The 57671-nt window shown below is 71.8% G+C and carries 48 protein-coding genes and 2 rRNA genes (2 of these 50 only partly in view); 16 read left to right on the top strand and 34 right to left on the bottom strand.

The features are described 5' to 3' along the window. Nucleotides 1-622: the 3' end of an ABC transporter permease subunit gene (locus AC3AGO_RS26965; protein ID WP_487824838.1), read on the top strand. The gene continues 1874 nt to the left of window position 1, outside the view; the window shows 622 of its 2496 coding nt (coding positions 1875-2496); its start codon lies beyond the left edge, outside the window; its stop codon occupies nt 620-622. After that, nucleotides 619-1275 carry an ABC transporter ATP-binding protein gene (locus AC3AGO_RS26960; RefSeq protein ID WP_487822823.1) on the top strand — a complete coding sequence of 219 codons (657 nt, stop codon included), beginning with the start codon at nt 619-621 and terminating at the stop codon, nt 1273-1275. Before AC3AGO_RS26965 ends, AC3AGO_RS26960 begins: the two co-directional genes overlap by 4 nt. Before the next feature lie 189 nt (nt 1276-1464). Here the strand turns inward: AC3AGO_RS26960 and AC3AGO_RS26955 are convergent, their stop codons facing one another. Then, nucleotides 1465-2124 carry a transglycosylase family protein gene (locus AC3AGO_RS26955; protein ID WP_487822822.1) on the bottom strand — a complete coding sequence of 220 codons (660 nt, stop codon included), beginning with the start codon at nt 2122-2124 and terminating at the stop codon, nt 1465-1467. A 473-nt stretch (nt 2125-2597) separates the two neighbouring features. Here AC3AGO_RS26955 and AC3AGO_RS26950 point away from each other — a divergent pair, with 473 nt between their 5' ends. Both AC3AGO_RS26950 and AC3AGO_RS26945 read left to right on the top strand, forming a co-directional pair. Beyond that, nucleotides 2598-3452 carry a hypothetical protein gene (locus AC3AGO_RS26950; RefSeq protein WP_487824837.1) on the top strand — a complete coding sequence of 285 codons (855 nt, stop codon included), beginning with the start codon at nt 2598-2600 and terminating at the stop codon, nt 3450-3452. Nucleotides 3453-3588: 136 nt separating this feature from the next. After that, the gene (locus tag AC3AGO_RS26945; protein WP_487822821.1) at nt 3589-3912 is read left to right on the top strand and encodes a hypothetical protein; all 324 of its coding nucleotides are present in this window, start codon (nt 3589-3591) and stop codon (nt 3910-3912) included. Nucleotides 3913-4277: 365 nt separating this feature from the next. Here AC3AGO_RS26945 and der read toward each other — a convergent pair whose 3' ends face one another. The 5 genes from der to aroH form a co-directional block, all read right to left on the bottom strand. Beyond that, a complete protein-coding gene (der, locus tag AC3AGO_RS26940; protein WP_487822820.1) occupies nt 4278-5747 on the bottom strand; it encodes a ribosome biogenesis GTPase Der in 1470 nt (489 codons plus the stop codon). Nucleotides 5748-5886: 139 nt separating this feature from the next. Beyond that, nucleotides 5887-6480, bottom strand: coding sequence for a lysophospholipid acyltransferase family protein (locus tag AC3AGO_RS26935; RefSeq protein WP_487824836.1), 594 nt, complete (start codon nt 6478-6480; stop codon nt 5887-5889). A gap of 65 nt (nt 6481-6545) precedes the next feature. Continuing rightward, nucleotides 6546-7271 carry a (d)CMP kinase gene (gene cmk / locus AC3AGO_RS26930; RefSeq protein ID WP_487824835.1) on the bottom strand — a complete coding sequence of 242 codons (726 nt, stop codon included), beginning with the start codon at nt 7269-7271 and terminating at the stop codon, nt 6546-6548. Nucleotides 7272-7499: 228 nt separating this feature from the next. Then, nucleotides 7500-8591 carry a prephenate dehydrogenase gene (locus tag AC3AGO_RS26925; RefSeq protein WP_487822819.1) on the bottom strand — a complete coding sequence of 364 codons (1092 nt, stop codon included), beginning with the start codon at nt 8589-8591 and terminating at the stop codon, nt 7500-7502. After that, nucleotides 8591-8953, bottom strand: a complete 363-nt coding sequence (aroH, locus tag AC3AGO_RS26920; protein WP_487822818.1) for a chorismate mutase — start codon at nt 8951-8953, stop codon at nt 8591-8593. Before aroH ends, AC3AGO_RS26925 begins: the two co-directional genes overlap by 1 nt. A 161-nt stretch (nt 8954-9114) precedes the next feature. Here aroH and AC3AGO_RS26915 point away from each other — a divergent pair, with 161 nt between their 5' ends. After that, the gene (locus tag AC3AGO_RS26915; RefSeq protein WP_487822817.1) at nt 9115-9435 is read left to right on the top strand and encodes a DUF952 domain-containing protein; all 321 of its coding nucleotides are present in this window, start codon (nt 9115-9117) and stop codon (nt 9433-9435) included. Between the two features lie 105 nt (nt 9436-9540). On the opposite strand, the gene secD is transcribed toward AC3AGO_RS26915, so the two are convergent. From secD to AC3AGO_RS26900, 3 genes are all read right to left on the bottom strand, one after another. After that, a complete protein-coding gene (gene secD, locus AC3AGO_RS26910) occupies nt 9541-11907 on the bottom strand; it encodes a protein translocase subunit SecD (RefSeq protein ID WP_487822816.1) in 2367 nt (788 codons plus the stop codon). Between the two features lie 165 nt (nt 11908-12072). After that, complete coding sequence (locus AC3AGO_RS26905) at nt 12073-12486, bottom strand: hypothetical protein (protein ID WP_487822815.1); 414 nt, start codon at nt 12484-12486, stop codon at nt 12073-12075. A gap of 7 nt (nt 12487-12493) precedes the next feature. Further along, on the bottom strand, nt 12494-12880 hold the full coding sequence (locus tag AC3AGO_RS26900; protein WP_487822814.1) for a TraR/DksA family transcriptional regulator: 387 nt from the start codon (nt 12878-12880) through the stop codon (nt 12494-12496). A gap of 371 nt (nt 12881-13251) precedes the next feature. Here AC3AGO_RS26900 and AC3AGO_RS26895 point away from each other — a divergent pair, with 371 nt between their 5' ends. Next, nucleotides 13252-14250: a HAMP domain-containing sensor histidine kinase gene (locus AC3AGO_RS26895; protein ID WP_487824834.1), complete on the top strand. Its 999-nt coding sequence runs from the start codon at nt 13252-13254 to the stop codon at nt 14248-14250. Nucleotides 14251-14340: 90 nt separating this feature from the next. Here the strand turns inward: AC3AGO_RS26895 and AC3AGO_RS26890 are convergent, their stop codons facing one another. From AC3AGO_RS26890 to pyrG, 9 genes are all read right to left on the bottom strand, one after another. Continuing rightward, complete coding sequence (locus AC3AGO_RS26890) at nt 14341-15603, bottom strand: pseudouridine synthase (RefSeq protein ID WP_487822813.1); 1263 nt, start codon at nt 15601-15603, stop codon at nt 14341-14343. Beyond that, nucleotides 15603-16283 (bottom strand): SMC-Scp complex subunit ScpB, encoded by a 681-nt coding sequence (scpB, locus tag AC3AGO_RS26885; RefSeq protein WP_487822812.1) that lies wholly within the window; start codon nt 16281-16283, stop codon nt 15603-15605. Before scpB ends, AC3AGO_RS26890 begins: the two co-directional genes overlap by 1 nt. Then, nucleotides 16280-17590, bottom strand: coding sequence for a segregation and condensation protein A (locus tag AC3AGO_RS26880; RefSeq protein ID WP_487822811.1), 1311 nt, complete (start codon nt 17588-17590; stop codon nt 16280-16282). Before AC3AGO_RS26880 ends, scpB begins: the two co-directional genes overlap by 4 nt. Before the next feature lie 66 nt (nt 17591-17656). Next, on the bottom strand, nt 17657-18349 hold the full coding sequence (locus AC3AGO_RS26875; RefSeq protein ID WP_487822810.1) for a hypothetical protein: 693 nt from the start codon (nt 18347-18349) through the stop codon (nt 17657-17659). Continuing rightward, nucleotides 18346-19551 carry a ParA family protein gene (locus AC3AGO_RS26870; RefSeq protein WP_487822809.1) on the bottom strand — a complete coding sequence of 402 codons (1206 nt, stop codon included), beginning with the start codon at nt 19549-19551 and terminating at the stop codon, nt 18346-18348. The genes AC3AGO_RS26875 and AC3AGO_RS26870 overlap by 4 nt, the downstream gene beginning before the upstream one ends. 426 nt (nt 19552-19977) lie before the next feature. Next, the gene (ald, locus tag AC3AGO_RS26865) at nt 19978-21102 is read right to left on the bottom strand and encodes an alanine dehydrogenase (RefSeq protein WP_487822808.1); all 1125 of its coding nucleotides are present in this window, start codon (nt 21100-21102) and stop codon (nt 19978-19980) included. 184 nt (nt 21103-21286) lie between these two features. Then, nucleotides 21287-23347: a tetratricopeptide repeat protein gene (locus AC3AGO_RS26860; protein ID WP_487822807.1), complete on the bottom strand. Its 2061-nt coding sequence runs from the start codon at nt 23345-23347 to the stop codon at nt 21287-21289. Nucleotides 23348-23584: 237 nt separating this feature from the next. Further along, entirely contained in the window at nt 23585-24217 is a 633-nt protein-coding gene (locus tag AC3AGO_RS26855) for an NUDIX domain-containing protein (RefSeq protein ID WP_487822806.1), read from the bottom strand. Nucleotides 24218-24226: 9 nt separating this feature from the next. Then, nucleotides 24227-25957: a CTP synthase gene (gene pyrG / locus AC3AGO_RS26850; RefSeq protein ID WP_487822805.1), complete on the bottom strand. Its 1731-nt coding sequence runs from the start codon at nt 25955-25957 to the stop codon at nt 24227-24229. A gap of 506 nt (nt 25958-26463) precedes the next feature. Here pyrG and AC3AGO_RS26845 point away from each other — a divergent pair. Continuing rightward, on the top strand, nt 26464-28275 hold the full coding sequence (locus AC3AGO_RS26845) for a glycoside hydrolase family 15 protein (protein WP_487822804.1): 1812 nt from the start codon (nt 26464-26466) through the stop codon (nt 28273-28275). A gap of 112 nt (nt 28276-28387) precedes the next feature. Here the strand turns inward: AC3AGO_RS26845 and AC3AGO_RS26840 are convergent, their stop codons facing one another. Both AC3AGO_RS26840 and AC3AGO_RS26835 read right to left on the bottom strand, forming a co-directional pair. Beyond that, nucleotides 28388-29590 carry a beta-1,3-glucanase family protein gene (locus tag AC3AGO_RS26840; protein ID WP_487822803.1) on the bottom strand — a complete coding sequence of 401 codons (1203 nt, stop codon included), beginning with the start codon at nt 29588-29590 and terminating at the stop codon, nt 28388-28390. Continuing rightward, entirely contained in the window at nt 29587-30570 is a 984-nt protein-coding gene (locus tag AC3AGO_RS26835; protein ID WP_487822802.1) for a glycoside hydrolase family 16 protein, read from the bottom strand. The genes AC3AGO_RS26840 and AC3AGO_RS26835 overlap by 4 nt, the downstream gene beginning before the upstream one ends. A 116-nt stretch (nt 30571-30686) precedes the next feature. Here AC3AGO_RS26835 and AC3AGO_RS26830 point away from each other — a divergent pair, with 116 nt between their 5' ends. Further along, nucleotides 30687-31727: a LacI family DNA-binding transcriptional regulator gene (locus AC3AGO_RS26830; protein ID WP_487822801.1), complete on the top strand. Its 1041-nt coding sequence runs from the start codon at nt 30687-30689 to the stop codon at nt 31725-31727. Nucleotides 31728-31757: 30 nt separating this feature from the next. Here AC3AGO_RS26830 and AC3AGO_RS26825 read toward each other — a convergent pair whose 3' ends face one another. Both AC3AGO_RS26825 and AC3AGO_RS26820 read right to left on the bottom strand, forming a co-directional pair. Further along, nucleotides 31758-32936 (bottom strand): glycosyltransferase family 4 protein, encoded by a 1179-nt coding sequence (locus tag AC3AGO_RS26825; RefSeq protein ID WP_487822800.1) that lies wholly within the window; start codon nt 32934-32936, stop codon nt 31758-31760. Nucleotides 32937-33324: 388 nt separating this feature from the next. Then, a complete protein-coding gene (locus AC3AGO_RS26820) occupies nt 33325-34110 on the bottom strand; it encodes an alpha/beta fold hydrolase (protein ID WP_487822799.1) in 786 nt (261 codons plus the stop codon). Between the two features lie 121 nt (nt 34111-34231). Between AC3AGO_RS26820 and AC3AGO_RS26815 the strand changes: the two genes are divergently transcribed. Continuing rightward, complete coding sequence (locus tag AC3AGO_RS26815) at nt 34232-35164, top strand: helix-turn-helix domain-containing protein (RefSeq protein ID WP_487822798.1); 933 nt, start codon at nt 34232-34234, stop codon at nt 35162-35164. Between the two features lie 84 nt (nt 35165-35248). Here AC3AGO_RS26815 and recN read toward each other — a convergent pair whose 3' ends face one another. The 7 genes from recN to AC3AGO_RS26780 all read right to left on the bottom strand — a co-directional run bounded on the left by recN (nt 35249) and on the right by AC3AGO_RS26780 (nt 42591). After that, entirely contained in the window at nt 35249-37006 is a 1758-nt protein-coding gene (recN, locus tag AC3AGO_RS26810; protein WP_487822797.1) for a DNA repair protein RecN, read from the bottom strand. A gap of 320 nt (nt 37007-37326) precedes the next feature. Then, nucleotides 37327-38256 (bottom strand): NAD kinase, encoded by a 930-nt coding sequence (locus AC3AGO_RS26805; RefSeq protein WP_487824833.1) that lies wholly within the window; start codon nt 38254-38256, stop codon nt 37327-37329. Between the two features lie 17 nt (nt 38257-38273). Continuing rightward, entirely contained in the window at nt 38274-39080 is an 807-nt protein-coding gene (locus AC3AGO_RS26800; protein WP_487822796.1) for a TlyA family RNA methyltransferase, read from the bottom strand. Between the two features lie 6 nt (nt 39081-39086). Further along, nucleotides 39087-39401, bottom strand: coding sequence for a hypothetical protein (locus AC3AGO_RS26795; protein ID WP_487822795.1), 315 nt, complete (start codon nt 39399-39401; stop codon nt 39087-39089). A gap of 162 nt (nt 39402-39563) precedes the next feature. Then, nucleotides 39564-40385: an ABC transporter ATP-binding protein gene (locus AC3AGO_RS26790; RefSeq protein WP_487824832.1), complete on the bottom strand. Its 822-nt coding sequence runs from the start codon at nt 40383-40385 to the stop codon at nt 39564-39566. An 83-nt stretch (nt 40386-40468) separates the two neighbouring features. Continuing rightward, nucleotides 40469-41506, bottom strand: coding sequence for a FecCD family ABC transporter permease (locus AC3AGO_RS26785; protein ID WP_487822794.1), 1038 nt, complete (start codon nt 41504-41506; stop codon nt 40469-40471). Beyond that, nucleotides 41503-42591 (bottom strand): FecCD family ABC transporter permease, encoded by a 1089-nt coding sequence (locus tag AC3AGO_RS26780; protein ID WP_487822793.1) that lies wholly within the window; start codon nt 42589-42591, stop codon nt 41503-41505. Before AC3AGO_RS26780 ends, AC3AGO_RS26785 begins: the two co-directional genes overlap by 4 nt. A 131-nt stretch (nt 42592-42722) precedes the next feature. On the opposite strand from AC3AGO_RS26780, the gene AC3AGO_RS26775 reads away from it, so the two are divergent. Further along, nucleotides 42723-43751 (top strand): ABC transporter substrate-binding protein, encoded by a 1029-nt coding sequence (locus AC3AGO_RS26775; RefSeq protein WP_487822792.1) that lies wholly within the window; start codon nt 42723-42725, stop codon nt 43749-43751. 55 nt (nt 43752-43806) lie between these two features. After that, on the top strand, nt 43807-44691 hold the full coding sequence (locus tag AC3AGO_RS26770) for a siderophore-interacting protein (protein ID WP_487822791.1): 885 nt from the start codon (nt 43807-43809) through the stop codon (nt 44689-44691). A gap of 272 nt (nt 44692-44963) precedes the next feature. On the opposite strand, the gene AC3AGO_RS26765 is transcribed toward AC3AGO_RS26770, so the two are convergent. Next, a complete protein-coding gene (locus AC3AGO_RS26765) occupies nt 44964-46028 on the bottom strand; it encodes an HAD hydrolase-like protein (protein ID WP_487824831.1) in 1065 nt (354 codons plus the stop codon). Nucleotides 46029-46163: 135 nt separating this feature from the next. On the opposite strand from AC3AGO_RS26765, the gene AC3AGO_RS26760 reads away from it, so the two are divergent. The 5 genes from AC3AGO_RS26760 (at nt 46164) to AC3AGO_RS26740 (ending at nt 53070) form a co-directional block, all read left to right on the top strand. After that, entirely contained in the window at nt 46164-47474 is a 1311-nt protein-coding gene (locus AC3AGO_RS26760; RefSeq protein WP_487822790.1) for a DUF1015 family protein, read from the top strand. Between the two features lie 317 nt (nt 47475-47791). Beyond that, entirely contained in the window at nt 47792-49294 is a 1503-nt protein-coding gene (locus AC3AGO_RS26755; RefSeq protein WP_487822789.1) for a pyridoxal phosphate-dependent decarboxylase family protein, read from the top strand. Between the two features lie 46 nt (nt 49295-49340). Continuing rightward, entirely contained in the window at nt 49341-50681 is a 1341-nt protein-coding gene (locus AC3AGO_RS26750) for a lysine N(6)-hydroxylase/L-ornithine N(5)-oxygenase family protein (RefSeq protein WP_487822788.1), read from the top strand. Then, the gene (locus AC3AGO_RS26745; protein ID WP_487822787.1) at nt 50681-51268 is read left to right on the top strand and encodes a GNAT family N-acetyltransferase; all 588 of its coding nucleotides are present in this window, start codon (nt 50681-50683) and stop codon (nt 51266-51268) included. The genes AC3AGO_RS26750 and AC3AGO_RS26745 overlap by 1 nt, the downstream gene beginning before the upstream one ends. Further along, nucleotides 51265-53070, top strand: a complete 1806-nt coding sequence (locus AC3AGO_RS26740) for an IucA/IucC family protein (protein WP_487822786.1) — start codon at nt 51265-51267, stop codon at nt 53068-53070. Before AC3AGO_RS26745 ends, AC3AGO_RS26740 begins: the two co-directional genes overlap by 4 nt. 169 nt (nt 53071-53239) lie before the next feature. Here AC3AGO_RS26740 and AC3AGO_RS26735 read toward each other — a convergent pair whose 3' ends face one another. The 4 genes from AC3AGO_RS26735 to AC3AGO_RS26720 form a co-directional block, all read right to left on the bottom strand. Further along, the gene (locus tag AC3AGO_RS26735; RefSeq protein WP_487824830.1) at nt 53240-53983 is read right to left on the bottom strand and encodes a tetratricopeptide repeat protein; all 744 of its coding nucleotides are present in this window, start codon (nt 53981-53983) and stop codon (nt 53240-53242) included. A 5-nt stretch (nt 53984-53988) separates the two neighbouring features. Further along, entirely contained in the window at nt 53989-54660 is a 672-nt protein-coding gene (locus AC3AGO_RS26730) for a hypothetical protein (protein ID WP_487822785.1), read from the bottom strand. Between the two features lie 556 nt (nt 54661-55216). Further along, nucleotides 55217-55333 (bottom strand): 5S ribosomal RNA (gene rrf, locus AC3AGO_RS26725). A gap of 118 nt (nt 55334-55451) precedes the next feature. Beyond that, a 23S ribosomal RNA gene (locus AC3AGO_RS26720) occupies nt 55452-57671 on the bottom strand (it continues 902 nt past the right edge of the window).

Genomic DNA, 57671 nt, shown 5'->3' with positions numbered 1-57671 from the left:
GCCGCACGGCGCCGTCACCGCGCTCACGGGGCCCAACGGCGCGGGAAAGAGCACCCTGTTCCACTGTCTGGCCGGCACGCTGCGCCCCCTCACGGGCCGCGTACTGCTGGACGGCCGGGACGTCACCCGGCTGCCCCCGCACACCCGCACACGCCTCGGGGTGGCCCGTACGTTCCAGCAGCCTGCCGTGTTCCCGTCCCTCACAGTGGCCGAGAACGTCCGCCTGGGCGCCGAACAGGGGGGCGGCGCCCGGACGTCCGACGCGCTCACCCACCGGGCGCTCAGGCTCCTGGCGCTCGAACCGCTCGCCGGCGCCCCGGCCCGCGGCCTCCCCACCGCCGTACTGCGCCGCGTGGAACTCGCCCGCGCACTCGCCACCGACCCGCACACGCTGCTCCTCGACGAGCCGACCGCGGGCCTAGACACGGCCGAGAGCGCCGCGCTCGGCCGGCTCCTGCGGGCACTCGCCGCGGACGGCACGGCCGTCCTCCTCATCGAGCACGACCAGGCACTCGTCGGCGAAATCGCCGACACCGTGCACCATTTGGAGCCCACTGCCGGCCGCACACCGGGACCGCCACCGGACGGGCCGCCGCGCCGCAGCCGGGAGCCCTCGCCGTGACCGTCGAACTCGCCCTGTACGGCGCCCGCGTGCACTACGGCCCGCTGGAGGCCCTGCACGGCGTCAGCCTCGTGGTACCCGCCGCCCGTCTCACCGCGCTGCTGGGCGGCAACGGGGCGGGCCGCACCACGGTGCTGCGCGCCCTGGCCGGCACCGTTCCGCTCTCCGGGGGCCGCGCACTGTGGCGCGGCGCCGACATCACGCGCACGCCCGCGCACGTACGGGCCCGCCGGGGTCTCGCGTACGTCCCGGAGCGCCGTGCCGTGTTCGGCTCCCTCACGGTGGCGGAGCAACTGGGTGTACCCCGCCGCCCGTTGCGGGAGCCCTCGCTGCCCTATCCGGCGCTGGCGGCGCTACTGCCCCGTACGGCGGCGACGCTCTCGGGCGGCGAGCAGCGCATGCTCGCCCTCGCACGGGCCCTGCGCTCACCGGCCCGGGTGCTGCTGCTGGACGAGCCCACGCAGGGCATGTCCCCGGCCGCCACGGAGCTCACGTACGCGCTGCTGACGGCGGCCGTCCGGGACGGCCGCACCGTACTGCTCGCCGAACAGCACCTCACCCCGGCCCTGGCCGAAGCGGTCACACTGATACACGAACTCCGCCGCGGCACAGTGACATTCACGGGCGAACCCGGCGAGAAGACCACCAGATAAGGGGCGCGGGGAACTGCGCAAACCACACGCGAACCGCAGCCGCCCGACCCACTCAAGGGGCACACGAAGCGGCAAACGCGCCGCCCCGCAAAGCGCAGAGCGCGAGCGCACGCGCCGGCCCCGCCCGGCCCATGGGCCGAACGGGGCCATCCGCTCACAAGCCGCGGATCACGCCAGAAACGCGTCGCGTCACAGACTCAGCTGCTGGCCGGGCACGATCAGATCCGGGTCGGCGCCGATGACGGCCCGGTTGGACTGGTAGACGGCGCTCCAACTGGAGCCGTGCGCCGCCGCGATGGTGCCGAGCGTGTCACCGCTCCGCACCGTGTAGTTGCCGCGGTCCTGGCCGCGGTCGGCACGCACCGCGTCGCGCGGTGCGGCCTGCTGCTCGGGGACGGCCTGCTGCTCGGGGACGGCTTGCTGCTCGGGTGCCGCCTGCCGCTCGGGCTGAGCGCGCTGAACGGGCTTCGACTCCGGTGCGGCCTGGGCCGCCGGGGCCGAGCCACTCGCGCCGGCCTTCGACGAGCAAGTGGGCCACGCACCCCAGCCCTGCGCCTGCTGCACCTTGCTCGCGACCGCGATCTGCTGCTCCTTGCTGGCCCCGTCGGCACTCGGCGCGTAGGAACCACCGCCGTACGCGCGCCAGGTGCTGGGGGAGAACTGCAGCCCTCCGCTGTAGCCGTTGCCGGTGCTGGTGTTCCAGTTCCCACCGCTCTCGCACTGGGCGATGCGGTCCCACACACCGTCGTTCGGCGCCGCCTCGGCCGATCCGGCGGTGGCGGCGATGAGCGCCAGGGGTGCGATGAAACCGGCACCCGCGAGCACTGCCGTGACACGACGTATGGACAAAGGAATCCCTCTCCATGACCCCGGACGGCGCCCGGACGGCACTCGGCCGTCCGGTTCCCCCGCCACGGGCGGACACCGTGCGCATCCGACGCCGGTTCTCCGCCCCGCTGTTCCGGGTGGTGCTCCTTGCACCGCCGCGGAATGTATGGACACCAAAGCCCCACTATCAACTGCAACCCCGTCGTTCCAGGCCAGTCGCTTGTTACCCGCCTTAACGGCGACTTTCGGACACCCACAAAGCGCGGCGATATCGTCATATCTCACCCCACATCCTCATTGATCTGTGACTCAGCTCACCGGCCGAACTTCCCTTCACAGCGCATGGATTAACGGTCCGTCACCAAAACAGGTGCCGGTTTCACTCCCCGCGGTCGATACATCGATTCGGCAGCCGGTGCCGCGTGACCGCTGCCACAGATCGTCCGTTGTCCATACGGACAAGACCCGAATGCCAGGAGCCCCTCGTGTCCCCCATGCTCGATGTCAGCGACGATGTACGTGCCGAGATCGGCGACGATGAAGCCGACCGGCTGCTCGCCGGAGAGAACGCACCGGGCAGCTACGACTGCACCTCGTGCCGCACCCCGGGCAACACCGGGCAGCAGCGCACCAGCACGGTCCTCTTCGTCGGCGATGAAACGGCAGTGCTCGCGTTCGCGCACGCCACCTGCATCCCCTCGCAGGTCGTGACGGTGTCCGAGGAGCAACTGCAGGGCGCCGTCCGGTACATCACCGGAAACGAGGCCGGTGCCGCGGCCCCGGCCCCGGAGCAGCCCTCCGCCGGAGTGCCGGCGCCGGCCTCCGCGCCCGACAGCGCACCGGCCGGCGGGCCCGAAGCCGCCCCCCGGCAGGCCGTGCTCGGCATCACCTGCGGCCAGGTGCTGATCGACGACGCGCTGCACGCCGCGCTCGTCGTCGAGCCGACCGGCGCCATCGTCCGCCCCGGGTCCGACGGCCCCGGCGACGACTTCCTGCCGCTCCTCATCGAGGAGGGCTTCATGCCGGTGACGGACACCGCGAAGGTGCCGCAGTCGCTGTCCGGCTGGTCGGTGCTGCTCGCCACGGGACGGCTGCACGCCATCCTCCAGCCGGCGGCGCAGGGCAGCGGCAGCGTCCAGCCCGTCGCCTGGTGGCAGGCGCACCAGCCGCTGCCGGTCACCGACGAGTGGCGCACCACGGCCACCAAGAACAGCTCGGTCCTCGTCTACGCCGCGCCGTCCGGCTCCATCGGCCAGCAGCCCCGTGAGGACCTGCTGCGGGACGCGCTGGACAGCGCGTCGGAGCGGGGCGTGCTCGTCGCCGCCACCATGCCGCTCGCGGGTACCTGACGGGTCCCGCCGCCCGGCGGCCGTCCGTTCGCACGCGTATCCGTGCTCATCCGGACAGCCCTCCGGGTACGCCTGCGATCAGGTCATTCGCCGCCCGGCCCCGCACCCGCCGGGCGGCGGGATCGTTGATCCCCGTGTGCAACCCTACGAACCTCCCCACGACCGCAGTCCGCACCGCAACCACTCCGCCGGCGACTCCGGTACGCCGATCTACGACTCGCTCTACGCGGAGTACCGACGTCTGTTCCGGGCCCTTCCGGGCGACCGTTCGGGCGAGGAGGAGCTGGCGTTCGAGGGGTTCGGCACGGTGCACGGCACGGGGGTGGGCCGCTGGGACCACACGTGGCACCACCACGCGTGGCACGGCGGCCCCTGGCACAGCGGGGCGGCTCCGCGCCGCCCCGCGCTGCCTGCCGCGCTCCCGCCGGGCCCCCGCGACGGCCACTCGTACGGCTACTGACGCCCCGTCAGCAAGGCGCGGCACAACACCCCGAGGGCCCGGCCCCCACCACTGACGGCGGCCCCGGGCCCTCGGCGTACACCTACTTCTTCGCTGCGGTCCCGTGGGGGACGACCCCCACACCCCCAGCCCGGCGCGGGTGCCCCCTCACTTCACCCCGCACCGCCCAGCGCGAGCGCCCGTCACCTCTTCTTGCCGCGCTTCTCCCGCACCCGCACGCTCATGTGAATCGGCGTGCCCTCGAAGCCGAACTCCTCACGCAGCCGCCGCTCGATGCTGCAGCCCTGTGGGGGACGACCCCCACACCCCCAGCCCGGCGCGGGTGCCCCCTCACTTCACCCCGCACCGCTCAGCGCGAGCGCCCGTCACTTCTTCTTGCCGCGCTTCTCCCGCACCCGCACGCTCATATGAATCGGCGTGCCCTCGAAGCCGAACTCCTCACGCAGACGCCGCTCGATGAACCGGCGGTAGCCCGCCTCCAGGAAGCCGGAGGCGAAGAGGACGAAGCGCGGCGGCTTCGTGCCCGCCTGGGTGCCGAAGAGGATGCGCGGCTGCTTGCCGCCCCGCACCGGGTGCGGGTGGGAGGCCACGATCTCGCCGAGGAAGGAGTTCAGCCGGCCCGTCGGCACCCGGGTCTCCCAGCCGTCCAGCGCGGCCTCGATGGCCGGCACCAGCTTCTCCATGTGCCGGCCCGTACGCGCCGAGATGTTGACCCGCGGCGCCCACTGCACCTGCACGAGGTCCCGCTCGATCTCCCGCTCCAGGTAGAAGCGGCGCTCCTCGTCCATCGTGTCCCACTTGTTGTAGGCGAGGACGAGGGCGCGGCCCGCCTCCACGGCGGTGGTGATGATCCGCAGGTCCTGGACGCTGATCGACTCGCTGACGTCGATGAGGACGACGGCGACCTCGGCCTTCTCCATGGCGGCCGCGGTGCGCAGCGAGGCGTAGTAGTCGGCGCCCTCCTGCAGGTGCACCCGCTTGCGGATGCCCGCCGTGTCGACGAACTTCCAGGTCTTGCCGCCGAGTTCGATGAGCTCGTCGACCGGGTCACGGGTGGTGCCCGCGACCTCGTCGACGACGACCCGGTCCTCCTTGGCGAGCTTGTTCAGCAGGGAGGACTTGCCGACGTTCGGGCGGCCGACGAGCGCGACGCGGCGCGGTCCGCCGAGCGCCGTGCCGAACGTCTGCTCCGGCGCCTCGGGCAGCGCGTCGAGCACCGCGTCGAGCATGTCGCCCGTGCCGCGGCCGTGCAGCGCGGACACCGGGTACGGCTCGCCGAGGCCCAGCGACCACAGGTAGGCGGCCTCTGCCTCACCGGACTGGCCGTCGACCTTGTTGGCGCACAGCACGACGGGCTTGCCGGCCCGGCGCAGCATCTTCACCACGGCCTCGTCGGTGTCGGTCGCGCCGACCATCGCGTCCACCACGAAGACGACGCCGTCCGCGGCCTCCACCGCGAACTCCGCCTGCGCGGCGACCGACGCGTCGATGCCGAGCACGTCCTGCTCCCAGCCGCCGGTGTCGACGACCTTGAAGCGGCGGCCCGCCCACTCGGCCTCGTACGTGACCCGGTCCCGGGTGACGCCGGGGCGGTCCTCCACGACCGCCTCGCGGCGGCCGATGAACCGGTTCACCAGGGTCGACTTGCCGACATTCGGCCGGCCCACCACGGCGAGCACCGGCAGCGGTCCGTGCCCGGCCTCGCCGAGCGCGCCCTCCACCTCTTCGGGGTCGAAGCCTTCTTCCGCGGCGAGCTCCATGAACTCCGCGTACTCGGCGTCGCCGAGCTCGCCCTGCTCGTGCTCGTCGCCGCCGGAGTGTGTCTGGTCGTTCATGACGTGTCGTCCTCGTCGTTCTGCGTCAGGTGGTCCGCCGCCGTACGCGATGGCCCTTCGGGTCGCCGCGTACGGCCGCTGCTTCAAGTCTGCGGGTACGGCTGCTTCAAATCTGCGATGAGACGGCGCGCGCCGGGGCTCAGCGCTCCCGTCCCGTCAGCCGCCGCGCGTCGGCCAGATGGCCGGCGAGCCGCTGCTGGATGCGCACCGTCGCCTCGTCCAGCGCCGTGCGCGTACGCCGTCCGCTGCCGTCGCCCGCCTCGAACGGGTCGCCGAACACGAGGTCGACGCGGCTGCGCAGCGGCGGCATCCCGGACACCAGCCGGCTGCGCCGGTCGGTGCTGCCGAGCACCGCCACGGGCACCACGGGCGCCCCCGACCGTACGGCGAAGTACGCGAGGCCGGAGCGCAGCGACGCGAAGTCGCCCTCGCCGCGGGTGCCTTCGGGAAATATGCCGAGCACGCCGCCGTTTTCCAGCACGCCGAGCGCGTGGGTGACGGCGGTCCTGTCGGTGCTCTCCCGGTCGACCTTGACCTGCCCGATGCCGCGCAGGAAAGGGTCGAGAGGCCCGGCGAAGGCCTCCTTCTTGATGAGGAAGTGCACCGGCCGCGGCGAGGTGCCCATCAGCATCGGTCCGTCGATGTTGTGCGAGTGGTTCACCGCGAGGATCGCGGGCCCCGCCGAAGGCATCCGCCAGGCGCCGAGCACGCGGGGCTTCCACAGCCCCTGCATCAGCCCGATCCCGATGCGGCGGCCGGCCGCGGCGCCCCGCGCGCTGGGCAGGGAGCCGTCGCCGGTCACTCCGCCGCCACCTGCCCGGCCTGCGCGACCTGCTCGGCGGTGGACTCCCCCGCGGCGGCCTTCTCCACGAGGGTGACCACGCACTCGATGACCTGTTCCAGCGTCAGCTCCGTGGTGTCGACCTCGACGGCGTCGCCGGCCTGCTTCAGCGGGGAGGTCTTGCGGCTGGAGTCCGCCTTGTCCCGCTGCTCCAGCGCCGCGCGGGTGGCCGCCACGTCGGTGGCGGCTTCCCCGGGCTTGCCCTTCAGCTCGCCGCTGCGCCGCGCCGCACGCGCCTCGGGAGAGGCGGTGAGGAAGATCTTGAGATCGGCGTCGGGCAGCACCGTGGTGCCGATGTCCCGGCCCTCCACGACGATGCCGCGCGGGGCCTCCGCGGCGATGCCGCGCTGCAGTTCGGTGATCCGGGTACGCACCTCGGGCACGGCGCTCACGGCGCTGACCGCGGAGGTGACCTCCTGCGTACGGATCGGGCCCGCGGCGTCCTGGCCGTCCACGGAGATCGTCGGCGCCGCCGGGTCGGTGCCCGAGACGACGGCGGGCTTGCCCGCCGCGGCGGTGACCGCGTCGGTGTCGTTCACGTCCACGCCGTTGGTCAGCATCCACCAGGTGATCGCCCGGTACTGCGCGCCGGTGTCCAGGTAGCTGAGGCCGAGCTGGGCCGCGACCGCCTTGGAGGTGCTGGACTTGCCCGTGCCGGAGGGGCCGTCGATGGCGACAATCACTGCAGACACGGTGGAGGGACCTTTCTCGAAACACGGGCGGGAAGCGTGGGGCCGAACGGCCCCGCACAAGGCTACCGGTCACCCGGACCGTATCCCGACGCCCTTCTGACAAGGGGCGCGGGGGAACGGCGCGACAAGGGGCGCGGGGAACTGCGCAAACCCCAGCGGATCCGCAGCCGCCCGACACCCCGCAACAGGTCACACGAAGCGGCGCCCCTCACGGAGCGCTCAGCGCTCCTGCCGCATGGCCCATCCCCGCTCCCGCAGCTCCGCCTTGAGCACCGGAACGGCTGACGGCTCGACCATCAGCTGTACGTGACCGGCCTGCTGACCGGTCGCGTGCTCGATGCGGACGTCCTCGATGTTGACCCCGGCCGCGCCCGCGTCCGCGAAGATCCGGGCCAGTTCGCCCGGCCGGTCGCCGATCAGCACGGCGACCGTCGCGTACGCCGCCGGCGCCTGGCCGTGCTTGCCGGGCACCCGGGACCGGCCCGCGTTGCCGCGGTGCAGTACGTCCGCGATGCCGGCTGCGCCGCCGCCGCGCTTGTCCGCGTCGGAGGACTCCAGGGCCCGCAGCGCCCGTACGGTCTCGTCCAGGTCCCCCGCGACGCCGTCCAGGATGTCGGCGACCGGGCCCGGGTTGGCGGAGAGGATCTCCACCCACATCGCCGGGTCGGAGGCAGCGATCCGGGTCACGTCGCGGATGCCCTGGCCGCACAGCCGCACGGACGTCTCGTCGGCGGACTCCAGCCGGGCCGCGACGAGGCTGGAGACCAGCTGCGGGGTGTGCGAGACGAGCGCGACGGCGCGGTCGTGCGCCTCGGCGTCCATGACGACCGGCACGGCCCCGCACAGCGCGACCAGTTCCAGTGCGAGATTCAGCACCTCGGTGTCGGTGTCCGCGGTCGGGGTCAGCACCCAGGGCCGCCCCTCGAACAGGTCGGCGGTCGCCGCGAGCGGACCGTTCTGCTCCCGGCCCGACATGGGGTGGGTGCCGACGTACCCCGTCATGTCGGCGCCGCGCTCGGCCAGTTCACGGCGCGGGCCGCCCTTGACGCTGCCCACGTCGATGCAGCCGCGGGCCAGCCCCTCCTGCCGTACCCCGGCGACGGTCTCCGCGATGTGCGCCGGGGGCACGGCCACTATCGCCAGATCGACGGGGCCCTCCGGCTCGTCCCGGGTGCCGGCGCCGAGGGACTCCGCGGTATGCGCCCGCTCGGCGTCCTGGTCGCGCAGGTGCACCCGCACCCCGCGCGCGGTGAGCGCGAGCGCGGCGGAGGTGCCGATGAGTCCGGTGCCGATGACGAGCGCGGTACGCATTACTGGGCGATGTCCTTGCGGAGGGCGGCGGCTGCGCCGAGGTAGACGTGGTTGATGGCGGACTTGGGGCGGTCCGACTCGACGTGCGCGAGGATCCGTACGACCCGCGGCATGGCGCCCTCGATGTCCAGCTCCTGCGCGCAGATCAGCGGGACGTCGACGATGCCGAGCTTGCGCGCCGCGGCGGCCGGGAAGTCGCTGTGCAGATCGGGCGTCGCCGTGAACCAGACGCTGATCAGGTCGTCCCCGGTCAGCTCGTTCCGCTCCAGCACGGCCGTCATCAGCTGCGACACCTGCTCGTCCATGTGCCCGGGCTCGTCCTGCTCCAGCTGGACGGCTCCCCGCACCGCTCGTACCGCCACGTGTCGGCTCCGCTTCCTTGTTACGTCCTCGTACGGTGACCAGCGTAGAACCGGCGCGGCGCGGGCGTCCGGGCGGCCCGTCTGCTGAGACGGGGCGCCGATCCGAGGCGCCCGGTGAGCCGGACCGGCGGCGGGGGCCGTGACGCAGTACACAGGGAGGCATGATCTTCCATGTGGTGCCGCTCGACGACTGGCTGAAGGCCCCCGACCGCCCCTTCGCGCCACAGGCACTCACCGAGGACGGCTTCATCCCGTGCTCCGTCGACGAGACGGGCGCGCTCGCCGCCGCCGACGCGCACTTCAGGAGCGCCGTCGGCCCCGTCATGGCCCTGATGATCAACGAGCACAAGCTCGACGCGCCGGTCCGCTGGGACCCGGACCCGCGGATCCACGGCCGCGTCAACCGCACCGCCGTCGTCGGCATGCTGGAGATCGAACGCGACCGGCACGGCCACGCGCTCTCCACCGCCGTCTGGTCCTGACGCCGCCCCGCCGCCGGGCGGCCCGGACCGTACAGGGACCGCCAGAGGGACCGCCGCGGAGGCGGCCGGGCCCCGCCGGCGTACGGCCGGGCCCGGCTCCCGCTGTCAGACCACGGCGCCGTTCCGGTCCGGGCCGTGGCCCGCCGCTCCCGTACGGGTCCGGCCCGTACGGGATGCGCGCCGCTTGGTGCCGCGGCGTACCGGGGGCGGGGGCGGTGCCTGCCGGTGCGCCTCCAGTTCGACGGCGAGCGGCACCGCGGTGAACACCGACGACCAGGTCCCCGCCACGATGCCGATCAGCAGCGCGAGGGCGAAGCCGGTGAGGGTGTCCCCGCCGAGCACGGCGAGCGCGGCGAGGATGAACACCGCGCCCATGCCGGTGTTGACCGTACGCGGAACGGTCTGCAGCACCGCCGTTTCGGCGGTCTTCCGCAGCGGGGAGCGCGGGGCGGCGCCCCACAGTTCCCGTACCCGGTCGAAGACGACGACGGAGTCGTTCACCGAGTAGCCGACCACGGTGAGCAGCGCCGCGAGGAAGATCCCGTCGACCGGCCTGCCCAGCCAGGCGAACGCGCCCAGCAGCACCAGCACGTCCTGCACCATCGCGAGTACCGTCGCGGCGGCGAAGGTCCAGCGGAACCGCAGGGCCAGATAGCCCAGTTGGGCCGCGACGGCGATGCCCAGCGCGATGAGGGCGTTGCGCCGCAGCTCGTCGCCGAGGCTCGGCCCGATCAGTTCGTCCTTCTGCTTGGTGACCTCCCCGCCGGGCCCGGTGAGCGCCGAACGCAGCTTCTCCTCCCCGGCGTTGGAGAGCTCACCGGTGCGTACGGAGATGCCGTCCTTCCCCGAGGTGGTGACCTCGGCGTCGGGGAATCCCGCGCCGTTGACGGCCTGCCGGGCCTCCGCCGCGGAGACCGGGCGGCTGGTGGTGTACTCGGTCAGCCGCCCGCCGGTGAACTCCACGCCCAGGTCCAGGCCCCTGCCGAGCAGTCCGGCGCCGGCCAGCACCGCCAGCAGGGCGGAGAGCGCCAGCCAGCGCCGCGGCCTGCGCAGGATGTGCGGCGCGCGGCCGGTCAGCCAGGTGCGTACCCGGCCCGGCAGGGCGATGCCGTTGAGCCGCGGGCGGCGGGCCAGGAAGCCGCGCCCCGCGCTGAGATCGGCCAGCGACCTGGCCACCACCAGCGCCGACACCATGGAGGCGAGCACGCCGATGGCGAGGGTGACGCCGAAGCCGCGTACCGGTCCCGAGGCGAAGAAGAACAGCAGTCCCGCCGCGAGCAGCGTGGTGATGTTGGAGTCCGCGATGGCGCTCAGAGCGTGCCGGAATCCGGCGGTCACCGCGGTACGCAGGCCGCGCCGCCCGCCGTCCGGGGTGTGCCGCCGCGCCGCGTACTCCTCCCTGGCCCGTTCGAAGACCAGCACGTTGGCGTCCACGGCCATGCCGATGGCGAGGACGAAACCGGCCAGCCCCGGCAGGGTCAGCGTCACCCCGAGCGCCAGCAGCGCCGCGTACGAGATCAGCCCGTAGGCGGCCAGCGCGACGGCGGCGATCGCGCCGAAGAAGCGGTAGACGCCGACGACGAACAGCGAGGTGAGGACCACCCCGATCACCGCGGCGCGGGCGCCCGCGTCGATCGCCTCGGCGCCCAGTGTGGGGCCGACCGTCCGCTGCTCGGTGATGTCGACGGGCACCGGGAGCGCCCCGCCCTCGATCAGCAGCGCGAGCTCCTTGGCCTGGGCCCCGGTGAACGAACCGGTGATCTCGGTGGCGCCCTGCGCGATGCCGGTACGGCAGGCCACCGACGGGTCCACTTCGGGCGCCGACAGCACCTCGTCGTCCAGCACGATGGCGACCCGGCGCCGGTCGTCGCCCGCCGGCTGGCAGGCGGCGTCGCCGGTGAGCCCCGCCCAGTCCTTCTTGCCGCCGTCCTGGAAGGCGACGGACACGGTCCAGCCGCGGCCCTGCTCGGTGTCCAGCCGGGCCTCGGCGTCCCGTACGCCGGAGCCGGACATGCCGGCGGCGCCCAGCCGGAGGTCCTGCCCCTTCTCGTCGGGCAGTACCCGCGGCCCCCCGCCGGACCCGGAGGCCTCCGGCGGGCCCTGCTTCCCGTCCTTGTCCGCGGCCCCCTCGACGGGGTGGATGGTCAACTGCGCGGTGCGGCCGAGGACTTCGGCGGCCTCGCGCGGATTCTGCACATCGGGCAGCTCGACGATGATCCGGTCGTCGCCGGAGCGGGTCAGTACGGGTTCGGTGACGCCCAGCGCGTCGACGCGGTTGCGCAGCACCTCCATGGTGCGGTCGGTGTTCTCCGGCCCGGCCTCGGCGCCGGGGGTGTCACGGGTCTGCAGGACCAGCCGGGTCCCTCCTTGCAGGTCGAGCCCGAGACGTACGGGCGTGGTCAGGACGGTGAGCGCGGATACCAGCAGCACGGCGACAGCCAGCACTGCCCGTACCACTGCGGCACGAGACACGGGTTTGCCTCCCGGGGCAGGACGGGCCGGCGCGCCGCCCGGCGGCACGCACCCGGTCGGTCACGGGCGGGCGGGGCGGAACGCGACGGCCGTACGGGGACGGGACGTTCGAGTCGACGGGACGTTCGAGTCGTCAGGAGCGGGCGCCGCACGGCACCCGCCCGCTCAAGCGGCGTCCGCCGCCGGCGGCCCCCGTACCTCGGGAAGCGCGTCGGGCCGCGCGCCCGCCGCGGGACTCTCGGAGTGGCCCGCCGCCGGTCCGGAGTGCGCTTCCGGTGCGGGCAGGCGTACGGCGCGGGCCGGCAGCGCGGGCCCCGGACCGCCGGACGCGAGCTGTTCGGCCTGCTGCTGGAGCACGCCGAGGTGGACGGGCGCCGTCTGCCAGTGCTCCTCGGCCCGTGCGTCCCCGTCCCCGGCCGGCCGCTGATGCGCTCCGGGACCGGGCGCGGACTGCGCCGTCTCCGCCCACCCCGCGGTGTACGCCGGATGGGGAGTGGCACACAGACTCAGCAGCGCGGCGAACAGCGTGACGACAACGCCCGTCGCGCTCCGGCGCGACAGGTCCCGCGGCGCCGTCACCTCCGGGTCACCTCCGGGCCCCGGTGCCGCGGCGGGCCGTGCCCCTCCGGCCGAACTGGCAGCGGGAGCAGAACCGGGCCTGCGGCACCATCCGCAGCCGGTCCCACTCGATACCGCCGGCGCAGGACTCGCAGCGGCCGTAGCGCCCGCCGGCGATCCGGTCCAGCGCGTCCTCCACGTCCGTCAGCACCATCCGGGCCCAGCTCACCAGCCGGTCCCTGCCGCCCTGCGGGCCCTCGGTCGCGGGGCCCTCCAGACCGGTTCCGTACGTCCGCAGCCGCTCCAGCTGCTCCAGCCGGAACTGCCGCTGCTCCTCCAGCAGTTCGCGCACCTCGGCCAGCCGGCGGGCCGACAGCCCCGCGTTCCGCTCACCGGTAGGGGTGTCCAGAGCCATGGCGGGTCGGTTCCTCACCGTGCGAAGGAATGGGGTCTGCGAGGTGTCGTACGGGCGCCGGCCCGAGGGAACGTTCCGCATCGGTGCGCGGCCGTCGGGAACATCGGGCCGGGACCCGGCATGCGACGCGGGGCGCGGGCGGCGGGCCGCGGCGCCCTCGGTCAGGCTGTGCGCGGCCCGTCGCCCGGCGGCGGAGAACCGCCTGCGGTACGGCACGGGGGCAGACTCATGGCCACCACTCTGGACGGCCGCGCCCCCGGAAGCCATGGGTGCTGACACCCATTTACGCCGCGGGCACCGGCCGGGCCCGCTCACCGGTCCGGGCGGTGCCCCGGCTCGTGGAACAGTGGCGGCAGGAGGTTCTGTGCACCGTGTCCCTGTTCTGGCGGATCTTTCTGCTCAACGCCCTCGTTCTGGCCGCGGCGACGGCCCTGCTGCTGTGGGCACCCGTCACCGTGTCCGTACCGGTGCTGCTCACCGAGGCGTTCGTGCTCACCGGCGGGCTTGTGGCGATGCTGCTCGCCAACGCCGCGCTGCTGCGCGTCGGCCTCGCCCCGCTCCAGCGGCTGCAGCGGCTGATGACCACCATCGACCTGCTGCGGCCCGGGCAGCGGCTGCCCGCCGAGGGACGCGGTGAAGTCCCGGAGCTGGTACGGACGTTCAACGACATGCTCACCCGCCTGGAGGCGGAGCGCGGCGACAGCAACGCCCGCGCGCTGCGGGCACAGGAGGACGAACGCCGCCGCGTCGCCCAGGAGTTGCACGACGAGGTGGGGCAGAGCATGACCGCCGTACTGCTCGGCCTCAAACGGGTCGCCGACCGGGCGCCCGAAGAGCTGCGCGAGGAGCTGCGGCAGGTCCAGGAGACCACCCGCGCGGGCCTGGACGAGGTACGGCGGCTCTCCCACCGGCTGCGCCCCGGCGTACTGGAGGACCTCGGCCTGTCCAGCGCCCTGTCCGCGCTGGCGACGGAGTACGCGGCGCACTCCGGCCTCGACGTACGGCGCGACATCGACCCCGCGCTGCCGCCGCTGGGCCGGCAGCGGGAACTGGTCCTCTACCGCGTCGCGCAGGAGGGGCTGACCAACACCGCGCGGCACGCGGAGGCCTCGCACGTGGAAGTGTCGGTGCGCTGCGAGGCGGACGCGGTCGTCCTGCGCGTCCGCGACGACGGCCGCGGCCCCGGGCCCGGCGGCCTGCGGGAGGGCGCCGGCATCCGCGGAATGCGGGAACGGGCGCTGCTGGTGCGGGGAACGCTCGGCGTCGGGCCGGCCCCGCGGGGCGGCACGGAAGTGCGGCTGAGCGTGCCGTACGAGCCGCCGGGGCCGTCCGGGGCGGCAGAGCCGTCCGCGCCGCCGGAGGGAGAGTGACCGTGCCGCGTACTTCCGGTCAGGGCTCGACGAGCCCTGACCGGAAAGGCGGTTCAGCGGCCGGCTCGGTTCAGCGGCCGGCTCGGCGGCTCAGAGACCGACCTCGTCCATCAGCATGCCGACCTCGGTGTTGGTGAGGCGGCGCAGCCAGCCCGACTTCTGGTCGCCCAGGGCGATGGGGCCGAAGCGGGTGCGCACCAGGCGGTCGACGGGGAAGCCCGCCTCGGCCAGCATGCGGCGCACGATGTGCTTGCGGCCCTCGTGCAGGGAGACCTCGACGAGGTAGTTCTTGCCGGTGTTCTCCACGACGCGGAAGTGGTCGGCCTTCGCGTAGCCGTCCTCCAGCCGGATGCCGTCCTTCAGCCGCTTGCCGAGCTCGCGCGGCAACGGGCCCTGGATCGCGGCGAGATACGTCTTCTTCACGCCGTACCGCGGGTGCGTGAGGCGGTTCGCCAGCTCGCCGTGGTTGGTGAGCAGGATGATCCCCTCGGTCTCCGTGTCGAGGCGGCCGACGTGGAACAGCCGGGTCTCCCGGTTCTGCACATAGTCGCCCAGGCACTGGCGGCCGTCGGGGTCCTCCATCGTCGCGACGACGCCCGCGGGCTTGTTCAGCGCGAAGAAGATGTACGACTGCGAGGCGATGGTCAGCCCGTCGACCTTCACCTCGTCCTTGTCGGGGTCGACGCGGACGCCCTGCTCGACGACGATCTCGCCGTTCACCTCGACCCGGGCCTGCGCGATCAGGTCCTCGCAGGCGCGGCGCGAGCCCATGCCGGCCCGGGCGAGCACCTTCTGCAGCCGCTCACCGTCCACCTCGCCGAAGGTCTTCGGCAGCTGGACCCGCGGCTTGTCGTGCCGGGCCCGGTTCCGCTCCTCGACCTGCGCCTCGTACTCACGGGGCCGCGCGGGCGCGGTCGCCTTGCGCGTACGGGCCTTGGGGGCGCCGCTCTTGGTGACGCTGCGGTACGGGTTGGCCCCGGACCCGCTCTTGGCGGCGGCGCTCTTCTTCGCGGCCGGGGACTTCGGGCCCGGCTTTCCGCCCGCGGGCTTGCCACCCGCGGGCTTGCCGCCGGTCGGCTTGCCGCCCGCCGGCTTGCCTCCGGTGGGCTTCGCGGCCGACTTCGGGCCCGGCTTCGCGCCCGGCGCGTTCTTCTTCGGCGGCTGGGTGCCCTTCCGCGCGCCGGCACCCGCGCCCGACTTCCCACCAGGACCACCGTCGTTACGGGTGTCACCCTGCTCGTAACGCCGTTCCTCCGGACGGGGGCGGCCCGCACGCTGCTGCTTGTCGCCGCGTTTGCCGCCCGCGCCCCTCTCGTTGCGGTTTCCGCCGGTGTTCCTGCCGCTGCTTCGCATCAATGATCCGTCTGCTGAGGGTCGTCGTCGCTGTCGTCTACGTCGAACGACGGCACCCCTTCCTGGGAATCCCCCTCGACCGCTTCCGCCTCGGGGAGGAAGGGGGCCAATTCGGGCAATTCGTCCAGGCCGCGCAGGCCCATCCGCTCCAGGAAGTAATGCGTCGTCCCGTACAGGATCGCACCTGTCTCGGGTTCCGTGCCGCACTCCTCCAGCAGCCCCCGCTGAAGAAGGGTCCGCATCACACCGTCACAGTTCACTCCGCGGACCGCGGACACCCGCGAACGGCTGACCGGCTGCCGGTACGCGACGACCGCGAGGGTCTCCAGCGCGGCCTGCGTCAGCCGGGCCTGCTGGCCGTCCAGGACGAAGCTCTCCACGGCGTCCGCGTACTCGGCGCGGGTGTAGAACCGCCAGCCGCCCGCCACCAGCCGCAGCTCGAAACCGCGGCCTTCGCGCGCGTACTCGTCGGTGAGTTCGCGCAGCGCGTCGGAGATCTCGCGGCGCCTGCGCTGCAGTACGCGGGCGAGGTGCTCCTCGGTGGCCGGCTCGTCGACGACCATCAGGACCGCCTCCAGTGCCGGTTTCAGCGGCAGTTCGGCGACGGCGCTCTCCCCCGCGGGCGGCTGCTCGCGCAGCGGCGCGTACTCCGGGACCTCGTACGTCTCCTCGGTGCTCATGTCGGGGCCCCTTCCTCGCGCGGCTCCTGCGGCTCCTGCGGTGGCTGTGACGGCGATGACTGTGACTGCGGTGATTGCGGTGACTGCTGCGGGACGGGCGGCGGCTGGTCGAACTCGTCGGTCACCAGCGACTCCGCGTCCTCGTCGGAACTGCCGCTCCAGCGGATCGTGATGTCGGCGAGCGGCTCCTCCTGGTCGAGGTCGACAGCCCGCTCCCGGTACAGCTCCAGCAGCGCGAGGAAGCGGGCGACGACGGTCAGGGTGTCCGGCGCGTCCTCGGTCAGCTGCCGGAAACTCACCCGCCCCAGCTCCCGCAGCCGCGCCACCACGACCTCGGCCTGTTCTCGCACGCTGACCAGCGGGGCGTGGATGTGCTCCACGTACACCTGCGGCTTGGGCTTGGGCTGCATCGCCTTCACGGCGAGCTTCGCGAAGCCCTCGCCGCCGATGCTGATCACCACGTCGGGCAGCAACTCGGCGTGGTGCGGCTCCAGTCCGACCGTACGGGGGTAGCGGCGGGCCTCCTGCGCGAGGCGGTCCGCGAAGATGTCGGCGATCTCCTTGTACGCGCGGTACTGCAGGAGGCGCGCGAAGAGCAGGTCGCGCGCCTCCAGGAGGGCGAGGTCCGCCTCGTCCTCGATCTCGGCGGCGGGCAGCAGCCGCGCGGCCTTCAGATCGAGCAGCGTCGCCGCGACGACGAGGAACTCGGTGGTCTGGTCGAGGTCCCAGTCCGTGCCCATGGCCCGGATGTACGCCATGAACTCGTCGGTCACCTTGGACAGCGCGACCTCGGTGACGTCCAGCTTGTGCTTCGAGATCAGCTGCAGCAGCAGATCGAACGGCCCCTCGAAGTTGTCGAGCCGAACAGTGAACCGCCCGTCCCCGGGGGCGTCCGCGTCCGAGGACGCCTCGGCCTCCGATTCCGGGCCCGGCTCCACGGGCGCCTCCGCCACGGTCGCCCTGTCCTCGGGAACGTCCTCCGGGCCATCACCCCGGTCCGCGACGGGCTCCGCCGGGGCCGGCTCGGGAGCGGGCGTCTCCACGCGCGACGGCGCGGCGCCGGCCTCGCCCGGGTCGGGGCCCGACTCCGGCGCCGACGCCGCGACTTCCTCGCGCGGGAGCGCGGGCGGCGCGGGAGCATCGCCGCCGGGCGTCACATCCTGCGCCGCTGGGGCTTCCGCCGGGCCGGCGGACCGGTCCGCGGGGGCCGGCTCCGGCGGGTCGCCCGGCCCGGGGGCCGGAGCCGTGCCCGGGCCGCGGCCCAGGCGGCGGCGGGGCAGTGGCGCGTGGTCGTCAGGAGTGGGCATCGCAGAGCAGCGTACTGGGACACACCCGCCCGTTCCCCGCCATGACGCTCCCGCCCCGCGAGGGACTCAGCGGCCGCGCAGGCGCCGCACGAGGATGCTCGCGTCGCCGCGCGACTCCAGGTCCGCGAGGACGACCGCGACCGCTTCGCGCACTATCCGGCCGCGGTCCACGGCCAGCCCGTGCTCGCCGCGCAGCACGAGCCGCGCGTGCTCCAGGTCCATCAGCTCCTCGGCCGAGACATAGACCGTGATCTTCTCGTCGTGCCGTTCCCGGCCGCTCGGACGCCGCGGCGCCGCGCGCCCGCGCCCGGACGAGGTGCCCGACCCCGAGCCCGAGGAGCCCGCGTTCTGACGGCCCTTCGCAGGGGCGCCCGCAGCGCCGCCCGCGCCGCCGTTGCGCGCTCCCCCGCCCTCCGGCTTGGTCTTGCCGCTCTGCGCGCCCTGTGCGGGCACAGAGGGGTTCTGACGGCGCGTCCGCTCGTCCGCCCGGGCGGACTGTTCGCGTCCGCCGTGCTCACCGCCGCCCGTCTCCTCGGCGGGCGGCGCCGAGGCGGCGGACTCGTCGCCCTCACCGGCCGCCGCGTGCTCCGCGGCGTCCGCGCCCGCATCCCCTGACGGGGCGTCGGCCGCGGCCCCGTCGGAGCCCTCGGAGGCCGGCGCCTCGCCCGCCGGCGCGGCGCCGTTCTGCTGCGGGGCGGAGGACTGGACGGCCGATCCCCCTGTGGTGCGGAACAGTTCGTCGGCTGCCGGGAGACTCACTCGGCGTGGCACCGGGCGAGCACCTCCCTGGCGAGCTGGCGATAGGCGGCGGCGCCAACGGAGTTGGACGCGTACGTCGTGATCGGCTCGCCCGCGACGGTGGTCTCCGGGAAGCGCACGGTGCGCCCGATGACCGTGTGGTAGACGTTGTCGTCGAACGCCTCGACCACCCGCGCGAGGACTTCACGACTGTGCACGGTGCGCGAGTCGTACATCGTGGCCAGGATCCCGTCGAGCTCCAGCTCCGGGTTGAGCCGCTCCTGCACCTTCTCGATGGTCTCGGTCAGCAGCGCGACACCGCGCAGCGCGAAGAACTCGCACTCGAGCGGCACGATGACCTTGTGCGCCGCGGTGAGCGCGTTCACGGTCAGCAGACCCAGCGAGGGCTGGCAGTCGATGACGATGAAGTCGTAGTCGTTCATCAGGGGGCCGAGCGCGCGCTGCAGTGTCGACTCGCGCGCGACCTCGCTGACCAACTGGACTTCCGCCGCCGACAAATCGATATTGCTGGGCAGCAGGTCCATGCCCGCGACGGCCGTCTTGAGCAGTACCTCGTCCGCCGCCAGGCCCCGCTCCATGAGCAGGTTGTAGACGGTGAGGTCGAGCTCCATCGGGTTCACGCCGAGGCCGACCGAGAGCGCGCCCTGCGGGTCGAAGTCGACGAGCAGTACGCGGCGTCCGTACTCGGCGAGTGCCGCGCCCAGGTTGATGGCGGAGGTCGTCTTGCCGACGCCGCCCTTCTGGTTGCACATCGCGATGATCTTCGCGGGCCCCGGCTCGTTGCGCGGGCCCGGAATCGGGAAGTACGGGAGGGGCCGCCCGGTCGGACCGATCCGCTCACGGCGCTGACGCGCGGCGTCGGGCGCGAGGGTGGCCGCGTACTCCGGGTCGGGCTCGTACTCCGCGTCGGGGTCGTAGAAGTGCCCCTGGGGCAACTCGCCTCCCGGGATGTCTCCCTGGCTGGAGTAGGGGTCACTGTAGTCGGCGACGCGTCCGGCGGACCGGCCGCCGGAGTCGCCGGCCATGGCGTTCACTTGGTGGCCGTCCATGCTCTGGTGGGATGTCGCATTCGGTGTCGGGTACGGGTGGTTCGCGGAGGTGTGGACGGCGACAGAGCCGACACCTTCGGCTCCCGCGGGCCCCTGGCCCTGCACAGGAGCTCCTGGTCGACCACCTCCGGGAGAAAATGTCGACTCATTCACAAGTCGTCCTACCTCCTTGGTGACCAGGAAACTTCTATACAAGGTCAGCGTGGCACCTTGCCGACGGTTGGCGACTCTATGGCGTGTCGGCCGTCCGCAGCAACACAATCCGCCGGAGACGGCACGATGTGTCGGCAAGCGAACACCCCTGTGTCAAGGGCCGATGAGGCTTGTCGCGCCGCTTTCCCCGGTGTGCAAACCGGTTACGGGGTGACGTACAGGACGAGTTGGGCCGGGAGTTGGGCAGCTGACGGCGGCACGGAGCGCCATCGCACACACCACCGGCCGGACCTTGAATTCCAAGGCCCGGCCGGTGACGTGATGTTGACGACGTTGACGCCCGACGTTGACTTGTAGACCTGTCTCCCGGACGCTGACGTCTCCGGCCTCCCGGCCGGCTCGGACCGCTCGGGCCGTTCCGCCCGATCAGCCGAGCAGCGCGGCGAGTTCGACGCTCTGCAGCCCGTGGGCCTCGGCGACGGACTCGTAAACGACCTGCCCGTCGTGGGTGTTGAGCCCCTTGGCCAGCGAGGCGTCGCGGCGCAGCGCCTCGCGCCAGCCGCGGTTCGCGACCTCCACGATGTACGGCAGCGTCGCGTTGGTCAGCGCGTGCGTGGACGTGTTCGGCACCGCGCCGGGCATGTTGGCGACGCAGTAGAAGACCGAGTCGTGGACCTTGAAGGTCGGTTCGGCGTGCGTGGTCGGACGCGAGTCCTCGAAGCAGCCGCCCTGGTCGATCGCGATGTCGACAAGGACACTCCCCGGCTTCATCCGGGAGACGAGCTCGTTGGTGATCAGCTTCGGCGCCTTGGCGCCCGGGATCAGCACGGCGCCGATCACCAGGTCGGCCTCCAGCACGGCGCGCTCCAGCTCGAACTGGTTGGAGGTGACCGTCTGCACCTTGGTGCCGAAGACCTTGTCGGCCTCGCGGAGCTTGTTGACGTCCTTGTCCAGCAGCGTGACGTGGAAGCCGAGACCGACCGCGATCTGCGTGGCGTTCCAGCCGGAGACGCCGCCGCCGATGACGACGGCGCGGCCCGCGTGCACGCCCGGGACGCCGCCCGGCAGCACGCCGCGGCCGCCCGCGGAGGCCATCAGGTGGTAGGCGCCGACCTGCGGGGCGATCCGGCCCGCGACCTCGGACATCGGCGCGAGCAGCGGCAGCTGGCGGTTCGCGGTCTCGACGGTCTCGTAGGCGATGGCCGTGGTGCCGGAGTCCAGCAGCGCGTCGGTGCACTCGCGGGACGCGGCGAGGTGCAGGTAGGTGAAGAGCGTCTGGTCCTTGCGCAGCCGGTGGTACTCCTCCTCGACCGGCTCCTTGACCTTCAGCAGCAGGTCGGCGATGCCCCACACGTCGTCGGCCGTGCCGAGCAGGGTGGCGCCGGCTCCGGCGTACTCCTCGTCCGGGATGGAGGAGCCGGTGCCGGCCCCCTTCTCCACGTAGACCTCGTGGCCGTTGCGCACCAGCTCGTGCACGCCGGCCGGGGTGATGGCCACGCGGAACTCGTTGTTCTTGACCTCGCGGGGGATACCGACCTTCACGTCGATCACGGTCCTTGCCTCAGGGGTTCAGAAGTGCTGCGGAGGGCTGTGGCGGACAGCCGTCGCCGACAGCGGGCAGGCGCCGGGAACATCCCGCCTCACCGGCATATAGAGGGCATGCCGGATGCGGCCGGGAGAACCACGGCTCAGCCAGTCTAATGAAGGATCCCGAGGTGTCCAGCCTTGTAAAGGGTCAATCTTTCTCGGATCGACTATGGATTTCGTAGGTTTCCTCGGCGTTACGGCCAGGGTCCTGGTCCTCCTGCCCCAGCAGACCCTCCGCCTCGGCCCTGTGGGCACGCCCCTCGGCCGGCTCGCCCACCCGCTCACAGGCGTCCGCCAGCCGCAGCAGCAGCGCCGCCTGCAGCCGCACCTCCCCGGCCCGCCGGGCCGCGCCCAGCGCCTCCCGGCAGGTACGCAGCGACTCGTGCGGCCGGCCCGCGTACTCCTGCACCCGGCCGACCTCGCTCAGGGCCCGCGCGTGCGCCTGCGGATTCCGCAGCCGCCGGTACGCGGCGGCCGCCGCCTTCCACTCGCGCAGCGCCTCCCCGAACCGCCCCGCGTACGTGTGCACCGCTCCCAGCCGGCCGTGCAGCCGCGCCGCGGCCTCGCGTTCGCCGCGCGCCAGCCGCAGCGCGAGCGCCCTGCCGTACCAGTCCGCGGCCCGCGCCCAGTCCTGCTGTTCCGCGTACGTCCCGCCGAGGGACTCCAGCGCCCGGCCCGTCGCCGGACCGTCGTGGCCGTCCGTACGGGAGGCGTCGAGTGCCGCGCGGTAGCGCACCAGCGCCTGGTCGAGGCGGCCCGAACCGGCGTCCAGATCCGCCAGGTTGAGCAGCGCGGCGGCGCGTTCGCGCGGCAGCCCGACGCGTTCGGCGACGCCCAGCACCAGCTCGTGCAGCCGGTACAGCTCGGGCGCCGACTCCTCCGGGCTGCGGTGCGCGTCGAAGGCGCGGGCCAGCGCGGACACCAGCCGGCGGGCGAGCGTGTCGAGTTGTCCGCCGCCCTCGGCGACCGCCAGCCGCGCCGAGGCGAGCAGCGCGGGGCGGCGCGCCTCCAGCCACTCCCGGGCGTCGTCGGGCCCCGCGAAACGCAGGGTGCGCGGCATCCCGGCGAGCCGTTTGCGGGCCTCGGAGTCCACGGGTTCGGTGACGGCGACGCACGCCTGGAGCTGCCGTACGGTCCGCTCCAGCATCCGCGCCCGGGCGAGCAGCAGTTCGCCGGGCCGTTCGCGTTCCTCGCGACGCGCACGCAGCAACGGGTCGAGGCAGCGCGGCAGTACGTACTGGCCGGGGCCCGTCGTGCCGTGCAGCAGGCCCAGTTGGACGAAGTCCTCCAGCGTGCTGCGGGCCGCCGCGACCGAACAGCCCGCGAGCGCGGACGCGGTGTGCGCGTCGACGGCTCCGACGGGGGCGAGGGTGAGCAGGCGCAGTATCCGGGCGGCGGCGCCCGGGAGGGAGTCGTGCACGAGCCGGAAGGCGCGTTCCAGCGGGTCGGTCTCCTCGCGTTCGGCGAGTTGCTTGGCGGCGTCGGCGACGGACAGCTTGGGGCGGGCCGCGAGCCAGCCGCCGACGAGCGTCAGCGCCGCGGGCAGCCCGCCGCAGGCCTCGGTGAGGGTCTCGGCGCTGCGCGGGTCGACGGTGGCGCGGGGCGTGGATCCGGCGCGGCGGGTCAGGAGTCCGACGGCCGAGGCCCGGTCGAGGCCGCCGATGGCGCACGGCCGGACGTCCGGCGCGCCGGTCAGCGGGCCGTCGCCGACGGCGACGACGAGGCACTCGCGGCTGTCGGGCAGCAGCTCCAGCAACTGCTCGGCGCCTGCGATGTCGTCGAGCAACAGCAGCACCCGGTGCGCGGTGAGGGCGGCGCGTACCGTCTCCAGCAGTTCGTCCTCGTCCGCTCCCGCGGGCGCGGTGCCGGCGCCGAGTGCGGCGAGCAGGTCGCGGGCCGTCCGCTCGACGGGAACGGGCGTCCCTCCGGGGTCGGTCAGCCGTACGCGCAGCACTCCGCCGGGATAGTTCCCGGCGTGCCGACGGGCGAACTCCTCGGCCAGCGCGGTCCGTCCGGAACCCGGCCGTCCCGCGATGAGCAGCACCCGGCTGTGCGGGGACGGCCGTCCCGAAAGCGTGCCGAGCCCGGCGCGCCCGATGTCGTCGTGCAATTCCGCCAGTTCGCGGGTGCGTCCCACGAAGTCGCCGGGCGGCGCGCCGAGCGCCGCCGCGGGACCGGCCCCCGGGGGCCGCACCGCCTGATCCGTCACGGGTCACGCTCCCGTCCACCTGCGCCTGCGCAAACGCTGTTGAGACTAGTTCACACAGCGGCACACACCGTGATCCCGCGCCCACGGGCCGGGCCGAAAATCACCACATCGGCGCAGCGTACGGCGCGTCGCGGGCGGATGTCCGGGCCCGGGAACGACATCGCGCGGGCGGCGCGGCACCGATGTGGGTGCCGCGCCGCCCGCGCGAAAGGGAACAACCCGTCAGGCGCCGGTCCGTCAGGCGTCGAAGGGCCGCGCCGGCCACGGCGCGTCCGCGGGCCGGAGCGATTCCACGCCGTCGCCGTCCAGCACGGCGGTCAGCGAAAGCGCCCCGACGACAAGGCAGTTGTTGTGCAGCTCGCCGGCGAGCACGCCCCGCACCAGGTCCCGCAGCGGTACGCGGGCCTGCTCCATGTCGGCCTCTTCCTCGGCGACCTCGAAGCGTTCGCCCTCGGCCTCCGAGAGGTCCCGCGCGAGGAAGATGCGTACGGCCTCGTCGCAGCCGCCCGGCGTCGTGTAGACGTCCGCGAGTGCCCGCCAGTCCTCGGCCTTGACGTGCGCTTCCTCGTACAGCTCGCGCTGCGCGGCGTGCAGCGGGTTCTCCCCGGGGACGTCGAGCAGTCCCGCGGGGATCTCCCACAGCTTCTCCCGTACGGGATGGCGGTACTGACGGAGCACCAGCACCCGTCCGTCCTCGTCCAGGGCGAGCACCGCGACCGAACCGGGGTGCACCTGGTAGTCACGGCTCACCACGGAGCCGTCCGGCATCACCACGTCGTCCGTGCGGATGCTGGTCTTCTTGCCCTCGAAGGGCACCGAGGTGGCGGTGGTCTCCCACTCCTCGGGGACATCGACGATGTGCTGCGTCATACCGTGCCTTCAGCCCTCTCCCTCGACCGCCTGCTCTGTCGGCAGGTCCTGCTCGACCGCCCGGTCGGCGACCTTCTCGCGGACGTTCTTCTGCGCGCCCTGCTGCTGTTCCACGGCCGCCTTGACCAGACCCGCGAACAGCGGGTGCGGGCGCGTCGGACGGGACTTCAGCTCCGGGTGCGCCTGCGTGGCGACCAGGTAGGGGTGCACCTCGCGGGGGTACTCGACGAACTCGACGAGCTTGTTGTCCGGGGAGGTTCCCGAGAAGACCAGACCGGCTTTCTTCTCCAGCTCGCTCCGGTAGGAGTTGTTGACCTCGTACCGGTGCCGGTGCCGCTCCTCGACGTACGGCTCGCCCTCGTACACCTCGCGCACGATGGAGCCCTCGGTGAGCTTCGCCGGGTACAGGCCGAGCCGCATGGTGCCGCCCATGTCGCCCTCGCCGGCGACGATGTCGAGCTGCTCCTCCATGGTGGAGATCACCGGGTGCGCGGTGGCCTGGTCGAACTCGGTGGAGTTCGCGTCGGTGATGCCGAGAAGGTTCCGCGCGGCCTCCACGACGATGCACTGCAGACCGAGGCAGAGGCCCAGCAGCGGAATACGGTTCTCCCGCGCGTACGTGATGGCGCCGAGCTTGCCGTCCACGCCGCGGTCGCCGAAGCCGCCGGGCACACAGACCGCGTCGCAGTCGCCGAGCTGCCGCTTCGCACCCTCGGGGGTACGGCAGTCGTCCGAGGTCACCCACTTGATGCTGACCTTGGCGTTGTTGGCGAAACCGCCGGCGCGCAGCGCCTCGGTCACCGACAGGTAGGCGTCGGGCAGGTCGATGTACTTGCCGACCAGCGCGACCTTCACCTCGTGCTCCGGCTGGTGCACGCGGCGCAGCAGGTCGTCCCACTGCTCCCAGTCCACGTCGCGGAACGGCAGGTCGAGGCGGCGGACCACGTAGGCGTCCAGGCCCTCGCGGTGCAGGACCTTGGGGATGTCGTAGATCGACGGCGCGTCCTTGCAGGCCACGACCGCGTTGTCGTCCACGTCGCACATCAGCGAGATCTTCCGCTTGATGTCGACGGGCACCTCGCGGTCGGCGCGCAGCACGATCGCGTCCGGCTGGATACCGATGTTCCGCAGCGCGGCCACCGAGTGCTGGGTCGGCTTGGTCTTCAGCTCGCCGGACGGGCCGATGTACGGCAGCAGCGAGACGTGCACGAAGAAGACGTTGTCGCGGCCGACTTCGTGCCGCACCTGGCGCACGGCCTCCAGGAACGGCAGCGACTCGATGTCGCCGACCGTGCCGCCGACCTCGGTGATGACGACGTCCACGTCGTCGCTCGCGAGCCGCCGGATGCGGTGCTTGATCTCGTTGGTGATGTGCGGGATGACCTGCACGGTGTCGCCGAGGTACTCGCCGCGGCGCTCCTTGGCGATCACCGAGGAGTAGACCTGCCCGGTGGTCACGTTGGCGGAGGCGTCGAGGTCCACGTCGAGGAACCGCTCGTAGTGCCCGATGTCCAGGTCGGTCTCGGCGCCGTCGTTCGTGACGAACACCTCACCGTGCTGGAAGGGGTTCATCGTGCCGGGGTCGACGTTCAGATAGGGGTCGAGCTTCTGCATGGTGACCCGCAGGCCACGGGCCTTGAGAAGTGCCCCCAGGCTGGAGGCGGTCAGCCCCTTCCCGAGCGAGGAGGCGACACCCCCAGTGACGAAGAGGTGCTTGGTCGTCATCGTTTTGGGCGGCATGGCCAAGAGGGGGCTCCCGTGGTCGCGTGGTGGGGTGCGCACCGGCACACGTGCTCCGCGGTGAATGCGGTGCGGGGTGCGGTCGTCGCTGCGGTTCCGGGGGCTTTCGCATCGCTTCTTCGGGTGCTTAAGTCCCACCGGTCCACGGGCCACCAGGGTATCAGCGACAACCGGCCGTCGTGCCGCACGCCCGGCCGGACATGACCGACACCGCCTCCGATACGCGGATTCTGCCCCGCCCCGCGAGGAACTCCCGTTCCCCGGCGTGCCGTCGAGTCACCGGTGGCCCTCCCGTTCAGGCGGTCGTGGGGCCTACCGTGACGGGGTGGGCACGAGAGGTACGACGGGCCGCGACAAGCTCACCCCTTCGGCGCAGCTCATCTCTCAGAAGAGCGCGGCGTGTCTGATCGCTCCGTCGTATCCTGCTCGGACCATTTGCAGGCAGGACTGAATTCCGCAGGTCATATCGCACGTCCCACGGGGGCGTAGCCGTAGTTCGACTGGAGATGCACGTGGCTGGGCGCATCGAGGATTACGCACTCATCGGGGACATGCAGACGGCAGCTCTGGTCGGCCGGGACGGTTCGGCGGACTGGCTGTGCCTTCCCCGCTTCGACTCGCACGCGGTGTTCGCGGGACTGCTCGGCACCGAAGAGCACGGCTTCTGGCGGCTGGGCCCCGCGCACGCGACCGGCGGCGAGCCTCCACCGGCCGACCGCCGCCGCTACCGCGGGGATTCGCTGGTGCTGGAGTCCGAATGGGACACCCCGCGCGGCACCGTCCGCGTCATCGACTTCATGCCGCCCCGCGAGGACCACGCCCCGCAGCTCGTCCGGATCGTGGAGGGCGTCACGGGCCGGGTGCCGGTGCACTCGGCGCTGCGGATGCGCTTCTCGTACGGCTGGGTCGTGCCGTGGGTGCACAAGGAGGACGGGCGTACGGCGGCCGTCGCCGGGCCGGACTCGGTGTGGCTCGACACCGAGGCGCCCACCTACGGCAAGGACCTGACGACCTACTCCGACTTCACCGTCGGGCCCGGCGACCGGGTGGCGCTCACCATCAGCTGGCAGGCCTCGCACAAGGGTCCGCCGCCGCTGCCCGACGCGGAGGCGGCGCTCGCCGCGACGGAGGGATTCTGGAGCGAGTGGGTCGAGCACTGCACGTACCACGGCCCCTACCGGGAGGCCGTGGTCCGCTCGCTGATCACGCTGAAGGCGCTGACGTACGCGCCGACCGGCGGCATCGTCGCCGCGCCCACCACCTCGCTCCCCGAGGACATCGGCGGCTCCCGGAACTGGGACTACCGCTTCACCTGGCTGCGGGACGCGGCGATCACCCTCTCCTCGCTGCTGCGCACCGGCTACCACGAGGAGGCCCGCGCCTGGCGCGAATGGCTGCTGCGCGCGGTGGCCGGGGACCCGGAGAACCTGCAGATCATGTACGGCATCGCGGGTGAACGGGAGCTGGGCGAGGCCGAGTTGACGTGGCTGCCCGGGTACGAGGGCTCCACTCCCGTACGGATCGGCAACGGCGCGGCCGGCCAGCTCCAGCTCGATGTGTACGGCGAGGTCACCGAGGCGCTGCACCTGGCGCACATGACGGGGCTCGCGCGGAACGACTACGCCTCGCTGCTCCAGCTGAAGCTGATCCGCTATCTCGAGGACCACTGGGACGAGCCGGACGAGGGCATCTGGGAAGTGCGCGGCCCGCGGCGGCACTTCGTGCACTCCAAGGTGATGGCGTGGGTGGCCGTCGACCGTACGGTCAAGCTGATCGAGTCCGGTGAGGTCGACGGACCGCTGGAGCGGTGGCAGGAGCTGCGCGAGACGATCCACCGCGAGGTGTGCGAGAAGGGGTACGACAAGGAGCGGAACACCTTCACGCAGTCGTACGGCTCGCAGGAGCTGGACGCCTCGCTGCTGCTGATTCCGCAGATGGGTTTTCTGCCGCCGGACGACAAGCGGGTCATCGGCACCGTCGAGGCCATCCAGCGCGAACTGTCCACGCCCGACGGCTTCGTGCTGCGCTATCCGACCTCCGCCGGCGAGGACTGCGTGGACGGGCTGGAGGGCGAGGAGGGCGCGTTCCTGGCGTGCTCCTTCTGGCTCGCCGACGACCTGGCGATGATCGGGCGGGTCGACGAGGCGCAGAAGCTGTTCGAGAAGCTGCTGTCGCTCCGCAACGACCTGGGACTGCTCGCCGAGGAGTGGGACCCCAAGCAGCAGCGCCAAGTGGGCAACTTCCCGCAGGCGTTCAGCCATGTGCCGATGATCGACACGGCGCTGCGGCTCACCGCCTCCGGCGCGTACGGCGGCTGAGGCGCCTCCCGCAGAAACGCCCGGGCCGTTCCTCCCGCCACTGCGGCGGAAGGAACGGCCTTCTTCTCTGTGGGGCGATCCCGTGGGGGTGGGTCCGTGGGGGCGGGTCCGGTCAGAAGGGGGTCAGGGTCAGGGTGATCTTCTGGGCCGCGCCGTCCTCGATGTAGGAGGCGAAGCCGCCCACGTCGTCGAAGGCGAAGCCGTACGCCTTGCCGTCCTCGGTCGCCTCGTGCATCGCCTTCGCGTAGTGGTGCGCGAGGTCGCCGCCGTAGAAGCCGGACGGGTCGGAGGTGGGCTGGTCGGCGGAGGCGGTGAGCGTGGTGCGGTTGAAGCCGGCGCCGAGGATGGCGGCGACAGGACCGGTCACCCCGTCGTTGGGCGCCGCGAGGGTTCCGTCGCAGAAGAGCACGTCCTTGGTGGACGGCTTGCTGAAGGAGACCTCGCCGGGCCCGGTGAAGGACAGCTTGCCGCCCTTCACGCGGCCGGTGAACTTCCCGGCGTTGGTGGTGACGGTCAGGTCCTTGCCCTCGTACGTGCTCCACACCTCGTCGATGTACGGATCCAGCCACTTGTCGCTGAAGCGTCCCGCGCCGATGCCGTGGCCGGGCGCCAGGATCCGCCGGTCGTCGACGACGAGGTCACCGAACCCCTCGGCCGCCTTGACCTGTTCGAAGACCTTCTTGCGGGCGCCGCCCTTGAGGGTGCCCGTCGTCTGGTCCTTGGCGCCCTTCAGCTGGATGGACAGCGGCACGCTGAACATGTCGACCATGGTGGTGTTGCAGTACATGGCGCCCTGCTTGTACGTGAACTCCGCGCAGTCGTGCAGGACCGCGTAGTTGGGGTCGGACTCCACCCAGGCCGCCGGATAGGCCAGGGCCGCCGCTCCGGCGCCGTCCTCGACCGCCTTGAACTTCAGCTTGTCGCCCAGCGCCGTGTAGATCCGGCCGGACATCTCCGGCAGCTGGATCGTGGTCTCGCCGCTGCCGGACAGCGGGATGGCGTAGTCCGTGAAGCCGTCGGACCCGTTGTCGGACACGGCGACGGGCTTCAGCTCCCCTTCGGGGGTGACCCGGACCTGGCGCTTGCCGTCGTTGCCGACGATGTAGAGCCATATCGACGAATTCTCGTACTGCCCGGTCTTGTTGACGACCGTGAGCGGCATGCCGGCGGCCCGCGCGCCCGGGCGGGGAGCGCCGCCCGCGTACGTGGCGAGCAGTCCGGCGGCGGGCGCGGCGACGGCGGCGGCGGCCGCGGTGCGCAGCAGGTTCCTGCGGCTGATGCGGGAGTTGCCGGCGGGGTTCGTGTGGGGGGTCATGCGGCACCTCCGGTGCGTTCGACGGAGACGTGGTCGACGAGCATCGACCCGCCGGGGGCTGTGGTGTCCGTGGGCGTCTTGCGGCCCGCGACACCGTCCGGGAAGGCGCCGCCCATGGCGAGGTTGAGCAGGATGAAGTGACCGTGGTGGGTGGCGTCCGCCCAGGTCTTCGCGTCCATGGCGGAGGCGCTGACGGAGTGGAACTGCTTGCCGTCCAGATACCAGCGCAGCTCTTCGGTGCCGCCGCTGCGGTCCAGCTCCAGCGCGTACTCGTGGAAGCCCGACTGGCAGCTCGTACCGGTGCATTCGGTCTTGCCGCCCAGGCCCTGCGTCTCGTTGCAGGGGCCGCCCGGATTGACGCCGCAGTGCAGGACGCCGTGGGCGGTGTTCTCGCCGTTGACGTTCTCCATGATGTCGAACTCGCCGACGCCCGGCCAATTCTGGTAATTCCCGCGGTACTTGTCGCCGAGGGTCCAGAACGCGGGCCAGTAGCCGAGGGCCTTGTCGCCGGAGACCCCGGGCAGTCTGATGCTCGCCTCGATCCGCAGCTTGCCGCCCTCCGGGGCGGCGAAGTCGGTGCGCTTGGTCTCTATGCGGGCCGAGGTCCAGCCGCCGCCGTCCTTGCGGGCGGTGATCTTCAACCGGCCCTCGCCGTCGAGCTGGAGGTTCTCGGGGCTGTCGGTGTACGACTGCACCTCGCCGGTGCCCCAGTTGGGCGGGCCGCCCTCGTAGCCGGTGCCCTTGTCGATGATCCAGTCGTCGCCGGAGGGAAGGCTGCCGGCCGCGCCGTCGAAGTCCGTACGCCAGACCTCCTCCATGGCGGCGGCCCGCTGCTTCCCGGTCTGCCCCGGCTCCCCGGCCTGCGCCGCCGGCAGTGCCGATGCGCAGGCCGCCGTCACGGCGAGCGCCGACAGCGCGGCGAGCACCGGGTGGCGTCTGATCCTTCCGGGCAGCCGTGATCGCTGCACGTTCGGTTTCATGACTTGTACGCTCCTCGGTTCTGTGGGGGTGGTGAGAGCGCTCTCACGTCATGGGCATGCACAGTGCCGGGGTCGAGGAGTAGCGTCAAGGGCCCGCGTACGAAAAGGAGTTGACCGTGCAGAGCCCTCCGCCGCCCCGACCGACCCTGGAGGCCGTCGCGGCGCATGCGGGAGTCTCCCGCGCCACCGTCTCCCGCGTGGTCAACGGCAACACCGGCGTACGCGAACAGGTGCGCGCCGCGGTCCTGCGGTCCGTGGAGACCCTCGGCTACGTGCCCAACAACGCGGCCCGCAGCCTGGTGACCCGGCGTACGGGCGCGGTCGCCGTCGTCATAGCGGAACCCGAATCACGGGTGTTCTCCGACCCGTTCTTCTCCCGGCAGCTGCGCGGCATCAGCCGCGTGCTGGCCGCACGCGACACCCAGCTCGTGCTGATGCTGCGCGAACGGCCCGAGGACGCCGCGCGCATCGGCCGCTACCTCGCCGCGGGGCACGTCGACGGCGCGCTGATGTTCTCCCTGCACGGCGAGGAACCACTGCCCGCCGTACGGCCCGGCTCCGGGCTGCCCGTGGTCTTCGGCGGCCGTCCCGGATGGCCCGGCGCGGAGAGCGACCCCGGGGTGCTCTTTGTCGACACGGACAACCGCGGCGGCGCGCGGGACGCCGTGACGCACCTGCTGGACCGGGGCCGGCGGCGGATCGCGGCCATCACCGGACCGCTCGACCAGACCTCGGCGCTCGACCGGCTGTCCGGCTACCGCGACGCGCTCTCCGGGCAGCCGCCCGGGCCCGACCTCGTCGCACACGGCGACTTCACCCCCGCGGGCGGGGAACGCGCCATGTCCGAACTCCTCGCCCGCGCACCGGACTTGGACGCCGTGTTCGCCGGCAACGACCTGATGGCGACGGGTGCGCTCCGTACGCTGCGGGCGCGGGGGCGGCGCGTTCCCGACGACGTGGCGGTCGTCGGCTACGACGATCTGGAGCCGGCGACGTGGTGCGATCCGCCGCTGACGACGGTGCGTCAGGATGTCGAGGAGATGGGCCGCATGATGGCCACCCTCCTCCTCCAGTCACTCACCCCCACACCCCCGACCACACCTGCGCCCACCCCCATCATCACGCCGTCCCACCTGGTGGTCCGAGCGTCGACATAGGGGGTCGCGGGGCGCGGGGCGCGGGGCGCGTCAGCGGAGGGTTGTCAGTTCGTCGTAGATGCTGAGGATCTGGGTGACCGTGTCGGCCTCCGTCGGCCAGCGGGCCGTCCGCGCGTGCCCCGCCGCGCTGAGCGCCACGCGGCGGGCCGGGTCCGCGAGGAGCCCGCCGACCGCCCCCGCGAGGGCGTCCGCGTCGCCCCACGGGATCAATCGCGCGCCGTCGCCGACCAGTTCGGGCACCCCGCCCACCGCCGTGGCGACGAGCGGCACGCCCGCGTGCAGCGCCTCCTGGGCGAACAGGGAGCGCCCCTCCCAGCGGGTGCTGAGCAGCGCGATGTCCGCGCCCGGCAGCAGCCGGAACGCGTCGTCGCGGCGCCCCAGCAGCCGTACGGGCAGCGCTTCGTCGTCGATGCGCCGCTGGAGCGCGGCCCGTTCGGGGCCCTCGCCGGCGACGGCGAGCAGCGGCGCGGGGTCCAGGTGCCGCCAGGCGCGGGCCGCGGTGAGGACCGCACCGTACCCGTGGTGGGCGTCGAGGCGGCCGACGGAGAAGACCAGCGGGCGGCCCACGGCGCCGAGTTCGGCGCGGGCCTTGTGCCGCAGCCGCTCCCCGTCCGGCAGGGGCGCCGTACCGGTGGGCGCGTCCCCGTCACCGTACGGCCTGCCCGTCGCGACGGGCGCCAGCCGCGCGTCGCGCGCACCGCGCCGCCGCGCCCGTTCGACCAGGTCGGTGGTGGCGCCGAGCAGCACGTCGCTGGAGCGCGCGACGCGCCGCTCCAGCAGCCGCGCCAACTGCCCGCGCGGGCCGCTGCCTTGAGCCGTGCCACGCGTGTGCCAGGTGACGACGAGCGGTACGCGGCGCCGGCCCCACCCCAGGGCGAGCCCGGCCAGGAGCGCCGCACGCAGCCCGTGCGCGTGGACGAGGTCGGCGTCGGCGCACACCCGCCGCAGGGCGGCGACCGCCTCGGGTTCGGCGCGTGCCGGCGCGGGCGCGAAGTGCGCCCCGCCGGCGGTGAATCCCGCACGCTGCTGCGGGTCGCACGGCCCGCACACGGTGACCCGCAGTCCGCGCGCCACCAGTCCCGCGGACAGCGACCGTACGTGCGCCACGGTGCTCGCCCCGGGGGCCGCCGCACCGCCGACGACCTGCACGGTGTGCGGCAGCGCCCGGCCGGCGGGCGGCGGGGGCGACGGGGTCGGACGGCGGCTCACAGCGGTCGAACTCCTGGGTGGCGGGGCGGAGATGGTACGGGGCACCGCGCACGGTGCCCACGGGGCGGATGGTACGGGCACAGGCCGCCCGTACGGTGTTCCGGGGCACCGTCGCCGCGCCCCGCACCGGTGCCCCGGCCCGGCGCACGGGCCGGTTCCGGCCGCGTACGGGCCGGCGTGTGCGTACCCCGCACGGGCGTGTGGGCACGGCCCACCCACCGGTGGGACAACGACGCACTCCCGCTTCGGGCACGCCCCGCACCCCAACCCGCACCCGTCCCGCGCCACGCACCGCCGCCACGCCCCCGCTGTCGCGCCCGCCCGTTCCCCCCCGTGACAGGCGGACGCGCCGCGCTCCCGACTGCCCGCCCCCGTCAGCCGCCCGGCGTCAGCCCGCCGCCAGCCGGTGCCCCTCCCCCGCCGCGGCGCGCAGCAGCATCCCGGTCAGGTCGCCGGGCGCGGAGAACATCGGCCAGTGCCCGGTGGCCAGGTCGAAGAAGCCGTTCCGGGGGTCGGTCAGCGCCTGGACGCGCGGGTCGCCGGCGGCCACCAGCGCTTCGAGCGCGGCGATGTTCATCGTCCCGCCGACGGTGCAGAAGATGCCACTCATGGGCACCTTGGAGCCCGCCCCGGTCAGCCGCAGTGGCCGGGTGAACGTGCCCAGCGGCTGCGGCGCGGAGAGCCGCGCGAGCCGGTCGAGCGCGTCTGCGGGGACGCCCGCCGTGTTGCCCCAGGTCTGCCACTCCCCGGCGGTCGGTGGCCGCACCTTCCAGCCGTCCTCGGCGTCCGCCGCCTGGCCCAGTATCCGTTCGCGGACCGCCCCTTGGGGCATCTGCTCACGGACCTGGCCGAGCATCGACAAGTCGTTTTGCGGCAGGGGCGCGTCCAAATAGACGAGCCGGGTGACGCGTTCGGCGCGCCGGTCGACGGCGCCCACCGAGGGGTAGATGCCGTAACAGTGGCCGACGACGACCACGTCCGGCTCGTCGATGTGGTCGATGAGCTGGACCAGGTCCTCGATGTGGGTGTCCAAGTCCGTTTCGGGGCCCGCCAGATGACGGCGGTCCCCCATGCCGGTGAGCGTCGCCGGGTACGCCTCCCGCAGCCGGCCGCTCACCTCCGGCCACACCCAGCCGCCGGTGTAGCCCCCCGATACCAGTACGTACGCCGTCATGGCCGCCTCCTCGTGTGCCGGTCCGTACGGACGGCTCGGTGAGCCGTCCGCGGTCGCCGGTACCGTAGGAACTCCCCCTGAGGGAGGTTCAAGTGTCCGGAGGTTCACGGTGTCCGACGGCATGCTGAGCATCGGGGAGCTCGCCGAGCGCGCGGGCGCCACCGTGAAGACCGTCCGCTTCTACTCCGACAGCGGCCTGCTGCCCGAGGCGGCGCGCAGCGTGGGAGGACACCGCCGGTACGGGCCGGAGGCCGTCGACCGGCTCCGGCTGATCCGTTCGCTGCGGGAGCTGGATCTGCCGGTCCCGGAGGTGGGCCGGGCGCTCGGCCGGGACGACGCGCTGGAGGACGCCATCGCGGGGCAGTTGCGGGAGCTCGGTTCCCAACTGACCGCGCTGCGCTGGCGGGAGGCGTCCCTGCGGCTGCTGCGGGACTGCTCCGAGGGGGAACGCGCCGACCGGCTGCGCCTGATCGGTGCCATGGGCACCCCGCCCGGCACGGACGCGATGGCACGTTTCTGGCGGCGGACGATGCCGCCGCGGATCCCGGCCCGGCTGGTCGCCGTCCTCCTCGACTCGGCGGTCCCGCAGCCGCCCGCGGATCCGTCCCCCGAGCAGGTGCTGGTCTTCGCGCGGATGCACGCCCTCGTCACCGACGGGAGCCGCACCACCCGGCCCACCCCGCCCGTGGCGCTCGGGCCCGCCGGGGACGGCTGCCGCCCGGAGCTGCTCTACGACGGTCTCGTCGAGGCGTACGAGCTGGCCGCGCCGGACCTGCGGGCGGGCCGCGCCCCGTACGGGAGCGAGGCGCTCGACTGTTACGTCTCCGCCTACGCCCGCTCCCGCGGCGAACAGGACAGCCCCGCCTTCCGCCGCCGGCTCGACGACGCGTTCAGGAAGGACACGGTCCCGGTCGCCCGCCGCTACTGGGAGCTCCTCGGCGAGCTGAACGGGCTGTCCGCCACGCCGTCCGCGCCCCCGGAGCCGACCGCGGGCGCCATCGACGGCTGGCTGCGCACCGCCCTCAAGACCCGGGCGGTCCGGGAGGCCGCCTGACCGGACCGCCGCCGCGCCGGTACGGACGACAGCCCGCCCGGCCGCGTCCCGTTCGGACTGCGTTCCGTTCAGACTGGGCTCTGCTCAAGACGCCGCGCGGGCGGCCTCCAGGAGTTCCTCCGCGTGGGCCCGTGCGAGGTCCGAGTCCTCCTGCCCGGCGAGCATCCGGGACAGTTCGCGCACCCGGTCCTCGCCCTCCATCACCTGCACGCCGCTGCGGGTCACGGAGCCGTCGTGGGTCTTCTCGACGACGAGGTGCCGGTCGGCGAAGGCGGCCACCTGCGGCAGGTGCGTGACGACCACGACCTGCGCGGACTTGGCGAGCCGCGCGAGACGCCTGCCGACCTCGACGGCGGCCTTGCCGCCGACACCGGCGTCCACCTCGTCGAAGAGGTACGTCGGCACCGGGTCGGCGCCCGCGAACACGACCTCGACGGCCAGCATGACGCGGGACAGTTCACCGCCGGACGCGCCCTTGGCGATGGGCCGCGGCTGCGCCCCGGGGTGCGGGGCGAGCAGCAGTTCGACCTCGTCCGTCCCGTGCGGACCGAAGGCGAGCGTACGGCCCTGCACGTCGAGTCCTTCGGGGTCCTCGGTGTGCTTCAGGTCGAAGGACACGCGCGCGTGCGGCATGGCGAGTTCGGCGAGCTCGTCGGTGACGGCGTCGGCGAAGCGCTTCGCCGCGTCCGTACGCGCGTCCGTCAGCTGTCCGGCCAGCGCGCCGAGTTCGGTGCGCAGGGTGTCCCGCTCCTCGGTGAGCTCGCCGATCCGCTCGTCGTCGCCCTCCAGCTCCAGCAGCCGGGCCGCGCTCTGCTCGGCCCAGGTGAGCACGGCCTCGGCGCCGGGCTCCTCCGCGTCGCTGCCGTACTTGCGGATGAGTGCGCCCAGCGTGGCGCGCCGTTCCTCGACGGCAGCGAGGCGCAGCGGGTCGGCGTCCAGATTGTCGGCGTAGCCCGCCAGTTCGCCCGCGACGTCGGACAGCAGGATGGACACTTCGCCGAGCCGTTCGGCCAGTCCGGCCAGTGCGGGGTCGTGCTGCCGTACGGCTTCCAGCGCGCGGTGCGCACCGCCGACGAGAGTCACCGCGTCGACGCCCTCCGGGTCCGCGGGGTCGCCCGCCAGGGCGCCGTGCGCGGTGGTCGCCGCGGACGCCAGGGCCTCGGCGTGGCCCAGCTTCTCGGCCTCGGCGGCGAGTTCGGTGTCCTCGCCTGCCTGTGGTTCGGCGGCGGCGACCTCGTCGATGCCGAACCGCAGCCGGTCCGCTTCCTGAGCGCGCTCCCGCGCGCGGGTGGTGATCTCCTCCAGTTCGCGCGATACGGCGCGCAGCCGCTGATAGACATCTGTGTACGCGGCGAGGGGCGTGGCGACGGCCTCGCCCGCGTACCGGTCGAGTGCCTGCCGCTGCCGCGCGGGGCGCAGCAGCCCTTGCTGGTCGGTCTGTCCGTGCACCGCGACGAGCTCGTCGCTCAGCTCCCCCAGCAGTCCGACGGGCGCCGAGCGGCCGCCGACGTGCGCGCGGGAGCGGCCCTCCGCCGAGACGGTACGGCTGATGAGCAGCGCGCCGTCGTCGAGTTCGGCTCCGGCCTCCTCGGCACGTACGGCGGCGGGCGACTCCGGGGGGACGACGATGCGCCCCTCGACCACCGCCGCCTTCGCGCCGACCCGTACGAGGGCGGCGTCGGCGCGGCCGCCGAGCAGCAGGCCGAGGCTGGTGACGACCATGGTCTTACCGGCTCCGGTCTCGCCGGTCACCGCGGTGAAGCCGGGCGACAGCTCGACGACGGCGTCATCGATCACGCCCAGGGCTCTGATCCGCATCTCCTCCAACACGGATACGACCATACGAGGTTCTGCGCGCCCGTCCCCACCCCTGGTCCGCTTCGATACGGAATCGTCCCTGCACACGTGGCCCGCCGGGGGCCGGAAACCGCCACAAGCGAGACAGCGTCACGGCCGCCCCGTACGGCGTGCCGGCGGACCGGCACACCAGAAGGCAGCGCACCGTGCGGCCCGGCAGACGGGACAACGGCGCACCGTACGGCCCGCACACCGGGTGGAACGGCGTACTGTCCGGCCGGTCCGCCGGGCGGGCGGCGTACAGTCCGGCCGCCTGAAAGGCCAGGCGTGCAGGGCCGACTGCGTACAGTCCGGCCGTCAGGCTGTCAGTCGGGGGCGCCGCGCCAGCCGGCCACCGGCAGGGCGAACTTCGCGACCAGCCGGTCCGTGAACGACGCGTGGTGCAGCCGGGCGAGCCGTACGGGCACGCTGCCGCGCCGTACCTCGACCCGCGCGCCCGCGGGCAGTTCGGCGCTGCGCCGGCCGTCGCACCAGATGACACCGTTCGGCGTCTGCTGCTGCACCTCGACGGCGAGGACCGAGTCCGGAGCGGTCACCAGCGGCTTGGCGAACAGCGCGTGCGCGCTGATGGGCACCATCAGCAGCGCCTCGACCTCGGGCCACACGACGGGCCCGCCGGCCGAGAAGGCGTACGCGGTCGACCCGGTGGGGGTCGCGCAGACCACGCCGTCGCCGCCGAAGCGGGTGACGGGGCGGCCGTCGACCTCGGTGACGACCTCCAGCATCCGCTCGCGGGACGCCTTCTCCACGGAGGCCTCGTTCATGGCCCAGCCGCGGTGCACGATGTGCCCGTCCTCGCGGACCAGCACATCGAGCGTCATCCGCTCCTCGACCTCGTACTCGCGGGTGACGACGCGGTCCACGACCTTGTCCAGGTCGTCCCGCTCGGCCTCGGCGAGGAAGCCGATCCGGCCGAGGTTGACGCCGAGCATCGGCACGCCGGAGGCGCGGGCGAACTCGGCGCCGCGCAGCAGGGTGCCGTCCCCGCCGAGGACGACGAGGAGTTCGCAGCCCTCCGCCGCGTCGGGGGTGGCGGCCACCGTCCGCACGCTCTGCGGGAGCGGCAGGTCGACGGCCTCCTCGTCCAGCACCCGCACGCCGATGCCGCAGCGCACCAGCCCCTGTACGACGAGTTCGGCGCTGCGTACGGCGGCCTGCCTGCCGGTGTGCGCGAGGAGGAAGACGGTGCGTTCCTCCTGGCCGCGCGCGTCGTCCTGGCCGCCCCTGCCGTCCAGGTCGCCCCTGTGTGTGGTCACTTCGGCCCCTCCGCCACTGCTCGCTCGACGTCCGCCGGGTCGAGGTCGGGCGCCCCGGCGCGCAGCCACAGAAAGTACTCGACGTTGCCGGACGGTCCGGGCAGCGGGCTGGCCGTCACCCCGAGCGCGCCGAGTCCGTGCGTGGCGGCCTGCGCCGCCACGGCCCGTACGGCTTCGGCGCGCAGCTGCGCGCTGCGGACGACGCCGCCGCTGCCGAGCCGTTCCTTGCCGACCTCGAACTGCGGCTTGACCATCAGCACCAGGTCGGCCTCGGGTGCCGCGCAGCGCACCAGCGCGGGCAGCACCAGGCCGAGCGGGATGAACGACAGGTCGCCCACGATGATGTCGACCGGTTCGCCGCCGATGCCGTCGAGCGTCAACTCCCGTACGTTCGTACGGTCCTTGACGGTGACCCTGTCGTCACTCTGGAGTGACCAGGCCAGCTGTCCGTAGCCGACGTCGACGGCGACGACGTGGGCGGCGCCGGAGCGCAGCAGTACGTCGGTGAAGCCTCCGGTGGACGCGCCGGCGTCGAGGGCCCGCCGTCCCTCGGTCTTCAGTCCGAGGGGCGCGAACGCCTCCAGCGCACCGGCGAGTTTGTGCCCGCCGCGGGACACGTAGTCGGGGTCGCCGTCGTCCTCTCGGACGACGAGCGCCGCGCTGGTCTCCACCTGGGTGGCGGACTTGCTCGCGGGGTTGCCGCCGACCGTCACCCGCCCCGCGGCGATCAGTTGGCCGGCGTGCTCACGGGAGCGGGCCAGGTTCCGGCGCACCAGCTCGGCGTCGAGTCGGCGTCGTGCCACAGTTCTTCAACTCCGGGGGGAAGGTCGATCGAGGGCGGCCAGCGTGTCGCGGAGGCCGCGGTGCACATCTTCGTACACCTCGGTGTGCCCGGAGACAGCGAGGTGGTCCGCGTCCTCCAGCCGCCGCAGCCCAGCGTCGACGGCCCCGTGCCCGGTGGGCTCGACGCCGACCCCGAGGGGCTGCGGTCCGTCGCCGTCGTCCAGGGCCGCTCCGTCACCGTCGGGCTCCGGCTCGCCGGCGGGCGGCGTCCCGTCACCGTCGGGCACCGTCTCGTCGCCGTCCCGCGCCGCGGGTTCCTCCGCGGCCGTCTCCTCGCTCATGACTCGACGCTACCGCGCCGCGCGCCCCGGACAGGCGTGCCCCGGGGCGGGCGCACCCGCCCGGGGCACGGCTCACAGGCCGTACGGGACACGGAGCTCACAGGACGTACGGGCGCGGAGCACAGGCCGTACGGGGCGCGGGGCGCGGGCCGTACGGACCGTTCAGCGCGCCGCGCCGGTCCTGGCCGCGGGGACGACGAGCGGCGTGCCCGCCTCGGGGTCCTCGATGACGCGGCACGGCATCCCGAAGACCTTCTCGACGAGTTCGGCCGTGACGATGTCGCCCGGCGGCCCCTCGGCGACGATGTCGCCGTCCCGCATGGCGATCAGGTGGGTGGCGTACCGCGCGGCCTGGTTCAGGTCGTGCAGCACGGCGACCAGCGTCCGCCCCTGCTCCTCGTGCAGCCGGGCGCACAGGTCGAGCACCTCCATCTGGTGCGCGATGTCGAGGTACGTCGTCGGCTCGTCCAGCAGCAGCAGCGGCGTCTCCTGGGCCAGGGCCATGGCGATCCACACCCGCTGCCGCTGGCCGCCGGACAGTTCGTCGACAAAACGGTCGCCGAGCTGCTCGATGCCGGTGGACTCCATGGACTCGCGGACGATCCGCTCGTCGTCGCGGGACCACTGCCGCAGCAGTCCCTGGTGCGGGTAGCGGCCGCGGGCGACGAGGTCGGCGACCGTGATGCCGTCCGGCGCGATGGAGGACTGCGGCAGCAGCCCCAGGGTGCGGGCGAGTTTCTTGGCGGGCATGCCGCCGATGTCGGAGCCGTCCAGCAGTACGGAGCCCTGCTTCGGCTTCAGCATCCGGGACAGGGCGCGCAGCAGTGTCGACTTGCCGCAGGCGTTGGGCCCGACGACGACGGTGAACGACTTGTCCGGTACGGCGACGTCCAGACCCTGCGAGATGGTCCGCTGGTCGTAGGCGAGGGTGAGCCCCTGCCCCGTCAGCCGTGCCGCGTCCGTCCCGTCGGCGGCGTCCTGCATTCCGTCCTTCACGTTCACACCCGCACCACTCGAATTGGAAGACGGCCCACTGTTGGAAGACGACCCATTGGAAGAAGCAGCACTCATATCCGTCCCGCCCTGCGCTCGGTGGCCAGCAGCCACACCAGATAACCGCCGCCCAGCACGCCGGTGATGACACCGACGGGCAGCTCGTGCCCGCCGAACAGCCGCTGTCCCGTGAGGTCGGCGGCGACCAGCAGGACGGAGCCCATGCACATGGAACTCAGCAGGTTCGGACCCGGCGACCGGGTCAGCCTGCGCGCCAACTGCGGTGCGGTCAGCGCCACGAAGGCCACCGGTCCTGCCGCGGCCGCCGCCAGCGAGACGAGCAGCACGGCGGCCGCCAGCAGCGTCATCCGTACGCGCTCGACGCGGACGCCCAGCGCGTACGCGGCGTCGTCGCCCATCTCCATCATCCGCAGGGCCCGCGCGCAGCCCAGCATGACCAGCGGCACGAGCACCGCCATCGCGCCGACGAGCGGCATGACGTCGCCCCAGCCGCGGCCGTTGAGGCTGCCGGTCATCCACAGCACCGCACGGCCCGCTTCGGTGATCTGAGCGCGTGTCAGCAGATAGCCGTTGATGCCGGTGAGGATCGCGGCGAAGCCGATGCCGACGAGCACCAGCCGGTATCCGTGCACTCCCTGACGCCACGCCAGCGCGTAGACGAGCACTCCGGTGACCAGTCCGCCGATGACCGCGCCGCCCGCAAGCGCCGCCGCGCCGCCGCCTCCGACGACGATGGCGGTGAGGGCGCCGGTCGCGGCGCCGTTGGTGAAGCCCAGCACGTCGGGGCTGCCCAGCGGGTTGCGGACGACGGCCTGGAAGACCGCGCCGCCCAGTGCGAGGGCCGCGCCGACGAGCAGCGCCGTGACGACGCGGGGCAGCCGCAGCTCGTTGACGATGAACGCGTCGGCGGGGTTGCCCTGTCCGGTGAGGGTGCGCACAACGTCCGCGGGCGACATGGGGTATTCACCGCTGCCGATGGCGAACACGGCGAGCACGAGCGCGGCCGCCAGACAGACGCCGCCGGCCGCGAGGGCACGCGGGCGGAAGGAGACCGACAGCCCTCCGGCCGCTTCCGTACGTATGACACTCATGCCTGGGCCACCCTCCGCCGCCGCACGAAGTACAGGAAGAACGGTCCGCCGAGCACAGCCGTGACGATGCCGACCTGCAGTTCGGCAGGCCGTCCCAGCACGCGTCCGAGAACGTCGGCGGCGAGCATCAGCACCGGCGCGAGCACCGCACAGTACGGCAGCATCCAGCGCTGGTCGGGACCGGTCAGCGAGCGCACCATGTGCGGCACCATCAGGCCGACGAACACGATCGGCCCGCAGGCCGCGGTGGCGGCGCCGCACAGCAGCGTGACCGCCACGATGGCGGCGGCCCGCGTCACGGCCGGCCGCGACCCGAGGGCGCGGGCGGCGTCGTCGCCCAGCGCGAGGGCGTTGAGCGGCCGCGCGAGCGCGAGGGACAGCAGCACACCGGCGGCGATGAACGGCACCGCCTTGAGCACCGTGCCGTCGTTCGCCCGCGCCAGGGAGCCGACCGTCCAGAACCGCATCCGGTCCAGGGACGCGGTGTCCAGCAGCTGTACGGCGTTGACGTAACTGATGAGCGCGGCGTTCAGCGCGGTGCCGGCCAGCGCGAGACGTGCCGGGGTGGCGCCGCGTCCGCCGCCGACCACGTACACCAGCGCCGAGACGAAGGCGGCGCCGAGGAAGGCGAAGGCGATGTAGCCGTTGTAGGAGGCGATCCCGAAGAAGGAGATGGCGGTCACGACGGCCGCGGCGGCACCGGCGTTGATGCCCATCAGCCCTGGATCGGCGAGCGGGTTGCGGGTGAGCGCCTGCATCACACCGCCGGCGAGCCCGAGCGCCACGCCGGCCAGCAGCCCGAGCAGGGTGCGGGGCAGCCGCATCTCGTGCACGACGGTGTAGGCGGAGGAACCACTGTCGACGAGGCCCTGCCAGGCCTCGCCGAAGGACAGTTGCCGTGCTCCCACGGCAAGGCTGAGCACGCATATGAGCAGCAGAAGCAGGAGGGCGGCGAGCAGGCCGGCGGTACGCAGCGCGATGCGCCCGGCGCCGCCGGCGCCCGGCGGCGCTGCGGTTCCGGACGACGGTCCTGACCGTCCGGCCGCCGAACCCCCTTCTGCCTGTGGGGACTTGATGAGAGTCACGTACGGGCTCCGGTCGGAGGCCGGCGACGAAACGCCCCGGCCACTGGACAACAACGACTTTGGTTAGGTTAACCTAACCACGAATGAGGGCCCAGGCCCGCCCCGTAGAACCCGTGAGAGAAGGCTCTGTCATGCCCAACTCGTCCGCGTCCTCCCGCCTCACCCGCCGCGGTGTGCTCACCGCCGGCGGTGTCGTCGGTATCGGCGCGCTGCTCTCCGCCTGCGGCAGCAACGGCGGTTCGGGCTCCGGGTCCGGCCAGGGCGGTGCCTGGTCCTTCACCGACGACCGTAAGAAGAAGGTGGGCCTGGACGCCGAACCGAAGCGCATCGTCGCGTACGTCGGCTCCGCGGCCGCACTCTACGACTACGGTGTCGACAAGCAGATAGTGGGCGTGTTCGGGCCGACCAAGAAGAAGAACGGCAAGCCGGACGTGCTGGCGGGCGATCTGCCCGTCGACCGGCTGGAGATCATCGGCAACGCGTACGGCGAGTTCGACATCGAGAAGTACGCCAAGGCCCGTCCCGATGTGCTGATCACGAACATGTTCGAGCCGAACGTGCTGTGGTACGTGCCGGACGAGAGCAAGTCGAAGATCCTCAAGCTGGCCCCCAGCATCGCGCTGAACGTCGCCAAGGTCTCGATGCTGGAGCCCATCAAGCGCTTCGAGGAACTGGCCGAGTCCCTGGGCGCGGACGTGAAGGCGAAGAAGGTCAAGGACGCCAAGAAGCGTTTCGAGGACGCTTCGGAGCGGCTGCGCAAGGCCGCGAAGGCGAGCGGCGGCATCAAGGTGCTGGCCGCTTCCGGCTACCCGGACCTGATGTACGTCTCCGACCCCGACATGAACGCCGACCTGCGCTACTTCAAGGAGCTCGGCGTCGAGTTCGTGAAGCCGAAGAAGGTCAGCAAGCAGGGCTTCTTCGAGGAGCTCAGCTGGGAGAACGCCGACAAGTACAAGGCCGACGTCATCATGCTGGACAACCGCACGCAGGGCCTGCAGCCCCCGCAGCTGAAATCCAAGCCGTCCTGGAGCGATCTGCCCGCCGTCAAGGCGGACCAGGTCACCCCGTGGAACCCGGAGCCGATCTTCTCCTACGCGGGCACGGCCCCGCTCCTGGAGCGGCTGGCGAAGGCGATCGAGGACGCCAAGAAGACCGGCTGACACGCCACACCCCACCCCCCATCCGCCAGGGCACGCACCACCGGGAGGAGCCCTCATGAGCACCGCAGCCCCCGAAGCACCCGCACCCGCCGTCCCGTTCGAGTTCTTCGACCTGCACGTCGTACGTACCCGGAAACTGGGCCCGAGCATGCTGCGCGTCACCTTCGGCGGCGAACGGCTCAGGGACTTCGCCTCCGGCGGCCGCGACCAGCGCTTCAAGTTGTTCCTGCCGCACCCGGGCCAGGAGGTCCCGGTGGTGCCGACCGAGGCCGGCAACGAGTGGTTCACGCAGTGGCGCGCCATGGATCCCGCGGTGCGGGGCATCATGCGCTCGTACACGGTGCGCGAGCAGCGCCGGGTGCCGGACGAGGAGTTGGACATCGACTTCGTCCTGCACGGTACGGGCGCCACGGCCGGCCCGCCCGCGGGCCCGGCCTCCCGCTGGGCGGCCGCCGCACAGCCCGGTGACCGGGTCAAACTGCTCGGCCCGGTCATCGAGAACAACGGCGGCGTGGACTTCCGCCCGCCGGAGGGCACCGACTGGGTGCTGCTGAGCGGCGACGAGACGGCGCTGCCGGCGATCGCCGGAATCCTGTCGTGGCTGCCGCCCGGCACGCACGCCAAGGTGTGGATCGAAGTCCCGCACGCCGACGACCTGCAGGACCTCCCGACCCTCGCCGACGCGGACATCACCTGGCTGGTGCGCGACAACTTCGACGGGCACCGTACGGACGCGGTCCTCGGCTCGGTCGCCTCCGCGGCCTTCCCCGGGGGCACCCCGTACGCGTGGATCGCGGGCGAGGCCGGCACGGTGAAGTCGCTCCGCCGGCACCTGGTGCGCGAGCGCGGATTCGACCGCAAGGCCGTGAAGTTCACGGGCTACTGGCGCCTGGGCGCCACCGAGGAACAGCTCGTAGAAGAAGCCGTCTCCGGCAACTGACCCCCCGACCAGGTCCGCCCCGTCCTGTCCGTCTCTTCCGCGCGGGGCGGCCCTGAACCTGTGCCCCCGGCCAACAAGCCGGGGGCACAGGCCTGTTGAACCCACGACACCTCCACCCCCCATAAGGGGCGCGGGGAACTGCGCAAGCGGGGGTCCAGGGGCGCAGCCCCGGAACGGGGTCCGGGGTGCCCCCGGTTCCGGGAAGGGGCGGGTCAGGGGCACCCCAAGGGGCGCGGGGAACAGCGCAAAACGGGGCCCAGGGGCGCAGCCCCTCAAAGCCCCAGCCGCGCCAAAGCCTTCCCCGCATCAAGCCCACACGCCCCGCCGAAGGGCGCCACACTCCACGCCGCCCCACAAAGCGCCCGCAACCCGTCCAACGGATCCAACCCCTCCCCCGAGCCGGACAGTTCAAGCACGCCGTCCCCGGCGGAAGCCGTCCAGCCCCCGCAGGTGAACCCCGCCCCCGCGGCCCACACCTCCGGCTGCCCCCGCAGCAGATCCCGCAGGTCCCGCCCCACATACGTCGGCCGGAACCGCCCCTCCGCCGCGAGGAGTTGCGCCGCGTCGGTGACCCCGGTCAGCACGAGCAGCGAGTCGACGCCCCCCGCGTACGCCCCCTCGATGTCCGTGTCGAGCCGGTCGCCGACGACCAGCGGCCGCTCCGCCCCGGTGCGCAGCACGGTCTCCCGGTGCATCGGCGGCAACGGCTTGCCCGCCACCTGTGGTTCGGGCGCCTCCCGCATCCACCGTGTGGCGATCCGCACGACCTCGACGGCCGCCCCGTTCCCGGGGGCGATGCCGCGGCCGCTGGGGATGGTCAGGTCCGTGTTGGAGGCGAACCACAGCGCGCCGCGCTGCACGGCGAGCGCCGCCTCCGCCAGCCGCCCCCACACGAGTTCGGGTCCGCCGTAGCCCTGTACGACCGCGGCGGGGCCGTCGTCGGCCGACTCGACGACGCGCAGCCCGCGTTCACCGAGGGCGACCCGCAGCCCCTCGCCGCCCACGCACAGCACCGGCGCGCCCTCGGGCACCTGCTCGGCGACGAGCCGGGAGACGGCCTGCGCCGAGGTGATCACGTCGTCGGGCCCCGCGGGCACGCCCAGCCGCGTCAGATGGTCCGCGACGGTGTCCGGCGTACGGGCCGCGTTGTTCGTCACGTACGCCAGCCGCATGCCGCCGTCGCGCGCCGACTCCAGCGACTCGACCGCGTGCGGCACGGCGTCACCGCCCGCGTACACCACCCCGTCCAGGTCCAGCAGCGCTGTGTCGTACGCCTCGCTCAGCGCGCGCTCACTGCCGTCCGGACGGGTGCGGAACCCCGTGCTGCCCTGCTGCATCGTCTCTCGCTCTCGTCGCACGTCCTGCGTCCCCCTCCCCCCGATCATCCCGCACCCGGGGTGCCGCGCCGCCGCTCCCCCGCGCTCCCCGTGCCCCGTTCCCTCCGGCAGGCCCTGGCGGCATAGCATCGGGGCATGACCGCCGACGGCCTCCGCCTCACGCCCTTCCGCGGGCTGCGATATGTCCCCGAACGGGTGGGGACGCTCGCCGCGGTGATGTCACCGCCGTACGACGTGGTCGTCCGGCCGGACGGGCTGCACCACTTGGAGACCGCCGACCCGTACAACATCGTGCGGCTGATCCTGCCGCAGGCCGCCGACCCGGCGACCCGGCACCGGCAGGCCGCCGAGACGCTCGGCCGCTGGCGTGCCGAGGGGGTACTCGCGGAGGACGAGCAGCCGGCGCTGTACGTGTACGAGCAGCGCAAGGGCGAGTTGCTGCAGCGCGGCCTCATCGGCGCGCTGCGCCTGTCGCCTCCGGAGGACGGCGTCGTCCTGCCGCACGAGGACGTGATACCCGAGGTCGTGGAGGACCGCGCCGCGCTGATGCGTGCCGCCGCGGCGCAGCCCGAGCCGCTGCTGCTCTCGTACCGCGGTACCGGCGCCGCAGCGGGCGCCACCGGCGTCATCGAACGCGCCGTGCACCGGCCGCCGCTGCTGTCGACGACGACGGAGGACGGCTTCTCGCACCGGCTGTGGGCGGTGACGGATCCGGCGGAACTGGCCGAGGCCGACGCCGACTTGTCCTGCCGGCGCGCGCTCATCGCCGACGGGCACCACCGCTGGGCGACGTATCTGCGGCTGCGCGGCGAGCGCGGCGCGCAGCCCGGGGACACACCCGCGCGGCCCGCGGACTCCCCTCTCGGCGGCGGCTCCCCCTGGGACTACGGGCTGGTGCTGCTCGTCGACACGGCCCGCTATCCCCTCCGGGTGCAGGCCATCCACCGCGTGCTGCCCCGCATTCCGGCGAAGCGCGCCGTGGACACCATCGCGGAGCAGGGCGCGTTCCGCGTCCGTACGCTGCACGCCACGCTCCCTCTGGCGCTCGACGAGCTGGAGCGCACCGCCGGCAACGCCTTCCTGCTCACCGAGGGGGACGGCACCTTCCATCTGCTCGACCGGCCGGACCGCGCGCTGCTGGACCGTACGGTCGACCCGCAACGCCCCGAGGCGTGGCGGCAGCTGGACGCGACGGTGCTCCACGCGGCGCTGCTGGACGACGTGTTGCGGGTCCCTGACCACCCGTCGGACATCGGCTACATCCACGAGGCCGACGCGGCGGTCGAGCAGGCGGCGCACCACGGCGGTACGGCGGTGCTGATGCGCCCGGTGCGCGAGGAGAACGTACGGGAGCTCGCCGAGCGCGGTGTGACGATGCCGCGCAAGTCCACCTCGTTCGGGCCGAAGCCCGCAACAGGACTTGTCCTGCGCACACTTGACAGCTGACGGGCATCTGCCGGGCGCCAGTGCGTCACGCGCGTACCGGGACCGTCTGCCGTCTCCGCCCGGCTCCCCCGCCCCGCGCGACAGGCTCGGCTGTCCTGTGCCCGAAGCCCGTCTGTCATGCGCCCCATGGCGTGTCAAGCCTCATACCGGTCGCCGCCGGGCGGCGACGAAACCGGACGTTCCGCTTCATTTCCGCGCCCCGCGGCTCCACTTGACCCCCTCCCGGCTCCCCCCTCACGAGCGCTAGGTTAGGGTAGCCTTACCTCACCACGCAGTCCCGCGTGGTGTTGCCGAGGTCCGTGTCAGGGAGGACGTTCATGAGCAGCAGGTCTCACCTGCTCAACGACAGGACAGCGGAGCACTACCGGCGCTCCCTCACCGACGGCGTCGACCGCGTGGCGGACAAACTCGCCCGCACCGACCGTCCGTTCACGGGAGCGACACCGGAGGGGCTCGGCCCCACCGTCTCCGCGATCGACCTGGAGCAGCCCCTCGCAGACCCGCAGGCCGCTCTCGACGAACTCGAAGACGTCTACCTCCGCGACGCCGTCTACTTCCACCACCCGCGCTACCTCGCCCACCTCAACTGCCCGGTGGTCATACCCGCCGTGCTGGGCGAGGCCGTACTGTCCGCCGTCAACTCGTCCCTCGACACCTGGGACCAGAGCGCCGGCGGCACCCTCATCGAGCGCCGGCTCATCGACTGGACGGCCGAGCGCATCGGCCTGGGCACCGCGGCGGACGGCATCTTCACCAGCGGCGGCTCGCAGTCGAATCTCCAGGCCCTGCTCCTGGCCCGGGACGAAGCCTGCCGCCTCGTACAGAAGAACTCCGAGACCGAGCTGCGCAAGCCCGAGATCCTGCCGCGGCTGCGCATCCTCACCTCCGAGTGCAGCCACTTCAGCATCGAGAAGTCCGCGACCCTGCTGGGCCTCGGCGCGGAAGCCGTCATCTCCGTGCCCTGCGACGAGAACCGCAGGATGCGCACCGACGCGCTCGCCGCCGAACTCGCCCGCTGCGAACGCGAGGACCTGGTCGTGATGGCCGTCGTCGCCACCGCGGGCACCACCGACTTCGGCAGCATCGACCCGCTGCCCGAGATCGCCGACCAGTGCGAGAAGGCCGGCACCTGGATGCACGTGGACGCCGCCTACGGCTGCGGACTCCTCGTCACCGGCCGGCGCCACATGCTGGCCGGAATCGAACGGTCCGACTCGGTGACCGTGGACTACCACAAGTCCTTCTTCCAGCCCGTCAGTTCCAGCGCCGTGCTCGTACGCGACGAACGCACCATGCGCCACGTCACGTACCACGCCGACTACCTCAACCCGGAGCGGATGGCCAGAAAGCGCATCCCCAACCAGGTCGACAAGTCGCTCCAGACCACGCGCCGGTTCGACGCGCTGAAGCTCTGGATGACCCTGCGCATCATGGGCGCCGACGGCATCGGCGAACTCTTCGACGAGGTCGTGGACCGCGCAGCGGACGCCTGGAAGATCCTCGCCGCCGACCCGCGCTTCGAGGTCGTCACCGAACCGCAGCTGAGCACCCTCGTGTTCCGCTACCTGCCGCCCTCGGCCGACTCCTCGCTGACCGACAAGGTCAACCTGTACGCCCGCGAGGCCCTGTTCGCCTCCGGGGACGCCATCGTCGCCGGCACCAAGGTGGACGGCAGGCACTACCTGAAGTTCACCCTGCTCAACCCGGAGACCACCCTCGACGACATCTCCGCCGTGCTCGACCTGATCGCCGAACACGCGGGACGCCGGACGACCGAACTCCAGGGCGCCGCCGACGACACGGCCGAAGCCGCCGCCTGACCCGCAGCGCAGCTCCCCCACACCCACGGATACCCGGAGTATTCACGTGACCACCCCTCACGACGCCTCGAAAGTCCACGACTTCATAGCCATCGGACTGGGCCCCTTCAACCTCGGCCTCGCCTGCCTGACCGAACCGGTCGGCGAACTCGACGGCCTCTTCCTGGACGACAAGCCGGGCTTCAACTGGCACCCGGGAATGCTCCTGGAGGACAGCACCCTCCAGACGCCGTTCATGTCCGACCTCGTCACCCTCGCCGACCCCACCTCCCCGTACTCCTTCCTCAACTACCTGAAGGAACAGGGCAGGCTGTACTCGTTCTACATCCGCGAGAGCTTCTATCCGCTGCGCGCCGAGTACAACGACTACTGCCAGTGGGCGGCCGGCAAACTCTCCTCCCTCCGCTTCCAGCACCGCGTCACCCGCGTCGACTTCGACGAGAACGACGAGCTGTACACCGTCACCGCCGACGACACCGCGGCCGGCGAACAGCGCGTCTACCGCACGCGGAAACTGGTCCTCGGCACCGGCACCCCGGCGTACATCCCCGAGTCCTGCCAGAACCTCGGCGGCGACCTGCTGCACAACTCCGGCTACCTGGACGGCAAGGCCGCACTCCAGGAGAAGGACTCCATCACGATCGTCGGCAGCGGGCAGAGCGCCGCGGAGATCTACTACGACCTGCTGCAGGACATCGACGCACACGGCTACGAGCTCAACTGGGTCACCCGCTCCCCGCGGTTCTTCCCCCTGGAATACACCAAGCTGACGCTGGAGATGACCTCGCCGGAGTACGTGGACTACTTCCACTCCCTCCCGCAGGCCACCCGCGACCAGCTCAACGCCTCCCAGAAGAACCTCTACAAGGGCATCAACACCGAGCTGATCGACGGCATCTTCGACCTGCTCTACCAGAAGAACATGCTGTCGCAGAAGCGCGGCGACGGCGCCTGCCCCACGCAGCTGATGACCAACACCGCGCTCACCGGCGCCTCGTACGACGAGAGCACCGGCCGGTACACCCTGGAGCTGCGCCAGGAGGAGCAGAAGCACGACTACTCCCTCGGCACCCAGGGCCTGGTCCTCGCCACCGGATACCGCTACCGCACCCCGGAGTTCCTCGACCCCGTCACCGACCGCATCGAGTGGGACGAGCAGGGCCGCTTCGCCGCCCGCCGCGACTACAGCGTCGACGTGACCGGCAAGGGCATCTACGTACAGAACGCGGAACTGCACACCCACGGCTTCGTCACCCCCGACCTGGGCATGGCCGCCTACCGCAACTCCTGCATCATCCGCGAACTGCTCGGCCGCGAGTACTACCCCGTCGAACAGTCCATCGCCTTCCAGCACTTCGCGGCCCCGGGCACGGAGGTCTCCCGCTGATGTCACCCGACACCCCCCTCTTCTCCCGGACCGACGAACTCCTCGGCGAGTTCGCGCTCCGCCCCCTCGCGCCCATCGCCGACGCGAAAATGCTGCACGGCTGGGTCACCGACCCCAAGTCCGCGTTCTACCTGCTGCAGGACGCGTCCCTGCCGGACGTCGAGCGCGAGTTCATGGGCATCGCCGCCGCCGAACACCACGACGCCTTCATCGGCCTGCACAACGGCCGGCCGGCCTTCCTCGTCGAGCGCTACGACCCGGCGCACGTCGAACTCAAGGGCCTGTACGAGGCGCAGCCCGGCGACATCGGCATGCACTTCCTGTGCGCGCCCACCGACAACCCCGTGCACGGCTTCACCCTCGCAGTGATCACCACGGTGATGGAGTTCCTCTTCGACGACCCCGCCGTACAGCGCGCCGTCGTCGAACCGGACGTCCGCAACACCGGCGTGCACGCCCTCAACAAGGCAGTCGGCTTCCAGATCGAGCGCACACTCGCGAAGCCCGAGAAGGACGCCTACCTCAGCTTCTGCACCCGCGAACAATTCCGGCAGTCCGGAGCGTCCCGAGGAGGGGCGACCTCATGACACGCACTCCCAGCCCCGCCGAAGCCGTCGCCCACCTCACCCCGGAGCGATGGGCACAGGCCAACCGGCAGCTCATACGCAAAGCACTCGCCGAGTTCACCCACGAGCGCCTGCTCTCCCCCGAGCAGCTGCCCAAGGAGGACGCCCGGTACGTCGTACGCTCCGACGACGACTCCGTCGAATACCGCTTCACGGCCAACGTCCTCGCCCTCGACCACTGGCAGATCGACACGGACAGCCTCGTACGCGTCCGTGAGGGCCGCGAACTCCCCCTCGACGCCCTCGACTTCATCACCGAGCTGCGCGACACCCTCGGGCTGAGCGAGGAGATCCTCCCGGTCTACCTGGAGGAGATCAGCTCCACCCTCTCCAGCACCGCCTTCAAACTCTCCCAGCCGCAGGTCGGAGCCGACACGCTCGCCCGCTCCGGCTTCCAGGAGATCGAGTCGGGGATGACCGAGGGCCACCCCTGCTTCGTCGCCAACAACGGCCGCCTCGGCTTCGACATCGCCGAGTACCGCCAGTACGCGCCCGAAGCCGGCGCCCCCGTACGCCTGTTGTGGATCGCCGCACACCGCAGCCGCGCGACGTTCACGGCCTGCTCCGACTTCAGCTACGACAAACTGCTGCTGTCCGAGCTGTCCGGCACCACCCTGCGCCGCTTCTCCGCCGCCCTCGCCGAGCTCGGCCTGGAGCTGGACGACTACTACCTGGTGCCGGTGCACCCCTGGCAGTGGTGGAACAAGCTGTCCGTCACCTTCTCCGCCGAGGTCGCCCAGCGCTACCTCGTCTGCCTCGGACACGGCGACGACGACCACGTGGCCCAGCAGTCCATCCGCACCTTCTTCAACGCCTCCAACCCCGCGAAGCACTACGTGAAGACGGCACTGTCCGTCCTCAACATGGGCTTCGTCCGCGGCCTCTCCGCCGAGTACATGAAGGCCACCCCGGCCATCAACGACTGGCTGGCCGACCTCGTCGAACGCGACAGCGTGCTGCGCGAGTCCGGGCTCCAGATCCTCCGCGAACGCGCCGCCATCGGCTACCACCCGCCGCACTACGAGGCCGCGGCCCCCAAGGGCTCCCCGTACCTGAAAATGCTCGCCGCACTCTGGCGCGAGAGCCCCGTCCCCCGCGTCGAGCGGGGTGAACGCCTGGCCACCATGGCCTCCCTGCTGCACACCGACCACGAGGGCGGCTCCTTCGCCGCGGCCCTCATCCGCCAGTCCCGGCTCAGCCCCGAGGTGTGGCTCCGCCGCTACCTCGAGACGTACCTGACGCCGCTGCTGCACTCGTTCTACGAGTACGACCTGGTGTTCATGCCGCACGGCGAGAACGTCATCCTCGTCCTCGACGAGAACGGCGTACCGCGCCGCTCGGTGTTCAAGGACATCGCCGAGGAGATCGCGGTCATGAACGACACCGCCGAACTCCCCGACGAGGTCGAGCGGATCCGCGCCGAGGTCCCCGAGGACATGAAGATCCTCTCCCTCTTCACGGACGTCTTCGACTGCTTCCTGCGCTTCCTCAGCGCCATCCTCACCACGGACAGCACCATCGACCTGGACGAGGACACGTTCTGGTCGACCGTCGCCGACTGCGTGAAGGACTACCAGAAGTCGGCACCGCACCTGGCCGAACGCTTCGAGCGGTACGACATGTTCGCCGAATCCTTCGCCCTGTCCGCGCTCAACAGGCTCCAGCTGCGCAACAACAAGCAGATGGTGGACCTCCAGGACCCGGCCGGAGCCCTCCAGCTCATAGGCGACCTCCAAAACCCCATATCCCGCTTCAAGCCGTAACACCACGCCACAAAAAAGTGGGGGCGGGAACCCGAACCGGGTTCCCGCCCCCACCACTTGTGGGCAGCTGGTCCGCCCAAGGGGCGGAACGGGTGGGCACAACGGACCGCACCCCCAAGCGACAGCGCCCCGAACACTCACGAGGCCCGGGGCGCAGCCCCAAGGAGCGTCAGCCGTCCTGCTGCGACCCCTCAGAACGCTCCGCGCCCTCCGCGTCGTCCTCGACCTCGTCAGGATCAAGCGCGTCCAGAAACTCCACCCCATCCAACTCGGCCAACCGATCCGACGCATCCGTCGTCCCGCTCTGATCCGCCTCCAACGCCTTCGCGAACCACTCGCGCGCCTCATCCTCGCGCCCGACCTCAAGCAGCACGTCCGCGTACGCGTACCGCAGCCGCGCACTCCACGGCTGAACGGAACCGGACGCCAACTCGGGGCTCTGCAGCGTCACCACGGCGGCCTCGGCCTGCCCCATGTCACGCCGGGCGCCCGCGGCGACCAGCCGCATCTCGACCTGCCCCGCCTTGTCGAGCTTCTGCACCTCGGGCTCGCCCGCCATCGCGAGGGCCTTCTCCGGCCGGCCCATGCCGCGCTCACAGTCCGCCATGACGGGCCACAGGTGCTGCAGCCCCGTCATCCGACGCGCCGCACGGAACTCCGCCAGCGCCTCCGCGTACTTCTCCGACGCGTACGCGGCGAAGCCCATGGCCTCCCGCACGGACGGCACCCGCGACGCCAGCCGGTGCGCGATCTTCGCGTACCCGTAGGCCCGTTCGGGGTCCTCGTCGAGCATGCGGGCGACCATCACCAGGTTCTTCGCGACATCCTCGGCAAGGGTCTTCGGCAGGCTCATCAGCTCCTGCTTCACGGCCTTGTCGATCTCGTCGCCGACGATGTCCTCGTCGATCGGCAGCCGCTTCAGCGGCGGCCGGTCCTGCTGCACACGGTCGTCACGCCGCGGACCACGGCCCCGGTCGTCCCGCGGGCCACGTCCGAACCCGCCGCCACGGCGGTCGCCGCCGCCCTGCCGGTCCCGGTCACGGTCACGGAAGCCCCCGCCCCCACGCCGGTCGTCATCCCGACGCGGCCCACGCGGCCGGTCGTCCCGCCCACGGTCATCGCGCCGGTCCCGCCCGTAGGACGGCCGGTCATCACGAGACGGCCGCTCATCACGCCGGTCCCGGTCACCACCGGAGGGACGGTCATCGCGCCGGTCGCCGGCCTGCCCGTACGGCCGCCGGCCACCCCGCTCATCGTCCCGACGCGGCCCACGCGGCCGCTCATCGCGCCCACGGTCATCACGAGACGGCCGCTCATCACGACGGTCCCGGTTACCACCCGAGAACCGGTCATCACGCCGGTCGTCCCGCCGGTCACGGCTGCCGCCCGAGGGACGGTCATCGCGCCGGTCACGGTTGCCCCCAGTGGGACGGTCGCCACTCTGCCCGTACGACCGGCGGCCACCCCGCTCGTCTTCCCGACGCGGCCCACGCGACGGTCCGCCGCTGTCACGGCCGCCACGGTCGCGGTCATCACGAGACGGCCGCTCATCACGCCGATCGCGGTTGCCGCCCGAAGGACGGTCGTCACGCCGGTCACGGTTGCCGCCCGAGGGCCGGTCATCGCGACGCGGCCCACGCGAACGGTCATCATCCCGCCGCGGACCCCGCCCAAAAGACGGCCGGTCATCACGCGACGGCCGCTCGTCACGACGGTCCCGGCTACCACCGGAGGGACGGTCATCACGTCGGTCCCGGCTACCACCCGAAGGGCGGTCGTCACGGGAACGGTCACGGTCACCACCCTGCCCGTACGGCCGGCGGCCTCCCCGCTCATCTTCCCGACGCGGCCCACGCGACGCTCCGCCGCTGTCACGGCCACCGCGGTCGCGGTCGTCACGGCGCTCCCCGCGTCGGTCGTCGTCCCTGCGGCCCTCGAACTGACGGGGCCGGCGCTCGGGCCGCTCGCGGTCCTTGCCGCGGTCGCGGTCGTCGGGTGAGTTGGGGGACATCGACGTGACTCCTGTCTGCGGGGGTTACCGCACATCATTCTCGCGCAGCCGCACATACGGCGCGCTCGCACAAAGGGGCGCAACAAAAAAGCCCCGGGCCCAGCGCATGCACGCTGGGCCCAGGGCCTAAAGATTGTTCGGCGGCGTCCTACTCTCCCACACGCTCCCGCATGCAGTACCATCGGCGCTGAAAGGCTTAGCTTCCGGGTTCGAAATGTAACCGGGCGTTTCCCTCACGCTATGACCACCGAAACTCTCATCAAGAGTGCCTCACCTTTCGGGAGGCGACTCCAGAGTCAAGCGAACAAGCACACTCTTCATTTAGAAGACGGTTGTTGTCTCAGACACTACACAGTGGACGCAAGCAGCTATGGACAAGCCCTCGGCCTATTAGTACCGGTCACCTCCACCCATTACTGGGCTTCCAGATCCGGCCTATCAACCCGGTAATCTCCCGGGAGCCTTAACCCCTCAAAGGGGGTGGGAGTCCTCATCTCGAAGCAGGCTTCCCGCTTAGATGCTTTCAGCGGTTATCCCTCCCGAACGTAGCCAACCAGCCATGCCCTTGGCAGAACAACTGGCACACCAGAGGTCCGTCCGTCCCGGTCCTCTCGTACTAGGGACAGCCCTTCTCAAGACTCCTACGCGCGCAGCGGATAGGGACCGAACTGTCTCACGACGTTCTAAACCCAGCTCGCGTACCGCTTTAATGGGCGAACAGCCCAACCCTTGGGACCGACTCCAGCCCCAGGATGCGACGAGCCGACATCGAGGTGCCAAACCATCCCGTCGATATGGACTCTTGGGGAAGATCAGCCTGTTATCCCCGGGGTACCTTTTATCCGTTGAGCGACGGCGCTTCCACAAGCCACCGCCGGATCACTAGTCCCGACTTTCGTCCCTGCTCGACCCGTCAGTCTCACAGTCAAGCTCCCTTGTGCACTTACACTCACCACCTGATGACCAACCAGGCTGAGGGAACCTTTGGGCGCCTCCGTTACTCTTTGGGAGGCAACCGCCCCAGTTAAACTACCCACCAGACACTGTCCCCGATCCGGATCACGGACCCGGGTTAGACATCCAGCACGACCAGAGTGGTATTTCAACAATGACTCCCCCCAAGCTGGCGCTTGGAGTTCACAGTCTCCCACCTATCCTACACAAGCCGAACCGAACACCAATATCAAGCTATAGTAAAGGTCCCGGGGTCTTTCCGTCCTGCTGCGCGAAACGAGCATCTTTACTCGTAGTGCAATTTCACCGGGCCTGTGGTTGAGACAGTCAAGAAGTCGTTACGCCATTCGTGCAGGTCGGAACTTACCCGACAAGGAATTTCGCTACCTTAGGATGGTTATAGTTACCACCGCCGTTTACTGGCGCTTAAGTTCTCAGCTTCACCACCCCGAAAGATGATTAACCGGTCCCCTTAACGTTCCAGCACCGGGCAGGCGTCAGTCCGTATACCTCGCCTTACGGCTTCGCACGGACCTGTGTTTTTAGTAAACAGTCGCTTCTCGCTGGTCTCTGCGGCCACCACCAGCTCAGGGAGCACGTCCCATCACCAGCCGTGGCCCCCCTTCTCCCGAAGTTACGGGGGCATTTTGCCGAGTTCCTTAACCACAGTTCACCCGAACGCCTCGGTATTCTCTACCAGACCACCTGAGTCGGTTTAGGGTACGGGCCGCCACACACCTCGCTAGAGGCTTTTCTCGACAGCATAGGATCATCCACTTCACCACAATCGGCTCGGCATCAGGTCTCAGGCACAAGTCCGGCGGATTTACCTACCGAACGCCCTACACCCTTACCCCGGGACAACCACCGCCCGGGCTGGACTACCTTCCTGCGTCACCCCATCACTCACCTACTACAAGTCTGGTTCGTCGGCTCCACCACACCCCTTCACCCGAAGGATCCAGGGGGACTTCACGGACTTAGCATCGCCTGTTTCGATGTTGATCGCTGTGCAGCGGGTACCGGAATATCAACCGGTTATCCATCGACTACGCCTGTCGGCCTCGCCTTAGGTCCCGACTTACCCTGGGCAGATCAGCTTGACCCAGGAACCCTTGGTCTATCGGCGCACACGTTTCTCACGTATGTATCGCTACTCATGCCTGCATTCTCACTCGCATACCGTCCACAACTCGCTTCCGCGGCTGCTTCACCCGGCACACGACGCTCCCCTACCCATCCCAGCAGCCGTTAGGCCTCAGCTGGAATGACACGACTTCGGCGGTGTACTTGAGCCCCGCTACATTATCGGCGCGGAATCACTTGACCAGTGAGCTATTACGCACTCTTTCAAGGATGGCTGCTTCTAAGCCAACCTCCTGGTTGTCTCTGCGACTCCACATCCTTTCCCACTTAGCACACGCTTAGGGGCCTTAGTCGATGCTCTGGGCTGTTTCCCTCTCGACCATGGAGCTTATCCCCCACAGTCTCACTGCCGCGCTCTCACTTACCGGCATTCGGAGTTTGGCTAAGGTCAGTAACCCGGTAGGGCCCATCGCCTATCCAGTGCTCTACCTCCGGCAAGAAACACACGACGCTGCACCTAAATGCATTTCGGGGAGAACCAGCTATCACG

It is taken from the genome of Streptomyces sp. BL1 (assembly GCF_057628045.1).
The sequence above is the reverse complement of the archived record's forward strand: the minus strand, read 5'-3'. Positions and strand labels throughout refer to the sequence as shown.

Excerpts from the sequence above, each read along its gene's own strand:
- AC3AGO_RS26950 (WP_487824837.1), top strand. The coding sequence starts at position 2,598 with ATGCTCGATGTCAGCGACGATGTACGTGCCGAGATCGGCGACGATGAA.
- der (WP_487822820.1), bottom strand. The coding sequence starts at position 5,747 with ATGAACGACCAGACACACTCCGGCGGCGACGAGCACGAGCAGGGCGAG.
- AC3AGO_RS26935 (WP_487824836.1), bottom strand. The coding sequence starts at position 6,480 with ATGCAGGGGCTGTGGAAGCCCCGCGTGCTCGGCGCCTGGCGGATGCCT.
- AC3AGO_RS26925 (WP_487822819.1), bottom strand. The coding sequence starts at position 8,591 with ATGCGTACCGCGCTCGTCATCGGCACCGGACTCATCGGCACCTCCGCC.
- AC3AGO_RS26915 (WP_487822817.1), top strand. The coding sequence starts at position 9,115 with ATGATCTTCCATGTGGTGCCGCTCGACGACTGGCTGAAGGCCCCCGAC.
- AC3AGO_RS26900 (WP_487822814.1), bottom strand. The coding sequence starts at position 12,880 with ATGGCTCTGGACACCCCTACCGGTGAGCGGAACGCGGGGCTGTCGGCC.
- AC3AGO_RS26890 (WP_487822813.1), bottom strand. The coding sequence starts at position 15,603 with ATGCGAAGCAGCGGCAGGAACACCGGCGGAAACCGCAACGAGAGGGGC.
- scpB (WP_487822812.1), bottom strand. The coding sequence starts at position 16,283 with ATGAGCACCGAGGAGACGTACGAGGTCCCGGAGTACGCGCCGCTGCGC.
- AC3AGO_RS26880 (WP_487822811.1), bottom strand. The coding sequence starts at position 17,590 with ATGCCCACTCCTGACGACCACGCGCCACTGCCCCGCCGCCGCCTGGGC.
- AC3AGO_RS26855 (WP_487822806.1), bottom strand. The coding sequence starts at position 24,217 with ATGACGCAGCACATCGTCGATGTCCCCGAGGAGTGGGAGACCACCGCC.
- pyrG (WP_487822805.1), bottom strand. The coding sequence starts at position 25,957 with ATGCCGCCCAAAACGATGACGACCAAGCACCTCTTCGTCACTGGGGGT.
- AC3AGO_RS26845 (WP_487822804.1), top strand. The coding sequence starts at position 26,464 with ATGCACGTGGCTGGGCGCATCGAGGATTACGCACTCATCGGGGACATG.
- AC3AGO_RS26840 (WP_487822803.1), bottom strand. The coding sequence starts at position 29,590 with ATGACCCCCCACACGAACCCCGCCGGCAACTCCCGCATCAGCCGCAGG.
- AC3AGO_RS26835 (WP_487822802.1), bottom strand. The coding sequence starts at position 30,570 with ATGAAACCGAACGTGCAGCGATCACGGCTGCCCGGAAGGATCAGACGC.
- AC3AGO_RS26820 (WP_487822799.1), bottom strand. The coding sequence starts at position 34,110 with ATGACGGCGTACGTACTGGTATCGGGGGGCTACACCGGCGGCTGGGTG.
- AC3AGO_RS26815 (WP_487822798.1), top strand. The coding sequence starts at position 34,232 with ATGCTGAGCATCGGGGAGCTCGCCGAGCGCGCGGGCGCCACCGTGAAG.
- recN (WP_487822797.1), bottom strand. The coding sequence starts at position 37,006 with ATGGTCGTATCCGTGTTGGAGGAGATGCGGATCAGAGCCCTGGGCGTG.
- AC3AGO_RS26795 (WP_487822795.1), bottom strand. The coding sequence starts at position 39,401 with ATGAGCGAGGAGACGGCCGCGGAGGAACCCGCGGCGCGGGACGGCGAC.
- AC3AGO_RS26790 (WP_487824832.1), bottom strand. The coding sequence starts at position 40,385 with ATGCAGGACGCCGCCGACGGGACGGACGCGGCACGGCTGACGGGGCAG.
- AC3AGO_RS26785 (WP_487822794.1), bottom strand. The coding sequence starts at position 41,506 with ATGAGTGTCATACGTACGGAAGCGGCCGGAGGGCTGTCGGTCTCCTTC.
- AC3AGO_RS26775 (WP_487822792.1), top strand. The coding sequence starts at position 42,723 with ATGCCCAACTCGTCCGCGTCCTCCCGCCTCACCCGCCGCGGTGTGCTC.
- AC3AGO_RS26770 (WP_487822791.1), top strand. The coding sequence starts at position 43,807 with ATGAGCACCGCAGCCCCCGAAGCACCCGCACCCGCCGTCCCGTTCGAG.
- AC3AGO_RS26765 (WP_487824831.1), bottom strand. The coding sequence starts at position 46,028 with ATGCAGCAGGGCAGCACGGGGTTCCGCACCCGTCCGGACGGCAGTGAG.
- AC3AGO_RS26760 (WP_487822790.1), top strand. The coding sequence starts at position 46,164 with ATGACCGCCGACGGCCTCCGCCTCACGCCCTTCCGCGGGCTGCGATAT.
- AC3AGO_RS26755 (WP_487822789.1), top strand. The coding sequence starts at position 47,792 with ATGAGCAGCAGGTCTCACCTGCTCAACGACAGGACAGCGGAGCACTAC.
- AC3AGO_RS26745 (WP_487822787.1), top strand. The coding sequence starts at position 50,681 with ATGTCACCCGACACCCCCCTCTTCTCCCGGACCGACGAACTCCTCGGC.
- AC3AGO_RS26740 (WP_487822786.1), top strand. The coding sequence starts at position 51,265 with ATGACACGCACTCCCAGCCCCGCCGAAGCCGTCGCCCACCTCACCCCG.